This is a genomic window from Agrobacterium sp. CNPSo 3708 (assembly GCF_028674915.1).
GTDB lineage: Bacteria > Pseudomonadota > Alphaproteobacteria > Rhizobiales > Rhizobiaceae > Agrobacterium > Agrobacterium cavarae.
The window spans coordinates 1-55,523 of the sequence record NZ_JAQZSF010000008.1 but is presented as its reverse complement, the minus strand read 5'-3'; the positions used below and the strand labels follow the sequence as shown (position 1 = coordinate 55,523).

At 58.4% G+C, this 55,523-nt stretch carries 59 protein-coding genes, 2 tRNA genes and 1 pseudogene (1 of these 62 running past the window's edge); 34 read left to right on the top strand and 28 right to left on the bottom strand.

Translation table 11 applies throughout. From position 1 onward, the window contains the following. The 5 genes from topA to PVA19_RS17515 form a co-directional block, all read right to left on the bottom strand. A protein-coding gene (topA, locus tag PVA19_RS17535; protein WP_274103697.1) for a type I DNA topoisomerase crosses the window boundary here: on the bottom strand, positions 1-942 show its start. It extends 1,749 nt beyond the left edge of the window; only the first 942 of its 2,691 coding nucleotides appear in the window; the start codon lies at positions 940-942; its stop codon lies beyond the left edge, outside the window. Between the two features lie 243 nt (positions 943-1,185). Next, positions 1,186-2,340, bottom strand: a complete 1,155-nt coding sequence (gene dprA, locus PVA19_RS17530; RefSeq protein WP_274103696.1) for a DNA-processing protein DprA — start codon at positions 2,338-2,340, stop codon at positions 1,186-1,188. 32 nt (positions 2,341-2,372) lie between these two features. After that, positions 2,373-2,990 (bottom strand): glycerol-3-phosphate 1-O-acyltransferase PlsY, encoded by a 618-nt coding sequence (gene plsY / locus PVA19_RS17525; RefSeq protein ID WP_062598157.1) that lies wholly within the window; start codon positions 2,988-2,990, stop codon positions 2,373-2,375. Positions 2,991-3,033: 43 nt separating this feature from the next. After that, complete coding sequence (locus PVA19_RS17520; RefSeq protein WP_274103694.1) at positions 3,034-4,326, bottom strand: dihydroorotase; 1,293 nt, start codon at positions 4,324-4,326, stop codon at positions 3,034-3,036. Further along, positions 4,323-5,264 carry an aspartate carbamoyltransferase catalytic subunit gene (locus PVA19_RS17515; RefSeq protein WP_274103692.1) on the bottom strand — a complete coding sequence of 314 codons (942 nt, stop codon included), beginning with the start codon at positions 5,262-5,264 and terminating at the stop codon, positions 4,323-4,325. Before PVA19_RS17515 ends, PVA19_RS17520 begins: the two co-directional genes overlap by 4 nt. Before the next feature lie 129 nt (positions 5,265-5,393). Between PVA19_RS17515 and PVA19_RS17510 the strand changes: the two genes are divergently transcribed. The 5 genes from PVA19_RS17510 to PVA19_RS17490 all read left to right on the top strand — a co-directional run bounded on the left by PVA19_RS17510 (position 5,394) and on the right by PVA19_RS17490 (position 9,145). After that, positions 5,394-7,046, top strand: a complete 1,653-nt coding sequence (locus PVA19_RS17510; protein ID WP_062425510.1) for an acyl-CoA dehydrogenase family protein — start codon at positions 5,394-5,396, stop codon at positions 7,044-7,046. Continuing rightward, on the top strand, positions 7,046-7,660 hold the full coding sequence (locus PVA19_RS17505) for a GNAT family N-acetyltransferase (RefSeq protein WP_274103689.1): 615 nt from the start codon (positions 7,046-7,048) through the stop codon (positions 7,658-7,660). The genes PVA19_RS17510 and PVA19_RS17505 overlap by 1 nt, the downstream gene beginning before the upstream one ends. 131 nt (positions 7,661-7,791) lie before the next feature. After that, entirely contained in the window at positions 7,792-8,442 is a 651-nt protein-coding gene (locus tag PVA19_RS17500; RefSeq protein WP_162743437.1) for a TetR/AcrR family transcriptional regulator, read from the top strand. A gap of 233 nt (positions 8,443-8,675) precedes the next feature. Further along, positions 8,676-8,822, top strand: coding sequence for a hypothetical protein (locus tag PVA19_RS17495; RefSeq protein WP_274103807.1), 147 nt, complete (start codon positions 8,676-8,678; stop codon positions 8,820-8,822). Continuing rightward, a complete protein-coding gene (locus tag PVA19_RS17490) occupies positions 8,819-9,145 on the top strand; it encodes a DUF6105 family protein (protein WP_062425507.1) in 327 nt (108 codons plus the stop codon). Before PVA19_RS17495 ends, PVA19_RS17490 begins: the two co-directional genes overlap by 4 nt. Here the strand turns inward: PVA19_RS17490 and ruvX are convergent. Together ruvX and PVA19_RS17480 are read right to left on the bottom strand one after the other, a co-directional pair. Next, positions 9,088-9,576, bottom strand: a complete 489-nt coding sequence (ruvX, locus tag PVA19_RS17485) for a Holliday junction resolvase RuvX (protein ID WP_274103687.1) — start codon at positions 9,574-9,576, stop codon at positions 9,088-9,090. The genes PVA19_RS17490 and ruvX overlap by 58 nt on opposite strands. Positions 9,577-9,589: 13 nt before the next feature. Then, entirely contained in the window at positions 9,590-9,892 is a 303-nt protein-coding gene (locus tag PVA19_RS17480; RefSeq protein WP_274103685.1) for a zinc ribbon domain-containing protein YjdM, read from the bottom strand. Between the two features lie 80 nt (positions 9,893-9,972). Here PVA19_RS17480 and PVA19_RS17475 point away from each other — a divergent pair, with 80 nt between their 5' ends. The 5 genes from PVA19_RS17475 to PVA19_RS17455 all read left to right on the top strand — a co-directional run bounded on the left by PVA19_RS17475 (position 9,973) and on the right by PVA19_RS17455 (position 13,646). After that, complete coding sequence (locus PVA19_RS17475) at positions 9,973-10,677, top strand: metal-dependent hydrolase (RefSeq protein WP_274103683.1); 705 nt, start codon at positions 9,973-9,975, stop codon at positions 10,675-10,677. Between the two features lie 125 nt (positions 10,678-10,802). Then, positions 10,803-11,090, top strand: a complete 288-nt coding sequence (gene gatC, locus PVA19_RS17470; protein ID WP_062425503.1) for an Asp-tRNA(Asn)/Glu-tRNA(Gln) amidotransferase subunit GatC — start codon at positions 10,803-10,805, stop codon at positions 11,088-11,090. 57 nt (positions 11,091-11,147) lie between these two features. Next, complete coding sequence (gene gatA / locus PVA19_RS17465; protein ID WP_111847892.1) at positions 11,148-12,629, top strand: Asp-tRNA(Asn)/Glu-tRNA(Gln) amidotransferase subunit GatA; 1,482 nt, start codon at positions 11,148-11,150, stop codon at positions 12,627-12,629. Further along, positions 12,620-13,111 (top strand): GNAT family N-acetyltransferase, encoded by a 492-nt coding sequence (locus PVA19_RS17460; protein ID WP_274103680.1) that lies wholly within the window; start codon positions 12,620-12,622, stop codon positions 13,109-13,111. Before gatA ends, PVA19_RS17460 begins: the two co-directional genes overlap by 10 nt. A 64-nt stretch (positions 13,112-13,175) precedes the next feature. After that, entirely contained in the window at positions 13,176-13,646 is a 471-nt protein-coding gene (locus PVA19_RS17455; protein ID WP_274103678.1) for an SRPBCC family protein, read from the top strand. A gap of 102 nt (positions 13,647-13,748) precedes the next feature. Here PVA19_RS17455 and PVA19_RS17450 read toward each other — a convergent pair whose 3' ends face one another. Continuing rightward, complete coding sequence (locus PVA19_RS17450) at positions 13,749-14,006, bottom strand: YjhX family toxin (RefSeq protein ID WP_116494119.1); 258 nt, start codon at positions 14,004-14,006, stop codon at positions 13,749-13,751. Between the two features lie 283 nt (positions 14,007-14,289). Between PVA19_RS17450 and PVA19_RS17445 the strand changes: the two genes are divergently transcribed. Beyond that, entirely contained in the window at positions 14,290-14,799 is a 510-nt protein-coding gene (locus PVA19_RS17445) for a GNAT family N-acetyltransferase (protein ID WP_274103675.1), read from the top strand. Between the two features lie 21 nt (positions 14,800-14,820). Here the strand turns inward: PVA19_RS17445 and PVA19_RS17440 are convergent, their stop codons facing one another. Beyond that, positions 14,821-15,105, bottom strand: a complete 285-nt coding sequence (locus PVA19_RS17440) for a DUF1294 domain-containing protein (RefSeq protein ID WP_274103674.1) — start codon at positions 15,103-15,105, stop codon at positions 14,821-14,823. Between the two features lie 151 nt (positions 15,106-15,256). On the opposite strand from PVA19_RS17440, the gene gatB reads away from it, so the two are divergent. The 5 genes from gatB to PVA19_RS17415 all read left to right on the top strand — a co-directional run bounded on the left by gatB (position 15,257) and on the right by PVA19_RS17415 (position 18,945). Beyond that, positions 15,257-16,759: an Asp-tRNA(Asn)/Glu-tRNA(Gln) amidotransferase subunit GatB gene (gene gatB, locus PVA19_RS17435; protein ID WP_062437727.1), complete on the top strand. Its 1,503-nt coding sequence runs from the start codon at positions 15,257-15,259 to the stop codon at positions 16,757-16,759. 137 nt (positions 16,760-16,896) lie between these two features. Next, positions 16,897-17,394, top strand: coding sequence for a GNAT family N-acetyltransferase (locus PVA19_RS17430; RefSeq protein ID WP_274103800.1), 498 nt, complete (start codon positions 16,897-16,899; stop codon positions 17,392-17,394). A gap of 4 nt (positions 17,395-17,398) precedes the next feature. Further along, on the top strand, positions 17,399-17,860 hold the full coding sequence (locus PVA19_RS17425) for a GNAT family N-acetyltransferase (RefSeq protein WP_274103672.1): 462 nt from the start codon (positions 17,399-17,401) through the stop codon (positions 17,858-17,860). A gap of 105 nt (positions 17,861-17,965) precedes the next feature. Further along, entirely contained in the window at positions 17,966-18,364 is a 399-nt protein-coding gene (locus PVA19_RS17420) for an NADH:ubiquinone oxidoreductase subunit NDUFA12 (protein ID WP_274103670.1), read from the top strand. A gap of 143 nt (positions 18,365-18,507) precedes the next feature. Then, a complete protein-coding gene (locus PVA19_RS17415) occupies positions 18,508-18,945 on the top strand; it encodes a DUF2155 domain-containing protein (protein WP_062425495.1) in 438 nt (145 codons plus the stop codon). A 144-nt stretch (positions 18,946-19,089) separates the two neighbouring features. On the opposite strand, the gene aat is transcribed toward PVA19_RS17415, so the two are convergent. From aat to PVA19_RS17390, 5 genes are all read right to left on the bottom strand, one after another. Further along, positions 19,090-19,701 (bottom strand): leucyl/phenylalanyl-tRNA--protein transferase, encoded by a 612-nt coding sequence (gene aat / locus PVA19_RS17410; protein WP_062437723.1) that lies wholly within the window; start codon positions 19,699-19,701, stop codon positions 19,090-19,092. A 3-nt stretch (positions 19,702-19,704) separates the two neighbouring features. Further along, positions 19,705-21,048: an acetyl-CoA carboxylase biotin carboxylase subunit gene (gene accC, locus PVA19_RS17405; protein ID WP_062425493.1), complete on the bottom strand. Its 1,344-nt coding sequence runs from the start codon at positions 21,046-21,048 to the stop codon at positions 19,705-19,707. Positions 21,049-21,059: 11 nt separating this feature from the next. Beyond that, a complete protein-coding gene (gene accB / locus PVA19_RS17400; RefSeq protein WP_062425492.1) occupies positions 21,060-21,542 on the bottom strand; it encodes an acetyl-CoA carboxylase biotin carboxyl carrier protein in 483 nt (160 codons plus the stop codon). Between the two features lie 27 nt (positions 21,543-21,569). Continuing rightward, positions 21,570-22,007, bottom strand: coding sequence for a type II 3-dehydroquinate dehydratase (gene aroQ, locus PVA19_RS17395; RefSeq protein ID WP_113260710.1), 438 nt, complete (start codon positions 22,005-22,007; stop codon positions 21,570-21,572). A gap of 146 nt (positions 22,008-22,153) precedes the next feature. Further along, complete coding sequence (locus PVA19_RS17390; RefSeq protein WP_062437722.1) at positions 22,154-22,921, bottom strand: DsbA family protein; 768 nt, start codon at positions 22,919-22,921, stop codon at positions 22,154-22,156. A 157-nt stretch (positions 22,922-23,078) separates the two neighbouring features. Here PVA19_RS17390 and PVA19_RS17385 point away from each other — a divergent pair, with 157 nt between their 5' ends. The 5 genes from PVA19_RS17385 to PVA19_RS17365 all read left to right on the top strand — a co-directional run bounded on the left by PVA19_RS17385 (position 23,079) and on the right by PVA19_RS17365 (position 28,515). After that, a complete protein-coding gene (locus PVA19_RS17385) occupies positions 23,079-24,248 on the top strand; it encodes a pyridoxal phosphate-dependent aminotransferase (RefSeq protein WP_274103666.1) in 1,170 nt (389 codons plus the stop codon). A 29-nt stretch (positions 24,249-24,277) separates the two neighbouring features. Next, positions 24,278-24,976, top strand: a complete 699-nt coding sequence (locus tag PVA19_RS17380) for an SDR family oxidoreductase (protein ID WP_274103664.1) — start codon at positions 24,278-24,280, stop codon at positions 24,974-24,976. Between the two features lie 147 nt (positions 24,977-25,123). After that, positions 25,124-27,142, top strand: a complete 2,019-nt coding sequence (locus PVA19_RS17375) for a GAF domain-containing protein (RefSeq protein ID WP_274103661.1) — start codon at positions 25,124-25,126, stop codon at positions 27,140-27,142. Between the two features lie 3 nt (positions 27,143-27,145). Further along, positions 27,146-27,523: a response regulator gene (locus PVA19_RS17370; RefSeq protein ID WP_062425488.1), complete on the top strand. Its 378-nt coding sequence runs from the start codon at positions 27,146-27,148 to the stop codon at positions 27,521-27,523. 152 nt (positions 27,524-27,675) lie between these two features. Beyond that, complete coding sequence (locus PVA19_RS17365; protein WP_062425487.1) at positions 27,676-28,515, top strand: response regulator; 840 nt, start codon at positions 27,676-27,678, stop codon at positions 28,513-28,515. A gap of 57 nt (positions 28,516-28,572) precedes the next feature. Here PVA19_RS17365 and PVA19_RS17360 read toward each other — a convergent pair whose 3' ends face one another. Both PVA19_RS17360 and PVA19_RS17355 read right to left on the bottom strand, forming a co-directional pair. Next, positions 28,573-30,147 carry a phospholipase D family protein gene (locus PVA19_RS17360; protein ID WP_274103658.1) on the bottom strand — a complete coding sequence of 525 codons (1,575 nt, stop codon included), beginning with the start codon at positions 30,145-30,147 and terminating at the stop codon, positions 28,573-28,575. 40 nt (positions 30,148-30,187) lie between these two features. Continuing rightward, entirely contained in the window at positions 30,188-30,421 is a 234-nt protein-coding gene (locus PVA19_RS17355; RefSeq protein WP_062425485.1) for a hypothetical protein, read from the bottom strand. Between the two features lie 185 nt (positions 30,422-30,606). On the opposite strand from PVA19_RS17355, the gene PVA19_RS17350 reads away from it, so the two are divergent. From PVA19_RS17350 to recJ, 3 genes are all read left to right on the top strand, one after another. Further along, positions 30,607-31,866 (top strand): glycerate kinase type-2 family protein, encoded by a 1,260-nt coding sequence (locus PVA19_RS17350; protein ID WP_274103656.1) that lies wholly within the window; start codon positions 30,607-30,609, stop codon positions 31,864-31,866. A gap of 39 nt (positions 31,867-31,905) precedes the next feature. Continuing rightward, positions 31,906-32,346, top strand: a complete 441-nt coding sequence (locus PVA19_RS17345; RefSeq protein WP_274103655.1) for a YqaA family protein — start codon at positions 31,906-31,908, stop codon at positions 32,344-32,346. 408 nt (positions 32,347-32,754) lie between these two features. Continuing rightward, a complete protein-coding gene (gene recJ, locus PVA19_RS17340) occupies positions 32,755-34,557 on the top strand; it encodes a single-stranded-DNA-specific exonuclease RecJ (protein WP_274103799.1) in 1,803 nt (600 codons plus the stop codon). Positions 34,558-34,692: 135 nt separating this feature from the next. Here recJ and PVA19_RS17335 read toward each other — a convergent pair. The 4 genes from PVA19_RS17335 to PVA19_RS17320 form a co-directional block, all read right to left on the bottom strand. Then, positions 34,693-34,767 (bottom strand) — tRNA-Glu (locus PVA19_RS17335). Between the two features lie 389 nt (positions 34,768-35,156). After that, the gene (locus PVA19_RS17330; protein ID WP_062425480.1) at positions 35,157-35,360 is read right to left on the bottom strand and encodes a DUF3126 family protein; all 204 of its coding nucleotides are present in this window, start codon (positions 35,358-35,360) and stop codon (positions 35,157-35,159) included. A gap of 184 nt (positions 35,361-35,544) precedes the next feature. Further along, a complete protein-coding gene (gene cysE / locus PVA19_RS17325) occupies positions 35,545-36,369 on the bottom strand; it encodes a serine O-acetyltransferase (RefSeq protein WP_062437708.1) in 825 nt (274 codons plus the stop codon). 133 nt (positions 36,370-36,502) lie between these two features. Beyond that, positions 36,503-37,291 carry an alpha/beta fold hydrolase gene (locus tag PVA19_RS17320; RefSeq protein WP_274103652.1) on the bottom strand — a complete coding sequence of 263 codons (789 nt, stop codon included), beginning with the start codon at positions 37,289-37,291 and terminating at the stop codon, positions 36,503-36,505. A 152-nt stretch (positions 37,292-37,443) separates the two neighbouring features. Here PVA19_RS17320 and PVA19_RS17315 point away from each other — a divergent pair, with 152 nt between their 5' ends. Together PVA19_RS17315 and PVA19_RS17310 are read left to right on the top strand one after the other, a co-directional pair. After that, entirely contained in the window at positions 37,444-37,689 is a 246-nt protein-coding gene (locus PVA19_RS17315; protein WP_062425477.1) for a zinc-finger domain-containing protein, read from the top strand. 23 nt (positions 37,690-37,712) lie between these two features. After that, complete coding sequence (locus tag PVA19_RS17310; protein ID WP_274103650.1) at positions 37,713-38,882, top strand: FAD-dependent monooxygenase; 1,170 nt, start codon at positions 37,713-37,715, stop codon at positions 38,880-38,882. On the opposite strand, the gene PVA19_RS17305 is transcribed toward PVA19_RS17310, so the two are convergent. Continuing rightward, on the bottom strand, positions 38,879-40,066 hold the full coding sequence (locus PVA19_RS17305) for a cystathionine beta-lyase (RefSeq protein WP_274103648.1): 1,188 nt from the start codon (positions 40,064-40,066) through the stop codon (positions 38,879-38,881). The genes PVA19_RS17310 and PVA19_RS17305 overlap by 4 nt on opposite strands. A gap of 340 nt (positions 40,067-40,406) precedes the next feature. Between PVA19_RS17305 and PVA19_RS17300 the strand changes: the two genes are divergently transcribed. From PVA19_RS17300 to PVA19_RS17285, 4 genes are all read left to right on the top strand, one after another. Further along, a complete protein-coding gene (locus PVA19_RS17300; protein WP_113227420.1) occupies positions 40,407-41,429 on the top strand; it encodes an amino acid ABC transporter substrate-binding protein in 1,023 nt (340 codons plus the stop codon). Between the two features lie 106 nt (positions 41,430-41,535). Then, positions 41,536-42,732: an amino acid ABC transporter permease gene (locus PVA19_RS17295; protein ID WP_113260702.1), complete on the top strand. Its 1,197-nt coding sequence runs from the start codon at positions 41,536-41,538 to the stop codon at positions 42,730-42,732. A 5-nt stretch (positions 42,733-42,737) separates the two neighbouring features. After that, positions 42,738-43,895, top strand: a complete 1,158-nt coding sequence (locus PVA19_RS17290) for an amino acid ABC transporter permease (RefSeq protein WP_062425472.1) — start codon at positions 42,738-42,740, stop codon at positions 43,893-43,895. An 11-nt stretch (positions 43,896-43,906) separates the two neighbouring features. Next, complete coding sequence (locus PVA19_RS17285) at positions 43,907-44,680, top strand: amino acid ABC transporter ATP-binding protein (RefSeq protein WP_274103646.1); 774 nt, start codon at positions 43,907-43,909, stop codon at positions 44,678-44,680. A 71-nt stretch (positions 44,681-44,751) separates the two neighbouring features. On the opposite strand, the gene PVA19_RS17280 is transcribed toward PVA19_RS17285, so the two are convergent. Beyond that, complete coding sequence (locus tag PVA19_RS17280) at positions 44,752-45,597, bottom strand: universal stress protein (protein ID WP_274103644.1); 846 nt, start codon at positions 45,595-45,597, stop codon at positions 44,752-44,754. Between the two features lie 119 nt (positions 45,598-45,716). Further along, a complete protein-coding gene (locus PVA19_RS17275; protein ID WP_274103642.1) occupies positions 45,717-46,490 on the bottom strand; it encodes a competence/damage-inducible protein A in 774 nt (257 codons plus the stop codon). Between the two features lie 245 nt (positions 46,491-46,735). On the opposite strand from PVA19_RS17275, the gene wrbA reads away from it, so the two are divergent. Continuing rightward, on the top strand, positions 46,736-47,335 hold the full coding sequence (wrbA, locus tag PVA19_RS17270) for an NAD(P)H:quinone oxidoreductase type IV (RefSeq protein ID WP_112519040.1): 600 nt from the start codon (positions 46,736-46,738) through the stop codon (positions 47,333-47,335). A gap of 290 nt (positions 47,336-47,625) precedes the next feature. On the opposite strand, the gene PVA19_RS17265 is transcribed toward wrbA, so the two are convergent. The 3 genes from PVA19_RS17265 to PVA19_RS17255 all read right to left on the bottom strand — a co-directional run bounded on the left by PVA19_RS17265 (position 47,626) and on the right by PVA19_RS17255 (position 48,498). Further along, positions 47,626-47,754: a hypothetical protein gene (locus tag PVA19_RS17265; protein ID WP_274103640.1), complete on the bottom strand. Its 129-nt coding sequence runs from the start codon at positions 47,752-47,754 to the stop codon at positions 47,626-47,628. 135 nt (positions 47,755-47,889) lie between these two features. Then, positions 47,890-48,135, bottom strand: a complete 246-nt coding sequence (locus PVA19_RS17260) for a DUF982 domain-containing protein (RefSeq protein ID WP_274103639.1) — start codon at positions 48,133-48,135, stop codon at positions 47,890-47,892. 72 nt (positions 48,136-48,207) lie between these two features. After that, on the bottom strand, positions 48,208-48,498 hold the full coding sequence (locus PVA19_RS17255) for a hypothetical protein (RefSeq protein WP_274103637.1): 291 nt from the start codon (positions 48,496-48,498) through the stop codon (positions 48,208-48,210). A gap of 201 nt (positions 48,499-48,699) precedes the next feature. On the opposite strand from PVA19_RS17255, the gene PVA19_RS17250 reads away from it, so the two are divergent. Beyond that, a tRNA-Cys gene (locus PVA19_RS17250) sits at positions 48,700-48,773 on the top strand. A gap of 144 nt (positions 48,774-48,917) precedes the next feature. On the opposite strand, the gene PVA19_RS17245 is transcribed toward PVA19_RS17250, so the two are convergent. Beyond that, the gene (locus PVA19_RS17245; RefSeq protein WP_082447214.1) at positions 48,918-49,070 is read right to left on the bottom strand and encodes a DUF3309 family protein; all 153 of its coding nucleotides are present in this window, start codon (positions 49,068-49,070) and stop codon (positions 48,918-48,920) included. Between the two features lie 243 nt (positions 49,071-49,313). Between PVA19_RS17245 and PVA19_RS17240 the strand changes: the two genes are divergently transcribed. Next, positions 49,314-49,985 carry a protein-L-isoaspartate O-methyltransferase family protein gene (locus tag PVA19_RS17240; RefSeq protein WP_082447213.1) on the top strand — a complete coding sequence of 224 codons (672 nt, stop codon included), beginning with the start codon at positions 49,314-49,316 and terminating at the stop codon, positions 49,983-49,985. Positions 49,986-50,182: 197 nt separating this feature from the next. Then, positions 50,183-51,118: a PopZ family protein gene (locus tag PVA19_RS17235; protein WP_274103635.1), complete on the top strand. Its 936-nt coding sequence runs from the start codon at positions 50,183-50,185 to the stop codon at positions 51,116-51,118. Positions 51,119-51,764: 646 nt separating this feature from the next. On the opposite strand, the pseudogene PVA19_RS17230 reads toward PVA19_RS17235, so the two are convergent. Continuing rightward, positions 51,765-55,523 (bottom strand): annotated as a pseudogene (locus tag PVA19_RS17230) (hypothetical protein); the annotation flags it as partial.

Below are 55,523 nucleotides of genomic sequence, written 5' to 3'. Positions count from 1 at the left end.
TTCCGGCGCCATCTGCACACCGTCGGTACGCATATAGGTGATCAGACCGACGGTCTCGCCACCGATATCGATACCCTCATAAAGTCTTTGCGCCACCTGCATGGTCCGCGAGGCGGAGAAGCCGAGGCGCGAAGACGCGGCCTGCTGCAGCGTGGAGGTGGTGAAGGGCGGGCCGGGATTGCGCTTGACGGGCTTTGCCTCGACCGTCTCGACACCATAGCTTGCGCCTTCGAGCAACGTCTTTAGCCGGGTCGCATCGTCACCGGTCTTGATGGACTTGCCCTGCAGGCGCTTGCCGTCTGCGGATACGAGCTTTGCTTCGAACTCGTCACCGCGCGGTGTCTTCAGAAGGGCTGAAATGTTCCAGTATTCTTCCGATACGAAGCGCTCGATCTCCGATTCACGGTCGCAGACCAGGCGGAGCGCCACGGACTGCACACGTCCAGCCGAGCGGGCACCAGGCAGCTTGCGCCAGAGAACCGGTGAGAGATTGAAGCCGACCAGATAATCAAGTGCGCGGCGGGCGAGATAGGCATCGACGAGCGGAATGTCGATGTCGCGCGGCTCAGCCATCGCATCCAGAACGGCCTTCTTGGTAATGGCGTTGAACACCACGCGCTTGACCGGCTTGTCGCCCAGAACCTTCTTCTTTTTTAGAAGATCGAGAACGTGCCAGGAAATCGCTTCACCTTCGCGATCAGGGTCGGTTGCCAGAAACAGGCCGTCGGACGCCTTTACGGCATCGGCGATATCTTTCATGCGTTTCTGTGAGGCAGGATCGACCTCCCAGGACATTTCGAAATCCTGGTCGGGAAGAACAGAACCATCCTTGGCGGGAAGATCCCGAACGTGGCCGAACGATGCAAGAACCTTATAGCCGGGGCCAAGATACTTGTTGATCGTCTTGGCTTTTGCCGGAGACTCTACGACGACGACATTCATATTTTTTTCTCTGGAAACATGTCCGTTAACCGGCATCGTCGCTGATTCCGCACGCAACAACGCCTTCCTTTTATTTCGACATGGACAGGTAATGCGCTGCGGTCAAGGGGGAACGCCTGTTTTTCTGTCTTCATGCCCATATGCAACTTCTGGAATTTTTCTAATGGAAAGACAATTTTTGATTGGCGGAATGCTCCTGTCCGCCATCGGGCGGAAGCTTCCCTTGAGCGACCCCTTGGCGTCTCAATCCGCCATGATCATCGAAATTCGTCCGCCCGAGTGCCGGTTCAATTTTCCGGCAATATCGAGTTCGAGAAGCAGAAGATAGACAGTTGCCGCAGGCAAACCCGTGTGGCGGATGATGTCGTCGGTTTCGACCGGCGAGGGGCCGAGCGCCTCGGCAAGGATGGCGCGCTCCTTGTCTCCTGCGCGGTCTCCGGTTTGAGAGATGGGTTGATCCCCGGTGTCTTCTCGGACGACGTGCTGCAGGTCGAGTCGCGGCTCCATCATCGGCGAGAGTGCATCGAGAATATCGGCCGCTTCCGTCACTAGTGTGGCGCCGTCCTTGATCAACCGGTTGGTGCCATGGCAGCGAGAATCGAGTGGCGAGCCGGGCACCGCAAAAACGAGCCGGCCAAAATCGCCAGCCAGCCGTGCAGTGATGAGAGAGCCGGAGCGTTCAGCCGCCTCAACGATCAGCACGCCGAGGGACACGCCTGCAATCAACCTGTTGCGCCGTGGAAAATCGCGCGCACGCGGCTCCCAGCCAAACGGCATTTCGCTGATGGTCGCACCGCCGTTGGCGTAGATATCGTCCAGCAGGCGGAAATTCTCGGGTGGGTAGGGCTTGTCGAGTCCACCAGCCAGCATGGCGACGGTACCGGTTGACAGGCTGGCGGCGTGAGCGGCGGCGTCGATGCCACGTGCAAGACCGGAAGCAATGGTGTAACCCGCCTGTCCGCATTGCCGTGCCAGCATTGCCGCAAACTTCGCGCCGTTGATCGAGGCGTTGCGGGAGCCGACGATTCCAAGCGACGGGCGGATGACGGTGGCACTCGAACCCTTCATAGCGATCAAGGGCGGTGCGCCGTCTATCTCTCGCAAAGCGGGCGGGTAGTCCGGCTCGCCGATGCCGACGAAGCGGGCGCCAAACCGTGTTGCGGTTTCCATCTCGCGCTCGGCCTGAGCAAGTGTCGCGATGCGTGGGCTGCGCGCCGCGCCGCCGCGACGGGAAAGATCGGGCAGGGCATCCAGCGCCGCTTCAGCACTGCCGAAGTGATTGATCAGATCGCGGAAGGTGACGGGACCGATATTGTCGCTGCGGATCAGCCGCAACCAGGAAAGCTTCTGCTTCTCCGTCAGGGCGATGCCGCTTTTCGTCTCGCCATCACGCGACATATCTGCCCCCAAACCTTCGAGACAATTGCGTCTCAGCCCTTCTTGCCGATCTTGCTTTCCGTACCGGCCAAGAGCCGCTTGATGTTTTCGCGGTGCATGTACCAGGAAATGATGCTGAGAACCGTAACCAGAAGCGCGGTCTTTTCCGGTCCCAAAATCCACAGGACGATCGGGATGACGAGCATCGCGACCAGCGCCGAGAGGGAGGAATATTTGGTAACGAAGGCGGTGATCAGCCAGATGGCGGCGAAAAGCAGCATCATCAGCGGAGCGGCGCCGAGCAGCACGCCGATATAGGTCGCCACACCCTTGCCGCCCTTGAAGCCGAGCCAGACCGGGAAGAGGTGGCCGAGAAAGGCGAAGAAGCCCGCCACCAGCGAGGCCTCATATCCCCAGAGCGCATTGGCGATCAGCACCGCTGCCGTGCCCTTGAAAGCATCGCAGAGAAGGGTTGCCGCGGCGAGCTTCTTATTGCCGGTCCGCAGCACGTTTGTCGCGCCAATGTTTCCCGAGCCGATCTGGCGAACGTCGCCGAGACCCGCCGCCCGCGTCAGAAGCAGGCCGAAGGGAATGGAGCCGAGCAGGTAGCCGATAACAGCCGCAGCCAAGAGAAATGCCGGCGCTGTCTCCCAAACGGTCAATGCAGTCATGTTTATGTCCCCTCTTCAGGTGCGTCTTTGCGCACCACCATTTTTACTGCAGTGAATGAACAAGCTTGCCCGCAACATATGTGCTGACAGCGCGACCGCTGAAACGTGCATCTTCGAATGGTGTGTTCTTAGAACGCGATACCAGCTTCTTTTCCGAAACCAGCCATGGTTCATCGAGATCGATCAGTGTGATATCGGCCTTGGCGCCGGGCTTCAGCGTTCCGGCATCCAGTCCGAAAATCTGCGCCGGTCGCGTCGAAAGCGCGTCGATCAGGAGCATCAGCGGCACCTGATCACTGTGATACAGCCGAAGCGCTGCGGCCAACATGGTCTCCAGCCCGATCGCACCGCTTGCCGCATCCGAGAAGGGCAGGCGCTTGGTGTCGACATCCTGCGGATCATGCGACGAGACGATGATATCGATCGTCCCTTGCTTCAATGCCTCGACCATGGCGACACGATCGTCTTCCGACCGCAGTGGTGGCGAAAGTTTGAAGAAGGTGCGGTATTCGCCGATGTCGTTTTCGTTGAGCGTCAAATGATTGATCGAAATGCCGCAGGTTGCCTTCACGCCGCGGGCTCTCGCAAGCTTGATGGCCTCTGCCGATTCCGGCACGGAAATTTTGGCGGCATGATAGTTGGCGCGCGTCAGTGCCGCGATGCGCAGGTCGCGTTCGAGCGGAATGATTTCGGCTTCCTTTGGAATGCCGGGAAGACCGAGCCAGCTTGCCAGCAGCCCCTCATTCATATCGCCGTTGCCGATATATTTGTCGCGGGTCTCCAGCGAAATGACGGCCCCAAGCTCGCGGGCATAGGTCATGGCACGGCGGAGCACCAGCGTATCGGAAAGCGCCTTGCGGCCATTGGTAAAGGCAACCGCACCGGCTTCCTTCAGCATGCCAAACTCGGTCATTTCCTCGCCTAGCAGACCCTTCGTCAGAGCCGCTGCCGGATGCACGTTGACGACGGCCTTGTCGCGCGCGGTCTTCTTGACATACTCCACCAGCGCAATGTCATCGATGACCGGATCCGTATCCGGCATCATGATGAAACTGGTCACGCCGCCTGCGGCGGCCGCACGCGAGGCGGATTCGATTGTTTCGCGGTGCTCGGCGCCGGGCTCTCCGACGAAGACGCGCGCATCCACGAGCCCTGGAACGGCAACCAGCCCCTTCGCATCACGCACCGTCGCGCCGTCCGGCGTGCCTTGGTTTTGCGCATCCTTGCCAGCCGCGAGGATCGTTCCATCAGCGCCGATGATGATCGTTCCAGTCTCGTCGAGATTGCGCGACGGGTCGACGATACGCACATTGTTGAGGACGGTCGCGGCACTCATACGCGCTCTCCCATGTTTTGAGAAAGGAGAAGGGTTTCCATCACCGCCATGCGCACGGCGACGCCCATCTCCACCTGGGCTTCGATGACGCTTTGCGGTCCATCGGCCACTTCCGAGGAGATTTCCACGCCGCGGTTCATCGGACCGGGATGCATGACGAGTGCATCTTCCTTGGCGGCTTTGAGCTTTTCCGCATCGAGGCCGTAATAATGGAAATACTCGCGGATCGAAGGCACGAAGGATCCCGCCATGCGCTCGCGCTGCAGGCGCAGCATCATGACCACATCGGCGCCCTTCAGGCCTTCCTTCATGTCGTGATAGACTTCCACGCTCATGTCGGCGATGCCGGAGGGCAGCAGCGTCGGCGGAGCGACGACACGCACCCGCGCACCCATCTGATTCAGGAGGATGATGTTGGAGCGGGCTACGCGCGAATGCAGCACGTCACCGCAAATGGCGACCGTGATACCAGAGATACTGCCCTTGGCGCGGCGGATCGTCAGCGCATCGAGAAGCGCTTGCGTCGGATGCTCATGCTGGCCGTCGCCGGCATTGACAACCGAGCAGGCAACCTTCTGCGCCAGAAGCGCTGCCGCACCGGCGGATGAATGGCGCACGATCAAAACGTCAGGGCGCATGGCGTTCAGCGTCATTGCGGTATCGATCAGCGTTTCGCCCTTCTTCACCGAAGAGTTACCGACCGACATGTTCATCACGTCCGCGCCCAGCCGTTTGCCGGCCAGTTCGAAGGAGGATTGCGTGCGGGTCGAGGCTTCGAAGAACAGGTTGATCTGTGTCAGACCGCGAAGCGTCGACGTCTTCTTTTCACGCTGGCGGCTGATCTTCACGGCCTCGTCGGCCTTGTCGAGAAGAAGCGTGATATCCTGATGGGAAAGCCCCTTGATGCCAAGAAGATGGCGGTGGGGAAAATAGACCATGGAACTGTCCTCCGGGCCGGAATAGTCAGTCGCGGTCTATAAAGACAGGTGGCTTTGTCGGCAAGCATGGGATAAGCCGGGAACGAGCCTATATAGGCATTTAATTGCGAATCCCGATAAAAGTACACGATGACAGATATGAACCGGACTGAAGAACAGCTTGCCGAACTGAACCAGCCTAGCCTCTGGTCCGGGATCAATGCCTACCGGTCCGATCCGCTCATCGTCGATCTGACCTCGAACCTCTCGCGTCCGCTTCGCGACGAGCTGGACCAGATCGGTCGCTATGTCACCTCTGCCGAAGCCCAGGAACTGGCGCGCATGGCAAACCGCAGCACACCGCAGCTTCACACCCATGGCCCGCGCGGCGAGCGTCTGGATCAGGTGGAGTTCCACCCTGCCTGGCATGCTTTGATGCGCCGCTCCATGTCCTCCGGCCTGCACAGTGCGGCATGGGAAAATTCCGCCGATACGCGCGGCAGCGAACATAAAGCCCGCGCGACGAAATTCTATCTGACGGCGCAGCTCGAGGCTGGCCATCTGTGCCCGCTGACCATGACCCATGCCTCGGTTGCAGCGTTGATGGCATCGCCGCGCGTTCAGAACGAATGGGCGCCGAAAATCCTCTCGCGCAAATATGATTCCTCGCAAAAGCCCGCCATGCAGAAGACAGCCGTCACCATCGGCATGGGCATGACCGAGAAGCAGGGCGGCACGGATGTGCGCGCCAACCGCACCACCGCCGAGCGTGTGGGTGAAGGTATCTACCGGCTCTCCGGCCACAAGTGGTTCCTTTCGGCGCCGATGAGCGACGGCTTCGTCATGCTGGCGCAGATGGGCGATGGCATGGGCTGTTTCCTCGTACCGCGCTTTCTGGAAGACGGCTCGGCCAACGGCCTGCATTTCCAGCGGCTGAAAGACAAGCTCGGCAACCGTTCCAATGCGTCGGCCGAAGTCGAATTCAGCGATGCCTTCGGTTATCTGCTGGGCGAGCCCGGTGCCGGCATTCGCACCATTCTCGACATGGTGACATTGACGCGGCTCGACTGCGCACTGGCCTCCTCCGGCATGATGCGCGCCTCGCTCGCGGAAGCGGTTCATTTCGCCCGAGGTCGTTCGGTCTTCGGCAAGCCGCTCGTCAACCAGCCGGTGATGACGCGCGTGCTGGCGGACATGGCGCTGGATGTGGCTGCTGCAACCGCCTTGTCGTTCCGCTTGGCTACTGCCTTCGACAGCGCTCGCAGCAACCCTGCGGAAGCGGCATATGCGCGCGTGATGACGCCGATCGTCAAATACTGGTGCTGCAAGATCGCGCCGGCCCTGATCTACGAGGCGATGGAAAGCCTTGGCGGCAACGGCTACGTCGAAGAACGCCCGATTGCGCGTCACTATCGCGAAGCCCCGGTCAACGCCATCTGGGAAGGTTCCGGCAATGTGATGGCGCTCGATGTGCTGCGCGTGCTGCAGCGTGGTAAGGATCTGTTCGATCTCGTCTTCGAAACGCTGGAGCGCGACCTCGGCCCATCCGGCAAGAAGACCACCGATGTGCTGCGCGCCGCGATTGCACTATGTGAGCGTGACGAGGGCGCTGCCCGCCTGCTGGTGGAGCAGTTTGCTCTTGCCGCAGCCGCCGCCGAACTTTGCCGCATCGGGGCAGGGCGCATCGCCGACGCCTTCCTTGAAACTCGCCTAGCGGGTGGCTGGCGCCACACCTATGGCATGCTCGACAGCCGCTTCGATCCCACCTACATCATCGATCTGCTTTATCCGCCGGTGTCGTGATGCTGACTTTTCGCAGAGCCGTTCCACAGGACGAGGAGGCGCTTTACGCCATCTGCCTTGCAACCGGCGACGCGGGCAAGGACGCCTCGCATCTTTACGCCGACGAAAAGCTCGTCGGTAATATCTATGCCGTTCCCTATCTCAATCTTTGCCCAGACAGCGCTTTCGTTGTCGAAGACGGGGAGGGCGTCTGCGGCTACATCGTCGGCGCCACCGATACCGCAGCTTACGAAGAACGGCTCGAGCAGGCCTGGTGGCCGAAGCTGCGCGAGCTTTATCCGCTCGCGGAAGAAGAGGCCAACGCTTTGCCAGAAGAACACCGCAAGCGCGTTGCCTTCATTCACCAGCCGTCGCCCATGCCCGCTTCAGTGCTTCAGAACTACCCCGCCCATATCCATATGAACCTCCTCTCCCGCGCTCGCGGCACTGGTGGCGGTTCTCGGATGTTGTCTATGTGGGTAGAGATGGCGCGTAGCAAGAGTATTTCCGGCATCCATCTTGGCGCCAATCCTGACAATCACAATGGCATCGCCTTCTGGCAGTCGCGTGGCTTTTCGCCGCTGGCCGGCATGCCGGCGGGCACCGCATGGTTCGGCATGTCGTTGGACGCCTGAGTCCAAGAAACAGGCGTCTTTTCCACCATCCACAGGAAAGCCAGGGTTGTTAGGCTTCGTCTCGATTGTCGCGTTGTTAACTCTTTGCTAACCGCGCATGATACGTCACCAATCGGAGATTCGGAAAAGCCATGCTCGCCATCGATGGCACTGCCGCCCTCATGTCGCCCGCGCCGGAAAAGCGCATCAAGGATCGCGCCGCAACGGAGAAGGCGATCTTTGCTGCGGCAAAGTCGCTCTTGGCGGAGGAGGGCTTCCAGGGTTTCGGCATTAATGCCGTGGCGCGTCGCGCCGGTTGCGACAAGCAGCTGATCTATCGTTATTTCGGCGGTCTCGAAGGCCTGGTTTCAGCCATCGGCGAGGATCTTGGCTCCTGGGTGCAGGATCGGATTCCCGAAGACACAGGCGGCATGTTCCTGCTGACCTATGGCGACCTGATGGAGCGGCTGATGCTCTCCTATCTCGATGCGCTCCGCGCCGATCCGTTGGTCTGCAAGATCATTGCCTGGGAACTCTCCGAGCAGACGGAACAGGTCAAGCAACTGGCTGACGCGCGCTCAAAGGCGCTGGTCAAATGGATCGACCGCATGCGTGGATCCTTGCAGCCGCCAAAGGGCGCCGACCCTGTGGTGCTGAATGCTCTCCTCTTCGCCTCCATCCAGCATCTGGTGATTGCCGGCGCAACAAATGGCCAGTTCTCCGGCGTGTCGCTGAAGAGTGACAAGGATTGGGACAAGATCGCCGTCGCCGTTAAGCGCATCGTTCGCGCCCTTTACGGCTGATCCGGCACGCCCTTAATCGCTTCCCTGTCGATCGAACAGACGCCGTTGGCCGTGCCGATGGCGATTAGACCGCTGCGCTTGTCCACAGCCTGCGTCTCGCGTTAACCATAAATGCAGGTTTCGTTTGCTCCGCGTTAACCGTGAGTTCATGGTGTTAACGATTTGTTAACTACGAATTAAGAGCTGGATGAGAAGGAAGCGCTGTGAGCCGCTGGATACCTTTGAGCGTCATGATGACGTTTTTCGCCCTGCTACCACTCGATCTGAATGCGCCGACGCTGAACCTGTGCATCATGGGGTTACTGCGCTGGGCTGTCATCGCAGCGCTGCCTGACGAGCAGACGGCTGGAACGACCCTGGCAGGGGAGCGGATGGCATGAAGTGGTTTCTGATTTTGTGGGCGTGTCCCGTGCTGCTGCTCGGCAGCTGGTACTTCCTGTCCTACTACGACATGAGTTTCGGCTTTTTCATGCTGACCCGGCAGGCGCACGATCTGGTCTTCCAGATCTATGGCAATGTGCTCGGCATTCCTCCCGAGACGATCCCGCCGCTCGTGGCGCGCGCAATCGCGGTGGACAGCCTGCTCGTTTTCGCGATCATCGGATTTCGCAAGCGCAAGGCAATTGCCGCGTGGTGGCGTGCGCGTCAACCTTCTATGGATGCATCTCTCGCCAGCATGGAAAGCCGATCCAAGGCACCTTGAAGAATGAAACTTGCGGCGGCGGAATCGATGCGTTCGGCGCGCTTCGCCCGCGAGACATCCATTTCCAGAAGTGCTCTTTCGGCCGCGACTGTGGAAAGCCTCTCATCCCAGAAGACGAAGGGGATATCGGTCTTCTCGCTCATGGAGCGAACGAAGGCGCGAGTCGCCTGAACGCGCGGACCGGCAGAGCCATCCATGTTCATCGGCAGACCGATGACGAAGGCCGCGACCTTTTCCTTCGCGGCAAAATCCAGAAGCAGCGCTGCATCCTGGGTAAACTTGATCCGCTTCAGCACCGGGCGAGGGGTGGCGAACCGCCGTGACAGGTCCGACATCGCAAGACCGATCGTCTTGGTGCCGAGATCAAGACCGGCTATCGCCCGTCCAAGCCCCAGGGTCTCAGCCAGTTCCTCTATCGTCAGCGTCGCCATGCGGTGACCCTTTTTATCTCTTGCGGACAAATTCCGTACGCAGCACCAAACCCTTGACCGCATCGCTTTTGCAATCGATCTCCTCTGGATTGTCGGTCAGGCGGATCGACTTGATCACGGTTCCCTGCTTCAGCGTGGTGCTCGTACCCTTGACCTTCAAGTCCTTGATCAGCGTGACGGAATCACCATCTGCAAGCAGGTTGCCTGCGGCATCGCGAACCTCACTGGCCTTGGCCGCCGCGGCTGCGACTTCCGAGGCAGGGCGCCATTCGCCGGTCGCTTCGTCATACACATAGTCGTCATTATCTGCGGCCATCTTATCACTCCAAAGTAAGGTTTTGGGTTTTATGGGTCGTCCTATCTCATAAGATGGCAGGAACACAAAGGAGAACTTCGATGAAAATCACCTGGCTAGGCCATTCCGCTTTCCGTCTTGAAACAGGCCACGCAAAGATCCTGATCGATCCATTTTTCACCGGAAATCCAGGCTTCGCCGGACAGGACGCCAAGGATGCGGCTAGCGGCATCACCCATATTCTCCTGACCCACGGTCATGGCGACCATGTGGGTGATACGGTGAAGCTGGCAGCAGAAACGGGAGCAACAGTGCTCGCCAATGCCGATCTTGCCGCCTGGCTCGGCTCCAAGGGTGTCCAGAAGCTCGAGATGGGCAACACCGGCGGTACGGTGGGCTTCGACGGCTTTTCCGTCACCTTCACCAATGCACTGCACTCTTCCGCGCAGATCACCGAGGACGGTGTGTCGCATGCACTCGGCAATGCCAATGGCCTGATGCTGCATTTCGAAGACGGGCCGTCGGTCCATCACATGGGCGACACGGATATCTTCTCCGACATGGGGCTGATCAACGAGTTGCACGAGCCGGATGTTGGCCTCGTTCCCATCGGCGATCGCTTCACCATGGGCGGGGCTGTAGCTGCACTTGCCTGCCAGCGCTTCTTCAAGTTCCGCCACGCCATTCCCTGCCACTACGGCTCATTCCCGATCGTCGACCAGACGGCGGACAAGTTTGTCTCGGGTATGGATGGTTCGCAGACACGGGTGGACGTGCCGAAGGTTGGTCAAGTCCTGACATTCTGATGACCCGGCATCGGCGTGTCTTGGCCCAAAACTGCGCCGCAGAGGGCCGCGACACGCTTTCTACCGTTGCGAAGGACGGGCATGGTCATTATAGCGGGTAGAAAATTCTTGACCGGAGTAGAACCATGTCCGTCGATCTTGCCACCGTGAAGCGCGTCGCGCGCCTGTCCCGCATTGCCGTTAGCGAAGACGAAGCCAACACCATGCTTGGCCAGTTGAACGGCATTCTCGGCTTCGTGGAGCAGTTGTCGGAAGTGAATGTGGATGGCGTCGAGCCTATGACCTCGGTGACGCCGGTTGCGATGAAGAAGCGCGCCGACGTGGTGACGGATGGCGACAAAGCCGATGACATCGTTGCAAATGCGCCGGCCACCGACCGCAATTTCTTCATGGTGCCGAAAGTGGTCGAGTAAGCGCTGCCCGCTTGCTCCCACGTTGAAAATTCAAAAGTTTCGAAAGCTGTTGCCGATATGACCGAACTGACCAGCCTCACCATTGCCGAAGCGCGTGACAGACTGAAGGCAAAGGAATTTTCCGCCGTCGAACTGACGGATGCCTATCTGAATGCCATCGATGCCGCCAACGATAAGCTCAATACCTATGTCGTGACGACGCATGACAAGGCTCGCGAGATGGCCAAGGCATCGGACGAGAGGCTTGGCGCTGGAAACGGTGGCGCGCTGGAGGGTATTCCGCTTGGCGTGAAGGATCTGTTCGCCACCCGCGACATCCACACCCAGGCCTGCTCGCATGTGCTGGATGGCTTCAAGCCCAGATACGAGTCCACCGTGACCCAGAACCTGTGGGATGCCGGCGCCGTGCTTCTCGGCAAGCTCAACATGGACGAATTCGCCATGGGCTCGTCGAATGAGAGCTCCTATTACGGCCCGGTCGTAAATCCCTGGCGCGCGCAGGGTTCTGACAAGAACCTCGTTCCCGGCGGTTCTTCCGGCGGTTCGGCCGCAGCCGTAGCCGCGCATCTCTGCGCCGGTGCAACGGCAACCGACACCGGCGGCTCCATCCGCCAGCCCGCGGCCTTCACCGGCACCGTCGGCATCAAGCCGACCTATGGCCGCTGCTCGCGCTGGGGCATCGTGGCTTATGCATCCTCGCTCGATCAGGCCGGCCCGATTGCCCGCGATGTTCGCGATGCTGCGATCCTGCTGAAGTCCATGGCAAGCGTCGATGCGAAGGATACGACGTCGGTCGATCTGCCGGTGCCGGATTATGAGAAGGCCATCGGCCAGTCGCTGAAGGGTCTCAAGATCGGCATTCCGAAGGAGTACCGCGTCGATGGCATGCCGGAAGAAATCGAAAAGCTCTGGGCACAGGGCGTTGCCTGGCTGAAGGATGCCGGTGCCGAGGTCGTCGATATTTCGCTGCCGCATACCAAATACGCGCTGCCCGCCTATTACATCGTGGCACCCGCCGAGGCGTCGTCCAACCTTGCTCGCTATGACGGCGTCCGCTACGGCCTTCGCGTCGATGGCAAGGATATTGCCGACATGTATGAGAAGAGCCGCGCCGCTGGCTTTGGCTCGGAAGTGAAGCGCCGCATCATGGTCGGCACCTATGTTCTGTCCGCCGGCTATTACGACGCCTATTACCTCAAGGCGCAGAAGGTCCGCACGCTGATCAAGCGCGACTTCGAAAACGTCTTCCACGAAGGCGTCGACGCGGTTCTCGCACCAATCACGCCATCTTCGGCCTTCGAGATCGGCGACAAGGAACTCGCCTCCGATCCCGTGAAGATGTACCTGCAGGACGTCTTCACCATCACCGTCAACATGGCGGGACTGCCTGGTCTTTCCGTACCGGCCGGCCTTGACGGCAAGGGCCTGCCACTCGGCCTTCAGTTGATCGGTAAGCCTTTCGAGGAAGAAACGCTGTTCAAGACGGCGCATGCCATCGAGCAGGCAGCGGGCAAGTTCACGCCCGCCAAGTGGTGGTAAGCGGCCTCATAATTCGAGCCATGACAGAGGCCGATCGCGATGCGGTCGGCCTCATCGGTTTTCGCGCCTGGCAATCAAGCAGTGCGTTTGAAGACACCTATCTCGATCCCGTTGTAATCGAACGGGTGCGCGGCGAGTTTGAAGTCTTTGCCAAAGAGACCAACTGCGATCTCGTGGTTGCAGAGATCGACGGCGCGATCGTCGGCTGGGGTGCGCGCGCTGGAGAGCCGGACTACATATCTGATATCTGGATCGATCCAGACTACCAGGGCAGAGCTATCGGTCGTGTCCTCGTTGAGCATTTTCTAAACGAGATGCGCAGCGCGGATATTTCGACGGCAAAAATCGCCACGCATGCCAAGAACGTCAACGCCATCCGCGCCTACGAACGTTGCGGTTTTGCCATCGTCTGGCAGGGCCCTCAATGGTCGGAAAGCATGAAGGTGGAGCTTCAGAAAGTGCGGCTAGAGAAGCCTCTGTAAGAGCCGCCTTCTTCTCCAGCGATCCTCTGCTATGCTGTGGGGCAGACCATCACGGGAGGCAATGATGTCATCTGAAACAGCAAGGCATGAACTCGTTTTGATGCGCGAAATCGACGCGCCGCGGGAGAAGATTTTTCGCGCCTGGACCGATCCGGAGCTTTTGAAACAATGGTTCTGTCCAAAGCCCTGGGGCGTGTCTCACGCTGAACTTGACGTTCGCACAGGAGGCTCAAGCGTCATCGTCATGAACGGGCCAAACGGCGAGGTGGTCGACAACCGCGGCGTTTATCTGGAAGTCGTGCCGAATGAGAAGATCGTCTTTACCGACGCTTTCAAGACCGCCTGGATACCATCCGAAAAGCCGTTCATGACCGGCATTATCCTCCTTGAACCGCTGGGCGATGGCAAGACCAAGTACACGGCCATGGCACGCCACTGGACGGAAGAAGACAAGAAGACGCATGAGGCCATGGGCTTTCATGAAGGCTGGGGCGCTGCCACAGATCAACTCGCAGCGCTCGTTGCCACCATCTAGCAGGTTTGCTGAGGCATCCGGAGCCAAGCTGCCTGTCGTCCAGCGCATGACGACGCGAGGCTTTGATAGGAGCGGCGGGTGTCTGACCGCCGCCCCTTGTTCTCAGCGATTGTCGAGTTCGCCTCTCACCAGTTCCAGCCCACGCGTGGTAATGCGATAAGGTTGGCTTCTGGAGGACGAGATTGCTCTTTTGCTCTTCAGTTTGCGGAAGGTGGTGAGGTCGAGCCCGCTGAAAACCCAACCGTCACGCGTATAAAGCACGGCTTTCTCGATCTTGCGGTTCTCGTCTCGTGTCAGTTCAATTCTGCCACCCTGCGCGAGCAGGTGGAGGATGCGCTGTTCTGCGCGTGAAATGTCCATGGTTGGAATCCGGCTTGCGTCCATATGGACGCGTGAAAACAAACCCGGGTGCCACTGGCATCCGGCTCGGTTTCAACATGGCCCGGCACGCAAGAGACTTGCGGGCAGGGCCTTTACCGGGACTCCGATTGAGAGAACATCAAAACTCCAAAGTTGGTCCTTCCTGATTAAGAGCTTGCTGCCTTTCAGTCAAGAATCGGCCAAATCCACCCGGTCATTTCCGATACGACTGGAAGAATCGCTGGGCCGATGTTTTATCTCGTCGGGTCATAGGGACCAGAACGTGATCGTCATTCGCAACGCAAATGAACAGGATGCGCCCCATCTTGCGGCCATCGGCCTGCAGGCATGGCGGGTCGCAAGCTCTGCGCTGGGGCTGACGGCTGTCCTGGAAACGAACGCGGCAGAAGCCTTTGCAGGCTTCACGCAATCCTCCTGGCATCGCATCCTCGTTGTCGAAAGACACGGCATGCCCGCAGGATGGGCGGCGCGCGAAAACTCCGACGATATGATCTCGGACTTCTGGATCGATCCGCGCCTTCATCGGCAAGGCCTGGGCGGCAAGCTCCTCAGTGCGGTCGAAGAGCAGGTGCTTGCGGCTGGCTTCTACTCGATCAGGCTTGAAAGCCACGCCAGCAACGAGCGGGCGCTCTCCTTCTTTCGCAAGCATGGCTACAATGTCAGTTGGCTGTCGATGAAATACGCGCGAAAGCTCGACCGCGAAGTCCAGACCATCGGCCTGCGCAAGGAGCTGAAAGAGTTCGACACGACGACCTATGGACCGTCTTTCTAATCACAAAAACTGTCGAAGAGCTCACGCGGTTCGGGCCAAGAAGGCCCACGCGACCGCCGCTGCGAGTTGAAGAAAAACGATAGCCAGAAGCAGTCCGCGAAACGGCTGCTTGCGTGTCTTGTGGCGCAGCAAGTGTTGTGCTGTCACCGTGCCGAGACTTCCGCCCATGAGCGCGAAGAGGAGCAATGTCCTTTCGCGAATGCGTCTGTCGCCTTGCCTTGCGGCCCGCTTGTCCCACCAGAAGAGGAAGAAGGTTGTGATATTGAGAACGGTGTAGAGGCCAAGAGCCGCGGTGATAAATGTCATGACGGGCTCTATAATCCAAATCCCGCTCGCTTGGCATTCCGGATCGCGAAAAAGGTAGGCCTTTGTCCGTAAGCGCCTTAGAAGTCTTGCACCTCCGGACCATTTGCTCTACCTCACCACGGATAGAAATTCCGTATCTTATGAGCTTGATATGACCCTTGTAGACGTTCGCACACCCGACCCGAAGCGTTTTATCCCCGGCGCCACTGGCGACTGGGAAATCGTCATCGGCATGGAGGTCCACGCGCAGGTTCTGTCCAATTCGAAGCTCTTCTCCGGCGCTTCCACGACCTTCGGCAATGCGCCCAATTCCAACGTCTCGCTCGTCGATGCGGCCATGCCTGGCATGCTGCCGGTCATCAACGAAGAATGCGTGGCGCAGGCGGTTCGTACCGGGCTTGGTCTCAAGGCCAAGATCAACAACCGTTCCATCTTCGACCGCAAGAACTACTTCTATCCCGACCTGCCGCAGGGCTATCAGATCTCGCAGTTCAAGGATCCGATCGTGGGTGAAGGCACCATCACGATTTCGCTCGGTCCGGACCGTCAGGGCAATTTCGAGGATATCGAGATCGGCATCGAGCGTCTGCATCTCGAGCAGGACGCCGGCAAGTCCATGCACGACCAGCATCCGACAATGTCCTTTGTCGACCTGAACCGCTCCGGCGTCGCGTTGATGGAAATCGTTTCCAAGCCGGACATGCGCTCGTCCGATGAGGCGAAAGCCTATCTGACCAAGCTGCGCTCCATCGTTCGCTATCTCGGCACCTGCGACGGCAACATGGACGAAGGCTCCATGCGCGCCGACGTCAACGTCTCTGTTCGTCGTCCGGGCGAGGGTTTTGGCACGCGTTGCGAGATCAAGAACGTCAACTCCATCCGCTTCGTCGGCCAGGCCATCGAGTATGAAGCGCGCCGCCAGATCGCCATTCTCGAAGATGGCGGCGTCATCGACCAGGAAACCCGTCTCTTTGATCCGGGCAAGGGCGAGACGCGCTCCATGCGCTCCAAGGAAGATGCGCATGACTATCGCTATTTCCCTGATCCCGACCTGCTGCCGCTGGAATTCGACGATGCTTTCGTGGAAAGCCTGAAGGTCGGTCTTCCGGAACTGCCTGACGACAAGAAGGCCCGTTTCGTTTCGGAACTCGGCCTCTCCGTCTACGATGCCTCTATCCTAGTATCGGAAAAGGCGATCGCCGATTATTACGAGGCCGTGGCTGCCGGACGCGATCCGAAGGCGGCTGCCAACTGGGTCATCAACGATCTGCTCGGCGCGCTGAACAAGTCCAGCAAGTCGATTGAGGAAACGCCTGTGTCGCCTGATCAGCTTGGCGGTATCATTGATCTCATCAAGGCTGGCACGATCTCCGGCAAGATCGCCAAGGATCTGTTCGAGATTGTCTGGAACGAGGGCGGCAACCCGGCAGAGATCGTCGAAAGCCGCGGCATGAAGCAGGTGACCGACACCGGCGCCATCGAAAAGGCCGTAGACGAAATCATCGCTGCGAACCCGGATCAGGTGGAAAAGGTCAAGGCAAAGCCAACGTTAGCCGGCTGGTTCGTCGGCCAGGTGATGAAGGCAACTGGCGGCAAGGCCAACCCGCAGGCGGTGCAGGAGTTGGTGAAAGCCAAGCTTGGTATCGAGGAATAAGTCGCTTTCGGGCTTTTTGCATAAGAGGCCGCGACCCTTTGCCTCGTCACCCTCTTGTGAATTCGAGGTGACGTCGAGAGACTACAAGCAATGCCGGGATCACTCCCGGCGTTTCTGTTTTAATGGGAGTAATGATGGTGTTCTTCATTCGCACCGCAAGCGAGCGCGATATCGAGCCTGTCCGGTCTTTGCTGACGAAGACCTGGCATGCGACCTATGATCCAATCTACGGCGCAGACAAGGTCAACGAGATGATCGCTCTGTGGCATACGCCAAAGGCCTTGAAGGGGCGCGTCGAGAAAAAGGGTGGCGAGTTTCTGGTCGCCGATGATGGCAAGCGTATCGGCGGCATGGCCTATGCTCTCATGTCGACCAGCATGGCGAAAACAGCACTTCTCTATCAGCTCTATGTCGATCCTCAGTTCCAGCGTCAGGGGGTCGGGCGTGATCTTTTTGCTGAACTGGAAACCTGCTTTCCCGACGCGGAAATCATGCGGCTTGAAGTCGAGCCCAAAAATACTGTCGCAATTGCCTTCTATGAAGGCGTCGGCTTCTCCGAAGTCGATCGAATCGAGCGCATGGCAGGCGTCGAGGGGATGCCTGGAATCGTGATGGAAAAGAGCTTGAGGCGGTAAGAGAATGGACGGTCTGATCATTCGCGAAGCACGCGAAGCGGATGTCGCGGCAATCGCTGCGATGTTTGCCGCCGATGATGTGGGCGGGCATGGCGACACCGCCGATGAGGCCGCGATGCCAGATTATCTTGCGGCCTTTAGGGCGATTGCCATGTCGACCCTCGAAACGCTTTACGTCGCTGAGTTCGACGGCCAAGTGATCGGCACCTTCCAGACGGTGATTCTCACCAAGCTCGCCGGCCGCGGCGCCGTTTGGATGGTGGTGGAAGGGGTCCAGACCAGAGAGGATATGCGCGGTCGCGGCATCGGCGCGACGATGATCCGATACTGCATCGCTGAGGCTGAGAAGCGTGGTCTCTCGGGCGTGCAACTGACCTCCAATATGGCGCGGATCGATGCCCATCGCTTTTATGAGAAGCTAGGCTTCGAGAAGCGTCATTTCGGCTTCCGGCTGAAGCTGAAATAATCGTCGCAACGTTGGAAAAGCTGGACAATCGTTGGTGACAGCGTCATAAGCTTCTGGCTGTGCGAGTGCGAAAGCGGCGCATATGAAAAGCCCGAGGAACGGATAATGAAGACTCTTCTGCTACAAATCTTCACATGGTGGAACGGCCAGACGATCGGAACGCGCTTCCATACCTGGCGCTTGGGCAAGAAGGTGGGGCAGGACGAGTTCGGCAACACCTATTACGAAGGTGGCACCACCTCCTGGGGCATGCCGCGCCGTTGGGTGATTTACAAGGGCTATGCAGAGGCTTCGGCAATTCCGCCCGGCTGGCATGGCTGGATGCATTACCGCACCGATACGCCACCGAGCAAGGAAAGCTATGTCGCACGCGACTGGCAGAAGCAGCACCAGCCAAACCTGACCGGTTCCGCCCAGGCTTACCGTCCTCAGGGTTCGATCGCTGTTCCAGGCGAGCGCCCGCGCGTCACCGGTGACTACGACGCCTGGACGCCCGGCGGCTGATCAACTTCACCCGAGGCTCCGTGTGCATCGGGGCGAAAAAGGGCGGCCGTTTCATCATGGCCGCCACCCGCTTTTGCCACATTCGATCATTAGGCGTGATGGGCGCTTCGAAAAGCGGGGCAGTTTTCTGGAGATGGTTTGATATGAGAACATTCACGCGAGATGTATCTTTGCGTGCACTGGCGGTTTCGCTTCTGGCGCTTCTTCCGGCAGTGGGTCTCGTGTCTCCGGCTTCCGCCGCCCGCCTCGAAAACAAGGTCGCCGTCTTCTCCGGGATCGACAAGATCACCGGCCGCATTACCTCTTTCGACGTCTACATCAACGAAACAGTGCAGTTCGGTGCGCTGCAGGTCACGCCAAAGGTCTGCTATTCGCGTGACGACACCGAAGCGCAGAAGATCGATTCCTTCGTCGAAGTGGATGAAATCACCCTCGACCGCAAGATCCGCCGTATCTTCACCGGCTGGATGTTTGCCGACAGCCCCGGTCTCAACGCCGTCGAGCACCCGATCTACGACGTCTGGCTCACCGGCTGCAAGCAGGACTCCGACGTCCCGCCGCCATCGACAGCAAGTAAGTAAAAGAGCCGGATTCGGCGCAGACGAGCGTTTCTATGCGTTGCCGATGTCGGGCTTGATGTAAGTGGTAGTTCAACCTGTAGTGCTGGTTTGCGGCGGGTTGAACCGCAATGATCCCGCATGCAAGCGAATCTCTTTATCGCGAAATCAGAATTTCAAATCCGCCTGGTTCACAGCCAGATCCAGCATCTTTGCATACGCGTCCTTGGGAACGTCGATCGCGCCAAAGGTCTTCAGGTGTTCGGTGGTGAACTGCGTATCGAGCAGCACAAATCCGTTGTCGCGCAGTCGCTCAACCAGATGAACGAGGCAGATTTTCGAGGCGTTGGTGCGGCGGGAGAACATGCTCTCGCCGAAGAAGGCGGCGCCCAGCGACACGCCGTAGAGACCGCCGACCAGTTCATCACCCTCCCACGCCTCCACGCTATGCGCGTGGCCGATCTCATGCAACTCGGTATAGAGTTTGCGAATCGTCTCGTTGATCCAGGTGTTAGGGCGGTCCGGCGCTTCTGCGGCACATCCGGCCATGACGGCAGTGAAGGCCGTGTCGAAGCGAATATCGAAAGGCTTCTTTCGGATCGCTTTTGCGAGACTTTTTGAGACGTGAAAATCGTTGAGCGGGATGATGCCCCGCAGGTCCGGCTCGACCCAGAATAGCTCGGGGTCATCAGCCGCCTCGGCCATCGGGAAGAGGCCGATGGAATAGGCGCGCAGCAGCATATCGACCGTAATATCGCTATCCCTGCTGCGCCGCCCCATTCCCTAGTGCGCGTCGCCGGCCAGATATTTTTCCAGCCAGTGAATGTCGTAATTGCCGTTCAGAATGTCTTCGTTCTGAAGCAGATCCTGGAACAGCGGAAGCGTGGTCTTGATGCCATCGACGACGAACTCGTCGAGTGCACGGCGCAGGCGGCGAATACACTCGTCACGGTCGCGACCATGGACGATGAGCTTGCCGATCATGCTGTCGTAGTAAGGCGGGATCTTGTAGCCCTGATAGGCACCCGAATCCACACGAACGCCGAGACCGCCGGGCGTGTGGAAATAGGTCAGCGTCCCGGGAGAGGGGACGAATGTCCGCGGGTCTTCGGCATTGATACGGCATTCGATGGCGTGGCCATGGAATTCGATATCGGCCTGCGTAACGGAAAGGCCCTGGCCGGAAGCAACGCGAATCTGCTCCTGCACGAGGTCCATGCCCGTGATCGCTTCCGTGACCGGATGCTCAACCTGAAGACGGGTGTTCATTTCGATGAAATAGAACTCGCCATTTTCATAGAGGAACTCGATGGTACCTGCACCGCGATATTTGAGCTTGCGCATGGCGCTGGCACAAATCTCGCCGATCTCCATGCGCTGTTCGACGGTGAGAGCAGGGGAGTTGGCCTCTTCTAGTACCTTCTGGTGACGACGCTGCAGCGAGCAGTCGCGTTCGCCAAGGTGGATCGCCTTTCCTTCGCCATCGCCGAACACCTGCACCTCAATATGGCGCGGCTTGCCGAGATACTTTTCCATGTAAACAGCGTCGTTGCCGAAAGCGGCAAGCGCTTCGGAACGGGCGGTCGAGACGGCCTCGTCGAGATCGGCTTCGGTCTTGGCGACTTTCATGCCGCGACCGCCACCACCTGCTGTGGCCTTGATCAGAACGGGGAAGCCGATCGAACGCGCGATCTCCATCGCGTTTTCAGGCTTCACCTCGCCATCGGAGCCGGGAACGACCGGGATGCCAAGTTCCTGAGCGGTCTGCTTGGCGGTGATCTTGTCGCCCATGATTCGGATGTGCTCGGCGGTCGGCCCGATGAAGGTGATGCCGTGCGCGTCGAGGATATCGGCAAACTTGGCGTTTTCCGAAAGGAAGCCATAGCCGGGGTGAACCGCGTCCGCGCCGGTGATTTCGCAGGCTGCAACGATCTGATGAATGTTGAGGTAGCTGTCACGCGATGGCGGTGGGCCGATGCACACGCTCTCGTCGGCGAGGCGCACATGCATGGCATCCGCGTCAGCCGTGGAGTGAACGGCAACCGTCGGGATACCGAGTTCCTTGGCGGCACGAAGCACGCGAAGGGCGATTTCGCCGCGGTTGGCAATGAGGATCTTGGATACCATGTGAGCTGCCCTTATTCGATGACCACGAGGGCTTCACCATACTCCACGGGCTGCGCGTCATTGACAATGATTTCCGTGACCTTGCCGGATTTCGGAGCCGGAATCTGGTTCATGGTCTTCATGGCTTCAACGATGAGAATGGTCTGGCCTTCCTTGACGGTGGCGCCGACTTCAACAAAGGCGCGGGCGCCTGGTGCCGGCGACAGGTAAACCGTGCCGACCATCGGGGAGGTGACGGTGTTTGCAGGGTTGCGCGCCGGAGCTGCCGGTGCAGCGGCGGCGGCAGGTGCTGCTGCGGGAGCCGCAGGCGCTGCGGCAGGTGCAGGGGCGTACTGGGGAGCCGCGGCATAGACGGTTGCAGGCGGTGCGGAGCGCGACACGCGGATGCGCAGATCGTCCTGCTCGACTTCGATCTCGGAAAGATCGGTGTCGTTGAGGATGTTCGCGAGGTCGCGGATCAGTTCCTTGTCGATACCGTTTTTCTTTTCAGACATGACAAACCCTATTCTGATTGTTTCTTTTTATGCCGTGATGTTCTTCAAGGCGTTGAGCGCCATGATGTAGCCGTAAGGCCCGAAGCCGCAGACCATGCCTTTTGCAGCGGGCGCTATCATCGATTTGTGGCGGAATTCTTCGCGGGCGTGGATGTTGGAGATGTGCACTTCCACGACGGGAACGGAAATGGCGCGGATGGCATCATGCAGAGCAATCGATGTATGGCCATAGGCACCGGGATTGATGACGATACCGGCGGCGCGTTCGCCCGCCTCATGCAACAGGTCCACAAGAACGCCTTCATGATTGGACTGATGGCACTCGACAGAAAAGCCAAGCCCTTCACCAGCCACCACGCAGTCGTTCTCGATATCCTTCAGCGTCTTGCCGCCGTAAATGCCCGGCTCCCGTTTTCCCAGCATATTGAGATTGGGGCCGTTCAGGACGAAGATCGTGTTGCTCATTCGCGGTTCCGTCAAAAATCAGCGCCACCTATAGACTGCGCGACCGTCAAGGAAAAGCCCCCGGAGCCTCGAAAGAGGGCCGGAGGCAGCGTAAGTCGAAGTTATTCAGTGGCTTTTGGGCTTTCAACGCGGCCGAAGCGCGTGTCTTATGAGCAGCTTGCCTTGCCGCAATTGCGCATATTGGCGATCTTTTCCTTCAATGGCTCGGCGCCGACCGCACCAAAGACCGCCTCGTTGCCGATCACGTAGGAAGGCGTACCGGAGATCCCGAGATTGCTGGCAAGCGTATAGGCTTCCTGAACCTGCGCATCATTCGGGTTGTCCGCCATCGATTTGCGGATGTCGGCTTCCTTAAGCCCGAGCGATGTCGCCACCTCCATTGCCTTGGCTTCATTGGCGCGTCCGCGGCTGCCGAGCAGCGTGCGTTGGAACTCAGGATATTTCTTCGGCGCAAGCAGTTTCACCGCATTGGACACCTTGTGCGCCTCGACCGATTCCGGTCCGAGGATCGGGAACTCTTTCAGCACCACACGGACGTTCTTGTCCTCTTTCAGGATCTTGTCCATGTCGGCCATGGCGCGCTTGCAGTAGCCGCAATTGTAATCGAAGAACTCGACCAGCGTCACATCGCCGTCAGGATTGCCGATTGCGAGATCGTATTTGGAGCCGAAGATCGCTTTGGTGTTGTCGGCAACGGCTTCGGCAGCTTTGGTGTTGCGGGCCGCATATTGCTTCTTTTCCAGAGCATCCTGGACTTCAAGCATGATTTCAGGATTTTCGACCAGATATTCCTTGATGAAAGCGCCGATCTCCTTCTTCTGGTCGGCATCCAGCGCATGAGCAGGAAGGCTCGCGCCAAGGGTGGAAAGGGCCGTGACACAGGCAAGTGTTGCTGATCGGATGGAAAGTGCCATTGCGGTCCTCACTGGGTTCGGTCGTGGTTCATGTTGCAGCCAATTACCGTAATTTAAAGGAATTGCCATATCGCAAATAAATTGCGTTCGTTGCTCTCTCGTCATTGTGAAGAGCGCAACAATGCGGCAAATCTCCGTCACAGCATATAGAAAGACCATGCCTTTGATCACACTGTCCAAGCGAAGCGCCGTCGAGCCTTTCCATGCCATGGATATCCTGGCAGAGGCCAACCGGCGAATGCAGGCGGGGCGGCCTGTGATTTCCATGGCAGTGGGGCAGCCTTCCCATCCCGCCCCAAAGGCCGCGCTGGAAGCGGCCGAGACTGCGTTGAAACATGGCCGTATCGGCTACACGGATGCGCTTGGTCTTCGCGAGTTGCGAGAGGCGATTTCCGCCCATTACCGGCTGCGGCATCAGGCGATCATCGATCCGGCCCGGATTGCGGTGACGACCGGCTCGTCAGCAGCCTTCAACCTTGCCTTTCTGGCGCTGTTCGATGCCGGGGATGCAGTCGCGATCGCAAGGCCCGGCTATCCCGCCTACCGCAACATCTTGAAGGCGCTTGGGCTGAATGTGGTGGAAGTGCCGGTCACGGCTGAAACGGGCTACACGCTGACGCCTGCCAGCCTGGAGCGGGCCGAGACCAAGGCGGGCTGCAAGCTCAAGGGCGTGCTGCTTGCAAGCCCCGCCAACCCGACCGGTACAGTCACCGGCCGAGACGCGCTGAAGCGGCTCGCGACCTATTGCGATAGCCGCGACATCGCTTTCATTTCGGATGAGATCTATCACGGTCTGACCTTTGTCGGTGATGAGACCAGCGCTGTCGAAGTCACAGACAAGGCCATCATCATCAACTCCTTCTCCAAATATTACTGCATGACAGGTTGGCGAGTCGGCTGGATGGCGCTGCCGGAAGAGCTGATCCGGCCTGTCGAATGTCTGGCGCAAAGCATGTATATTTCGGCGCCCGAACTTTCCCAGCTCGCTGCGGCTGCGGCGTTTTCCGCACAAGCGGAGCTCGATATCTACAAGGAAAGCTATCGCACCAACCGCGACTTTCTGATGAGCCGCCTGCCGGAACTCGGCCTGCCACTTGCCTCCCCCATGGACGGCGCCTTCTACGCCTATGTCGATACCAGCCGCTATTCCAATGACAGTATGGAGTTCGCCAAGCGCATGCTGGCGGAAATCGATGTGGCCGCGACGCCGGGACTGGATTTTGATCCGCTGGAAGGGCATCGTGCCATGCGGTTTTCCTATGCGGGTTCGGTCTCGGACATTGCCGAGGCCGTGGGCCGCATTGCGGCCTGGCTGAAACAGGATTGACGCGCAAGCGCGTGAGAGAGGAGACGACGATGGATAAAGTGGCGATCGTGACGGCGGGAGGAAGCGGCATGGGTGCCGCCGTTGCAAAGCGTTTCGCACAAGACGGTTACAAGGTGGCGATCCTCTCTTCGTCCGGGAAGGGTGAGGCACTGGCAGCTGAACTCGGCGGCGTGGGCGTGACCGGGTCCAACCAGTCCAACGACGATATCCAGAAGCTCACCGATCTCGCGTTGGAAAAGTTCGGCCGCATCGATGTACTGGTCAACAGCGCCGGACACGGCCCTCGCGCACCGATCCTCGACATCACCGACGACCAGTGGCACACGGGTCTCGACGTCTACCTGATGAATGTCATCCGTCCGACCCGGATCATCGCCCCCTTGATGGTCGCACAGAAGGGCGGAGCCATCATCAATATCTCGACGGCATGGGCCTTCGAGCCCAGTGACATGTTCCCAACCTCCGCGGTCTTCCGTGCTGGTCTTGCCGCCTATACCAAGATCTTTGCCGACACGTACGCCGCCGACAATGTCCGCATGAACAATGTTCTGCCAGGCTGGATCGATAGTCTTCCGGCAACCGAGCAGCGCCGGGACATGGTGCCGATGCAGCGCTATGGCACAAGCGAGGAAATTGCGGCCACCGTCGCCTTTTTGGCGTCCGCAGGCGCCGGCTACATCACCGGGCAAAACCTGAAGGTCGATGGTGGCCTGACGCGCTCCGTGTAACTTTTTTCTCGGCCCCGGAACTGATTTTCTTTCCCAGCGTTGTAGCAAGGCGGGGGAGTGTCCTTTTTCTGTTCTCGATTCCGAATGGACGTCGCGAGTTGATGGACGCCACGCCCTTTAATGGATTGGGGAATGGACTTGGTTCACATGATTCGCGATTCTGAGCCGGAAGTGTCCGTATTCTCGGCGTCGTATATGGAGCGTCTGGAGGCTCTGGAAGAGCTCCAGATCATCGAAAGCGGGCCTGAGCCGGTTTTCGATGATGTCGTGCAAATCGCGAGCACCGTTTGCAAAGCGCCAGTTGCCCTCATCAGCTTCGTTCAGGAAGAGCGTCAGTGGTTCAAGGCGCGTATCGGCTTCCCGCCGACCGAGACACCGATAGATCAATCGGTCTGCCGCTATTCTTTGAACTCCGAGGATCTGCTGATCATTCCTGATCTGACGAAAGATCCTCGCACCTCTAACAATACCTTGGTCACTCAAGCCCCTTTCATCAGATTTTATGCAGGCGCACGGCTTATTCTATCGGATGGCGTCGCGGTAGGCGCGCTCTGCGTTATCGACCATGTGCCGCGCCCGGAGGGCCTGACGCAGGAGCAGCGCTCCGTACTGAAGGCTCTAGCCGGACAGATTTCCGCTCATCTCGAACTTCGCCGCGTCGCAAACCGTCAGCGCGAACTCCTTGAGCGTCAAAAACAGATCAACGCGATGATGCGCGATAGCGTTCGCACAGCGCTCACGGCGCAGGAAGCCGGACGCATCGGCACCTTCGAACTCGATATCGAAACGGGAAATATCAAGGTCTCGGCAGAATTTTGCCGGATTTTCGACGTGCCGCCCGCCGGCCGCTATCATGCGCGCGATTTCGAAAAGATGCTCCATCCCGACGATCGCGGGCGCGAATCATCGGAAGAGACGCGCAAGAACGGTACGGCGGTCACCACGGTTGACTATCGCATCGTCACTGCCTCGCGCGGTGTCCGTTGGGTGTCCCGCCAAGCGACCTTCGAGCGGGATGAAAGTGGTAAGCCGCTCAAGCTGCTGGGCACTGTCCAGGATATCACACAGCAAAGGCGTGCGACCCAACGCATCAGGACTCTCTTGGAGTTGGGCGACAGGCTTCGCGATTTGAACGACGTCGAGGAAATCGCCTTGACCGCCGCAGAACTGATGGCGCACGCGTTGGATGCGACGCGCGCCGGCTTTGGCGTCGTCGATCCCGTTCGCGAGACAGTGATGATGCAGCCGGAATGGCGCGCGCCAGGCGTCTCGTCACTGTCGGGCAAGCACTATTTTCGCGACTACGGCTCCTATATCGATGACTTGAAGGGCGGCATGAGCGTCGTCATTTCAGATGTGACCACCGATGCGAGAACCAGGGACAAAGCCGACGCACTGCTGTCACTTGGCATTCGTCAACTCGTCAACGTCCCAATCTTCGACCAAGGGAAATTCGCCCTCGTCGTTTTCGTCCACCATTGCGATCTCTTCGAATGGATGGAAGACGATCTGGCCTTTGTCAGGAGTTTTGGCGACCGCATCCAGAGCGCGATCGGCCGCTTGCGGGCGGAAGCGGAGCAGAACATGCTCAACCGAGAAATCGGCCACCGGCTGAAGAACGCCTTCGCCATGGTGCAGGCGCTTGCGAAGCAGACCTTGCGACCCGTTCAGGACCGGGGACCGGTGTTGAACTTCGAGCAGCGGCTCCAGGCGCTGAGTTCAGCCCACGACATTCTGCTCGGCAACAACTGGGCAAATGCAGATGTGCGCACGGCGCTTCTGCGTGTTGTCGATACGCTTGGAATGACAGAGCAGGTGGAGATCCGGGGCAAGGATATTTCGGTCAATCCCAAGGGGGCGCTGTCCCTGTCGCTGCTTTTGCACGAGCTGACGACGAATGCGGTAAAATACGGAAGTCTCTCGTCAGTTCATGGCAGGGTCTTGGTATCCTGGGATGTTCAGGGCGAGAGGGAGGATGCCGTCCTCCGTTTGCTCTGGAGGGAGACAGGCGGGCCGCCGGTCGTCCAGCCGCAATCAAAGGGCTTTGGCTCGCGCCTGATTTCGATGGGGCTATTAGGAACCGGCGGTGTATCGACGCGTTACTTAGATCAAGGACTAGAGGTCGAAATGACAGCGTCTCTGGTTCAACTGCAACAGGTAGCGTAAACGATGGGACAGAAGCAACCATTCGCCAAACACGTCGTACTGGTCGTGGAGGATGATCCACTCCTGCGCATGATGGCAGTCGATATGGTCGAAGATGCGGGTTTTAGTGCAATCGAGGCCGGTGGGGCCGACGAAGCACTGGAAATCCTGCAGGCGCGGACCGACGTTGGCGTGCTCTTTACCGATATCGACATGCCAGGCAGCATGGATGGCGTGCAACTTGCGCATCTCGCCTGCCAAACCGACAGGCCGATCAGCATTCTGTTGACCTCCGGGCACCATCGCCTCGACCAGGAAACCCTGCCACCGCGCAGCGTTTTCTTTCCCAAGCCATACGACCTCAACATCGTGACGGAGGTATTGCGGAAGTTTGCGGCTTGAGGGAGCTGTCCCCGTCAAAACTTTAGAACATGTGCACGCGAAGCATCGAAATTCACGGGTTATAAACCAAGATAATCGTCGAAAATTCGCATTAATTTTTCAGAAAATAAAATTTTCTATTGTCTCTCCAAGATTTGGCTCTGGGGGACTACATGAATTTTCTCGGCATTACAGGTATGCAATATTCCGGCGTTCCATTCCACGATACGCGAATATTGCTCGCGGAAGATTCAAACGTCTTTACCCAGATGATCGGAGCGCGTTTGAAGGAGTTGCTTGGGCTGACCGTCGAAGTCTGCCGCAATTTCGAAGAGCTGCAAGAGTGCTACGAGCACTCCAGCGAAGAGGTAACGCTCGCCATCTCCAACATCAATCTGCCGGGTGCGGAAAACGGCGAGGCGCTGGAATATCTGGTCGATCTGTCGATCCCCACGATCGTCTTCACCAGTACCTTCCATGAAGATACGCGCGAGAAGCTGATCACCAAGGAAGTGGTCGACTATATCCTCAAGGACAATGTCTTTGCTGTCGACATGCTGACGGAATCGGTCTGCCGCTTCCTGACCAACCATCGTCACCACGTGCTGATCGTCGACGACAGTCCAACTGCGCGTGCGCTGCTGTCCAGTCGTTTGAAGCGCTATAATTTTCGCGTCAGCCTCGCCGATAGCGGCGCTAAGGCGCTCGAGATTCTTCGCAACAATCCGGACATCGGTCTGGTCGTCACCGACTATAACATGCCGGACATTGATGGCTTCGAACTGACCCGTCGCATTCGCACCATGCGTGGCTCGCACGAGCTGCGCATCATCGGTGTGTCGTCTTCGACCAATCGTCTGCTCTCTGCTCGCTTCCTGAAGGCCGGCGGCAATGACTTCATGCTGCGTCCCTTCATCGAGGAGGAGTTCTATTGCCGCGTGAACCAGAACCTCGACACCCTGGTGCAGATCAAGACGGCCCGGGGAAACGGTCAGAAAGCCGCAGCGGCCTGAGGGGCGCGCGCATCACAATCATCCAAGCCGTCCTTGCATCAAGGACGGCTTTTCATTTTAAAGCTGGGACTCAAGCGGAAGAATGCCCATGATGAGCGCGATCCCGCGCCTCGACAGGCTGGCATAGGGCTCGTTGCCGTAAAGACGGGGCCTGCCTTTGACAAGCCCGGTCCAGATCAGCCGTCTCTTAGGGTTGAGTGCCAACTCGAAGCTCATCTCGCGGCTGGTTTCCTGTTTGAAGATGTCGTCCATTGCGCTTGCTAGTTCCGGCGAATTGAACAGCACACCCATTTCGGTATTCAGCGACATCGACCGTGGGTCGAAATTGAGCGATCCGATGAAGCCGGTCTCTCCATCACGGGTGAAGGCCTTGGTGTGCAGGCTCGCCTGTCCCGAACCTCGAAGAGACAACGAATTATGCTGGTCGGCAAGCGACCTAAGTTCGTGGATTTTGACGCCATTCAACAGAAGAGGGCGGCGGTAGCGTGCGTAGCCGGCATGCACTGCGGCGACATCGGTGGCGGCGAGCGAATTGGTCAACACAGAAACACAGACTCCGCTGGCCGAGAGGCGTGACAGCGTCTCGACACCTTTCTGCCCAGGAATGAAATAGGGCGAGGTAATCTTGAGCTTATGTTTGGCGCCTTCCAGAACCGGCAGCAGGTTCTCCATCAGATAGTTATGCCCGCTGCGGCGCTTGCCAGCGGCTTTCTCTGGTGGGTCCGCCAAAACGGTTGCGGACGAAACGGTGTGAAGTCGGTCGGCCATCAGGAACTGGCCGTCGTGATGAAGGCTTTCCACTTTTTGAAGATAGGGCCGTGCAGCGTCGCTTGTTGCAAGACGATCGAGCTTGCGCCGCAGCCTGGCAAGTCTGCTCGGCCGTTTGGCGAGCAGTGACCGCACCGGTATGGCAACGGCGCTGTTCCAGTAATCGTCGAAAATCTCCTCGGCATCGCTGACGGCTTTGCCATGGGCAAGCACGTCGAAGTCTCGAAAATTCGCGGCCTCCGCCGCACCGAAATAGGCGTCGCCAATATTGCGCCCACCGATGATCAGCGCGCGACCATCTGCAATCCAGGCCTTGTTGTGCATTCGTCTGTTGACGCTGCGGAAACGCAGAACGAGCTCGATACCACGCCGGAACATATTCTCCCGTGCCTTCGTCGGATTGAACAGGCGCAACTCGATATTGGGATGGCTATCAATTGCGTGGAAAATCCTGTCCGACATGGTGACGCCAAGATCGTCCAACAGAAGCCGCACGCGAACGCCACGATCGGCCGCGGCAAGAACCTCCCGCATCATCAGCCGACCGGTGAGATCGGCATTCCACATATAGTACATGAGATCGAGACTGCGGCCGGCAGCGCGAGCGGTTGCGACGCGGACGGCAAAAGCACCCATGTTTGACTGCACCAGCGCCAATGCCGTCAGTGTCGCGTCATCATCACCCTTGCTAATATCCGCCCAGTGCCGGTCCAGCGGCGTGGCGTCGTCGGATTTGGGGAGCGCAGTGGAGGCAATCTTCGTGATCGCCCGCTCCTGCCGGCGCGACAGAGCAACGAGCGCAGCGACGACGGAGACGACCACGATCAGCGTCGTAATGATGATCCCCGTCAAAATGGCTTCCATCCCTCGTTCTTTGGCCGCCGGCCAGTGTCAATCATCAAGCCTATCGCATCGCCTGCGTTTCGATCCCCGGATTAGGCTCGGGCATACCGGGATGCGATGTCACCAGATAGGTGACGGCGACGATTCCGGCAGCGACGATCAGCGTGCCGATGACCGCAATCGTCAGGCCCCATGGCTTGGACTTGCGGCGAGACCAGACGAAGCGACGGTGAAGCAACCGATTCTTGTTGTGGTGGTGTTGATATTCCGGGCCAAGATTTTCTGTGTTGGTCATGATGGCTCTCCCGCACCTGTGGAAATTTATGGCTGTGAACCATCGAACGCTTCAACCGCATCGCTGGTTTCATCAGGACACACGAATGAAGCTCTCCTGGTGTTTTTGCCGTGAAGTGGCCTTGTCGCGGGTAGCTGCACACGACATGCTAGTCGAGAGTGTTCTATTGCTCTTGGGAGAGAGTCGTGATTTCCGACCCGCGCACATTTCTGGAAGATTTGTTTTTTGCAGCCGTTCGCGCAGCAGACCCCTATGAGGCGATCCGGGCACATCTTCCGCAAAGACCAAAAGGCCGGACCGTGGTGATCGGAGCCGGGAAGGCGGCAAGCCAGATGGCAGAAGCCTTCGAACGGCTGTGGCCCCACCCTTTCGAAGGCATCGTGGTCGCGCGTCATGGACCGGTCGCTGCCTGTCAGACCGTCAAGATATTGCAGTCTGCCCATCCCGTCCCCGATGAGGCCGGCCTTGCCGCGTCTGAAGCGCTTATCGGCGCGGTCCAAGGCTTGACGAAGGATGATCTGGTCATCGCTCTCATTTCCGGCGGTGGCTCGGCGCTGCTGCCTGCACCGCCCGAAGGGTTCTCGCTTTCAGACGAAATTGCGCTTAACGAGGCGCTGCTCGCTTCCGGTGCGCCGATCTCCGCCATGAACCTGGTGCGCAAGCATTTCTCCCGCATCAAAGGGGGAAGGTTGGCTGCTCTTGCCCATCCGGCGCGCGTCGTCAGCCTGATCGTTTCCGACGTGCCGGGAGACAATCCTGCCTTCGTCGCCTCCGGTCCGACGGTGCCAGACGAAGGCGACGCCGCCGAAGCGTTGCGCGCGATCCGCGACTACAAAATCGCGCTGCCTCAGAAGATCGTCGATTTTATTCACCGGGAGGTGACACCGAAACCTTCGGACGCAACCTTTGTCGGACACGAGGTGTATGTCATTGCTTCAGCCCGTGTTTCTCTGGAAGCGGCTGCGAAGCTTGCTGCGGAACGGGACGTGGAACCGCTCATCCTCTCAGACTGCATCGAAGGGGAGGCTAAGGACATCGGCAGAATGCATGCTGCCTTGGCGCGCGAGTTTGCAAGCCGCGCTTCAGCAGGCAAATCCATGGTGCTTCTCTCCGGCGGCGAAACGACGGTGACGATTGGTAGTGGCACATATGGAAAGGGCGGTCGAAATTCCGAGCTGCTGCTTTCGGCTGCTCTCGACTTGCAGGGCAGCGAGGGTATAACGGCGCTCGCAGCGGACACGGACGGAATTGATGGATCGGAAGATAATGCCGGCGCTTTTTGTGACGGACAAACCGTGGCGCGCATCCGTGCTGCCGGGGGCGATGCGCGCTCCTTTCTTGCGGGCCACGATGCGTGGTCGGCTTTTTCCCTGGCGGGCGATCTCTTTGCACCCGGTCCGACCGGCACCAATGTCAACGATTTCCGCGCTTTTCTGCTGCAGTAGGCGAGGCGGTGGTGCTGATGTCACGCTAGCGGCCACGCGATGAGCGGTGACATCGGAGCCTATCTCAGCCTTTTCGCGTCTGCTTTTTTTGCGGCAACGCTGATCCCTGCTCAGTCGGAATCGGTCCTGGTCTATTTGATCACGACTGGGCACTATTCCATTCTGTTGCTCGTCGCCGTCGCAAGCCTTGGCAACGTCTTGGGATCCATCCTCAACTGGTATCTGGGACGAGGCATCGAGCACTATCGTGATCGGCGCTGGTTTCCGGTTTCCCCCGACAAGCTCGAAAAGGCGCAAGGCTGGTACGCCCGCTACGGACGGTGGTCTTTGTTGGCAAGCTGGCTTCCTGTCGTGGGTGATCCCTTGACGGTGGTCGCAGGCGTGATGCGCGAACCTCTGCCATCCTTTGTCGCCATCGTGACTCTCGCCAAGGCAGGACGCTATGTGCTTCTGGCTATGGTCACCCAAGGCCTTCTCTAATCCTCGCGTCACGCTTTAGGATCATCCTCGCCCTTGCGTAGGCTTTGCAAAAGCTTCGGCTCTGATGATATGATCCTGTCAGAATTCACCTAAGCGAAGGGAGGCGCTGCCGTGAAATCGAAAATGCTCTTTAGAGATGATCATCCGCGGGGTCTTGTATCCCGCCGCAAAATTCCTCGCGTCGGCGCAAATGACAATGTCCCGAGCCTGGAATTCGAGACCACGGGTCAAGAGCGAGACTGGCGTCTCTTCTGTCTTGTCGGTGCGATCATATGTGGGCTTTCTGCCTTCATTTTCCTGCCGCTTTGGTAACAGGGGACATAAGCGCCGGTTTTAGCTTGAAAAAGACCGGATCGGTCGTTAGCCCGTTAAGCAGAGCATGAACGGCGGTACGGGCTGACTATGGTAATGATTGAAACGGTCGATGCCGTTCCGAGGGCCTTCCTCGGGGTGGAGCGATCGGCAACGGACCAGCGATGGATGTCGCGGCTAGATCAGGCCGGGCAGAACCGTGCGCTCGCCATGTCCCAGGTCCATGGTATTCCAGAACTGATCGCCCGCGTGCTGGCGGGCCGCAATGTCGGCGTTGATGACGCGCTTGCTTTTCTCGATCCGACGATCCGCTCGCTGATGCCCGATCCGCACACGCTGACGGATTGCGAGAACGCCGCAATGCGCATTGCCGACGCGATCGAAAAGCGCGAGAAGATCGCCATCTTCGGCGATTACGATGTGGACGGTGCTTCATCCTCGGCGCTGATGTACCGCTTTCTCCATCATTTCGGCCTCGAGCCTGAAATCTATATTCCAGATCGCATCTTCGAAGGTTACGGACCAAATCCAGCCGCCATGCAGCAGCTCGCCGCCAATGGCGCGACGCTGATCATCACCGTCGATTGCGGTTCGACCAGCCATGAGTCGCTCAGCGTTGCGCGCGCTGCCGGAACCGACGTGCTCGTCATCGACCACCACCAAGTCGGAACCGAGCTTCCTCCGGCGGTTGCTCTGGTCAATCCAAACCGCGAGGACGATCTGTCGGGGCAGGGGCATCTTTGCGCCGCAGGCGTGGTGTTCCTCGTGCTGGTGGCAACACTTCGGGTGCTAAAAGAGCGGCACAACCGCCAGGCCTTCATGCTCGACCTTCTAACCTATCTCGACATCGTGGCGCTGGCGACGGTCTGTGATGTTGTGCCGCTGAAGGGCCTGAACCGCGCTTATGTGGTCAAGGGACTGGTTGCGGCACGCCACATGAACAATGTCGGGCTGGCAGCCCTCTTCAAGAAGGCGGGACTTGGTGGTCCTGTCACGCCCTATCATTTCGGCTTTCTGATCGGCCCCCGCATCAATGCCGGCGGACGTATCGGGGACGCAGCACTTGGAAGCCGTCTCCTGACACTGGATGACAGCACGCAGGCTGACGTGATTGCGGACAAGCTGGACGAGTTGAACCGCGAGCGCCAGGCAATGGAGGCGGCCATGCTCGCCGAAGCCGAAGCGGAGGCGCTCTTCGAATATGGTGATGGCTCCGGAGCAGGCGTTATTGTCACCGCCAGGGAGAATTGGCATCCGGGCATCGTCGGTCTTCTCGCCTCACGGCTGAAGGATCGCTTTCGCCGTCCAGCCTTCGCCATTGCCTTCGATTCGCAGGGACGAGGAACCGGCTCCGGGCGCTCCATCAATGGCTTCGACATGGGGCGGATGGTGCGCAATGCCGTCGACGCTGGTCTGCTGATCAAGGGCGGCGGCCACGCCATGGCAGCCGGCCTCACCGTGGAGCGTGCCAATCTCGGGCGCTTGCGTACCTTTTTCGAGGAAGCCGCACAGAAGACGGTCTCGCAGCTTGTCGAAAACAGCGTGCTGAAAATCGACGGTGCCATCGGTGCGTCCGGTGCCACGCTGGCGCTGATTGATCAATTGGAGCAGGCGGGCCCCTATGGATCGGGCCATCCGCAGCCGATCTTTGCCGTGCCGGCGCACCGGCTGCGCGATGTGCGCATCGTCGGCACCTCGCACATCAAGATTACGTTGGAAGCTCTGGATGGCTCGCGCCTCGACGGTATTGCCTTCCGTGCTGCGGATGCGCCCCTCGGCCAGATGTTGATGGCAGCCCGCGGCCGCCAGATCCATGTCGCCGGCACCTTGGGGGCCGAGCACTGGCAGGGACAGAAGCGGGTACAGCTGCGCGTTCTGGACGCAGCCTTTGCACCGTAGCGCATCATGACAGGCCATGCATGTTTTGAAACCTCAACACGCGGAATCGTCCGCGTGACAATCCGACAAAGACTGCGAGCAGGTTAAAGCGCTTGATCAAGCTCTGCGCGTAAGGTCATGAATATATAGGGGAAGTGGCACGCCCTAGGGGAGTCGAACCCCTCTTTTCAGAATGAAAATCTGACGTCCTAACCGATAGACGAAGGGCGCGTGCGCTGTGGTGGGGGCCTTATAGTCAGGCCGCGGATTCTCCGCAAGCGGCAATTTCGATTTTTTTGATTTTAGACGATGTTTTTTGTCGAGGGAGCGGGCGCCCTGTGGACAAGCCGATCAACACCTAGGGCTATGAACGAACTGGCGAAGGAAGGAAGGGAAAGCGTGAGGTGGCTCGGGATCAGGGGCTTCCCGTTTTGATCGCCGCCTCACGCTTCATCGGGGGGACAGCGAAAAAACGAGCGGTTAACAATTTGGTTCCAGCCTTGTGAGGTGGACCACGAAAAATCGCTTTGCCGGGCATCGCGCCGCCTCTCGCAGCAACAAAAAGCCGCCCGAAGACCACTGTCTCGGACGGCTGATATCATGCGAATTGTACGACGCGATCAAAGATCGACGTCGAGGATCGCCATGGAGAAGTTGTAGGAACGATCGCCATCTTCGTCATCAATATAGACGACGCCGAGGAACTCTTCACCCATGTAGACTTCAGCGGAATCATCCTTACGCGGACGCGCCTTGACGGCCATCTTGTCGTTGAAAGTACGCTTGAAATAGGCGTCGAGCTTTTTGATTTCGTCGGCTTTCACCAGTCTTCTCCTGTGCGGTTCTCACGTCGTCCATCGTCGTTGAAGACGCGTCGTTCGGACATCGTGATTTTCAATCTGCGCCGCTTGTGGCACGGCTTAAAGGCCAAAGTAAAGTCAAAGAGGCAAATCGCGCATGCGGTCCACTAGGTGATCCACGTGGGCGATTTTATCGCATTGAGGTTGATCAGATATCCGCGCCGATGATCTGGTCCATGATGCGGGAAGGCTCGTTGCAGCCGCCTTCGCCAACGATCCGGGCGGGCACGCCGGCAACCGTGGTATTGGGGGGAACGGGCTTCAAGACCACCGAGCCAGCCGCAACGCGAGAGCAGCTTCCGACCTCGATATTGCCAAGAATTTTGGCGCCTGCTCCGATCAGCACGCCGCTGCGAATTTTCGGGTGACGATCTCCCGTTTCCTTCCCGGTACCGCCAAGCGTGACACCCTGGAGAATGGAGACGTTGTCGCCGATGACCGCAGTCGAGCCGACGACAAGCCCGGTGGCATGATCGAGGAACAGGCCTTTGCCAACCTTGGCCTGCGGGTTGATGTCGGTCTGGAAAACGCTTGAGGACCGGCTCTGCAGATAAAGCGCAAAATCCTTCCGTCCCTTTGACCACAGCCAATGGGCCAGACGGTGGGTCTGGATGGCATGAAAACCCTTGAAGTAAAGAATAGGCTCGATGAAGCGCGTGCAGGCGGGATCACGGTCATAGACGGCCTGGATATCGACGCGCAGAATTGCGCCCCATTCCGGCCAGTCGTGAAGCATCTCTGAAAATGTCTGGCGCAACAGAACGGCCTGCATGTCCGGATGGTCGAGCAACTCGCAGATGCGATAGATGACGCTTTCTTCCAGCGAATGGTGATTGAGGATTGTGGAATAGAAGAACGCCGAGAGCAGGGGATCCTGCGCGGCGGCTGTGCGCGCTTCGTTCAACAGGCTGCCCCAGATCGGATCGACGACGGTGATCTGATCATTCTGGCGGGTCTCTATCAGTGCGACCATGTCAGCTGTCCTTAAAACCGGTTTGCTTCAGTATACAGAAAAATGCGTTGCACAGAAATGGGTATGCGCGAGCAGCGTTAAAGGTGGTACAGCATCAGTTTTTCTGACAGCTTTGTGGAACGGGATGTCTTGATCACGCCGATCGGTCGAGTTCGCCGTAGAATTCCAACACCGCCGCCTTGAAGACCCGATCTCCCACTGCCAACATGTGATCGCGGTTGGGAATGTCGATGGCCTTTGCATGCGGCATCAGATCGGCGAGCTCCTGACCCGACCCTGCAATATCGTCCTTCGTTCCGACGGCAATCAGCGTCGGTGCCTCGATCTTGGCTGCTTCTTCGCGGGTGACCAGAACGCGCGATGTCTCGATACAGGCGGCAAGCGCGACGCGATCGCTTTTCGTCTGCTCGGCAAAAGCGCGGAACATGCGCCCGCGTTCATGGGTGACGACATCGAGCGATGGCGCGCGAAGCGCATCCGCAATCGGATCCCAGTCCCCAACGCCGTCCACCATGCCGATGCCAAGGCCGCCGAACACCAGCGAGCGGACGCGATCGGGGTGTGCCATCGCCAAGAAAGCGGAGATACGCGCGCCCATGGAGTAACCCATCACATGCGCTTCGGGGATGCCAAGGTGGTTGAGCAGACCAACCGCGTCTTCAGCCATCACGGCCGGGTAGTAGGCATTCGGGTCATGTGGCTTGTCGCTGGCCCCGTGGCCGCGATTATCGAGTGCAATCACACGATAGCCGGCGTCGCCGAGCGTCTTCACCCAGCCGGGATGAACCCAGTTCACTGCCGCACTGGATGCAAATCCGTGAATGAGAAGAACCGGTACGCCGGACGGGTCGCCCTCGTCAAAATAGGCGAGTTGAAGTCCATCGCGCTGGAAGGACAAAAATTGCGGCAGGTTGAGATTCATCAAGGACCTCCTTTTTTGCCGACCATATGTCAGGAAATAGTGGTGTTGGGAATATTCAACGCTCTTTTCTATGGAGGTTGGAGTGATTTAACGCTACATACTCGAACAATACGAGCGTTGGCTCAGAGACGAATTTGCATTTGGAGACGAACATGGCCGGCCACACAATTCCTCACTTCCAGAACGACGGCGGACACCGCATGATCGAGATCGGCGTCAAGGAATTCATGTGCACGGGGGCATCCGTTCCTTTCGATCACCCGCATATCTTCATCGATATGGGCGACGAGAACGAGAAGGTCTGCTCCTACTGTTCCACGCTCTATCGCTACGATCCGTCGCTGAAGGCCACGCAGACCAATCCTCCCGGCTGCGTCTTCCACGTGAAGGCAGCGTAACCCCATAAATATCGGGGCTCTCCATGCCCATTAAATCCGTGGCGATTGTCGGTGCCGGTATAGCCGGTCTCACCGCAGCCCTTTCTTTTGCCCGTCATGGCATTGCAAGTGACATCGTCGAGCAGGCGTCCGAACTCGCAGAGGTCGGCGCCGGGCTGCAAATCTCGCCCAATGCCGCTAATATCCTTTCTGCCCTCGATGTCCTGCCGCTGATTGAAGAGACGTGGATCGAACCCGAGACGGTCGATCTGGCGTCCGGCCTTTCGCTCAAGACGCTCGTCTCTCTGCCGATGAAGAATGTGGCAAGAAGCCGTTGGCACGCACCCTACGGCGTGCTGCATCGAGCGAGCCTGCAGCAGGCACTTCTTGCTACCGTCAAAAACAATCCTCTGTGCCGATTGCATCTTGGAAAAAGACTGGAGACCGCCAGCAAATCCGAGATTGCCAAGACAGTCTTCACTGAGCCGGATCTGCTCATCGGTGCTGATGGCGTTTGGTCGAGCACGCGCTACGCCGTGCCGAATAGCCCCGTCGCGACCTTCTCGGGCAACATCGCCTGGCGCTTCACGCTGTCTGGCGATGACGCGCCTGAGTTTCTCAATCGTAACGCTGTGACGGCCTTCCTCGGCCCATCCGCGCATGTCGTGGCCTATCCGCTGGCAGAAACAGGCGGCTTCAACATCGTCGCAATTGCTGTTGGCGCAAATCCCGGAGACACGTGGAAGGCGGAAGCGCAAGGTCAGCAGAAGGCGTTTCTCATCCAGCAGTTTCGCCGTTGGAATCCGGCTTTTTCGAGCGCATTGGAGCGGCCCTCCACGCCGACATTCTGGCCGCTCTTCCAGGCTGGCCCTGGCCGCTGGCAAAACGGGCGGGACACAGTTCTCATCGGCGATGCAGCCCATGCGATGATGCCCTTTGCCGCTCAAGGAGCAGCAATGGCAATCGAGGATGCCTTTGAACTGGCCACTTTCGTTGCGCAAGGAGATACGCTGGGCTCATCGCTTGAGAGCTTTGAGGCGCATCGCATGCCACGCGTCGAGCAGGCGCGCAGACGCGCAAAGCTGAATAGCTTTGCCTATCACGCCCGAGGCCCTCTGCGGATCGGGCGCGATGTTCTGCTGTCTTTGCGTCCGCCGGAAAAATTCCTTGCGGACTTTGACTGGCTCTATGGCTACCGCGCAAAAGGGCTTTAGGCTTTCGCCGCTGCGGCAAACCCTGCTTCCAGATCGCGCTTGATATCCGCGACATCCTCAAGTCCGATCTGAAGCCGGATAACCGGTCCTCCGCTCGGGCCAGCCGCTGCCGTCCGATCGGCGAGATTGACGAGGACGGCCAGAGATTCATAGCCGCCCCATGAAAAACCAAGCCCGAAAATGGACAGGGCATCTAGGAAGGTATGGGCCTTGTCTTTGAACTTTTCTGGATCGGCCTTCAGGACAAACGAGAATACGCCGCTGGATCCCTTGAAATCGCGTTTCCAGATATGGTGTGTCGGGAAGCTGGGCAGGGCGGGGTGCAGGACGCTGGCGACGTCGTCGCGCGTTTCAAGCCATAGAGCGATCTCAAGCGCGCTTTTCTGGTGGTGTTCCAGCCTGATTCCCATTGTGCGCATCCCGCGCAGCACCTGATAGGCATCGTCGGACGTCACGCACATGCCGAGATTGGTATTGGCGTCCCAAAGTTTCTTCCAGTGCTTTTCATTGGCGGATACGAAGCCCATCAGCACGTCGGAATGGCCTGCCGGATATTTCGTCGCAGCATGGATGGAGACGTCGACGCCATGATCGAGCGGGCGAAAATAGAGCGGCGTCGCCCAGGTATTATCCATGGTAACGACGCAGTCGTAGCGATGCGCGATGGACGAAATCAGCTTCACGTCCTGCATTTCGAAAGTGTTCGAGCCGGGCGCTTCCAGATGGACCAGCCGCGTATTCGGGCGGATCAAAGCCTCAATGCCGGCCCCGATCGCGGGATCATAATATTCGACCTCGACACCATATTGTTTGAGCATCGTATTGCAGAAGCGGCGGGTCGGAAAATACACCGAATCGACGATTAGCGCGTGGTCTCCGGCAGAGAGATAAGCAAGAAATGGAACGGTCACGGCAGCGAGGCCGGACGACAGGAGGATCGTTCCAGCCGAGCCTTCCAGCTCGTCGATCATCTTGCAGAGCACGTCCGTCGTCGGCGTGCCATGAGTGCCATAAGTGTATGGCTGGTCACCCGACATCAATGTTGCAGCATCCGGGAAAAGAACGGTCGAACCACGGGCGATCGGAGGATTGACGAAGCCGAAAAAGTCGAACGGCTCGTTACCGAGATGGGCAAGGCGCGTATTCACTCCCGAGGCGCCTAGGATCTCGTTCTTGTTTTTCATGCTGGAAGTCTCTCATTAATGTGATGCGGGAAGATGCCGAAGAATTGCGCTTGCGGTCAAGCCGCTTATCTGAGCAGGGGAAAAACCAGTCTATCTGTCAGACAGGATGAACAGATTTTGAGCTATTTTAGCGCAAAAAATAGTCATATGCTTACTTAAAAGCCGAAAATTTGAAAATTCCGTTTTTTAGACACAATTGCTCAGCGAAAGTCTTGACCATGGCGGCAATTGTGATTGTGATAGGGGCGCACACCGGGAGGTGAAGCGGAGAGACTGTCGCGAGCGCACGGCATGCGTCGGTCATCTCCAATCGAGAAAAAAGAGACAAAGGTTGGGAAAAATGAAAAAGGCACTTCTGTCAGCCGCTATTGGCGCAGCAGTATTGGGAGCTGCAACGGCTGCATCTGCCGCTACTCTTCAGGATGTTAAGGCAAAGGGCTTCGTCACCTGCGGCGTCAGCTCTGGCATTCCGGGTTTCTCGAACCCCGACGACAAGGGCGAATGGTCCGGTATCGACGTTGACTATTGCCGCGGTATCGCTGCTGCTGTCTTCGGTGATCCGACCAAGGCCAAGTACGTTCCGCTGACATCGAAGGATCGTTTCCCGGCTCTTCAGTCCGGCGAAGTCGACGTTCTCACACGTAATACCACCTGGACGATTAGCCGCGATACGTCTCTCGGCTTCAACTTCCGCACCGTCAACTATTACGACGGCCAGGGCTTCATCGTTAAGAAGAGCCTGAACGTGAAGTCTGCTCTCGAGCTCTCCGGCGCTGCCGTCTGCGTTCAGCAGGGCACGACGACCGAGCTCAACCTCGCCGACTACTTCAAGACCAACAACCTTCAGTACAACCCGGTTGTGTTTGAAAAGGAATCCGACGCGACCTCGGCTTATGACTCCGGTCGTTGCGACGTCTACACCACGGACCAGTCCGGCCTTTACGCAATCCGTCTGAAGATGAAGAACCCTGACGAAAACATGGTTCTCCCGGAAATCATCTCCAAGGAGCCTCTCGGACCGGCCGTTCGTCAAGGTGACGACCAGTGGTTCGACCTTGTCAGCTGGGTTCACTACGCCATGATCAATGCTGAAGAGCTCGGCATCACCTCCAAGAACGTTGACGAGCAGAAGGCTTCTGCCAACCCGGACGTCAAGCGTCTTCTCGGCACCGAAGAGGGCACCAAGATCGGTACCGATCTCGGCGTCACCAACGAGTGGGCCTACAACATCATCAAGACTGTCGGCAACTACGGCGAAGTCTTCGACCGCAACGTCGGTCCTGGCTCTCCGCTTAAGATCGAGCGCGGCCTCAACTCTCTGTGGAACAAGGGCGGCCTGCAGTACGCGCCTCCGGTTCGCTGATTGCTTTAAAGCCTAAAAGCTTGTGCAGGAGGCGGGGATGTTCATCTCTGCCTCCTTCTTCTTCATAAAATAAGCTCGAAAAGAGCATATAGAGGGAAAGGTGCCTATGGCAGGCAAGACGATCCGTTCTGGACCGTCCGGCGCATCCGGCGCGACGTCCATGATCAACGATCCGCGCATGCGGTCTATCTTCTATCAGACCGTGACGCTCATCATCCTGGTGCTGGCCGTCTGGTTCATCACCAACAACACCATCCAGAATCTTCAGAGAGCCAACATCGCCTCTGGCTTTGGCTTCCTGAACGGGAGAGCCGGTTTCGATATCGGTCAGACGCTGATCGACTACAACAATGACAACACGTTTGGTCGCGCACTGATCGTCGGTATATTGAACACCTTGCAGGTGGCAGTTCTCGGCATTATCACGGCCTCGATCATCGGTTTCCTCGTCGGTATCGCACGCCTGTCCAAAAACTGGCTGGTCTCGAAGCTCGCTCAGGCCTATGTGGAGATCTTCCGCAATCTGCCGCCGCTTCTCGTCATCTTCTTCTGGTACAAAGGCGTCATCACTATCCTTCCGCAGGCACGTGAATCGCTTGCTCTGCCACTCGATACCTATTTGAACAATCGCGGTTTCTTTTACCCCAAGTTCGTCTGGGGCGAGGGCACCTGGATGGTTCCGGTGGCATTCCTCGTCGGTATCATCATCACCTTCTTCGTCTATCGCTGGGCAAAGGCCCGGCAGATGCGCACCGGCCAGCCCTTCCGCACGGGCCTCGTCGGCACTGCGATCATCATCGGCCTGCCGCTCCTGACCTTTCTTGCGCTCGGCGCGCCGTTGACCTTTGACGTGCCGGTTCTTGGTCGGTTCAATCTGGCTGGCGGCTCGGTCATTGCACCGGAATTCATGTCGCTCTACCTAGCGCTTTCCTTCTACACCGCCTCCTTCATCGCTGAAATCGTCCGTGGCGGCATCAAGGCCGTTGCGAAGGGGCAGACGGAAGCGGCCGAGGCACTCGGCCTTCGTTCCAGCACCACGACGCGCCTAATCGTCGTTCCGCAGGCGATGCGCATCATCATTCCGCCGCTCACCAGCCAATATCTCAATCTGACGAAAAATTCGTCGCTGGCTGTTGCCGTTGGCTTCTCGGATCTCGTCGCCGTTGGCGGGACCATCCTCAACCAGACGGGTCAGGCTGTCGAAGTCGTGGCGATCTGGATGATCGTCTATCTGTCGCTGTCCATCACGACGGCGTTGTTCATGAACTGGTTCAACGCGAAGATGGCATTGGTGGAGAGATAAGCGATATGACAAGTACTTCCGTTTCCTATATCCGCCGCGAATTGGTGCCGGCTCAGCCGGCGCCATCCAGCCAGGTCGGGGTCGCGCATTGGCTCAAGACGAAACTCTTCGCCACGCCGAAGGACGTCGTGATGACAGTGCTGTCCATCGCACTGCTCGCCTACATCCTTCCACCTCTGGTGCAGTTTTTGTTCGTCGATGCCGTCTGGACCGGTACCGATCGCTTGGCTTGCCTCACCGTCGCGCAGGGCGGCACTCTGCCGGATGGCCAAGCCGGAGCCTGCTGGGCCTTCGTTGGCGCCAAGTTCCAGCAGTTCATGTTTGGACGTTATCCGTTTGATGAACGGTGGCGTCCGCTTCTGGTCGCAGCAATGTTTGTCATTCTGCTCATCCCGATGCTGATCCCGAAGGCACCCTTCAAGACGGCCAATGCCGTGTTGCTTTTCCTCGTGCTGCCTTTCGTCTCCTTCTTCCTGCTGGTTGGCGGTTACTTCGGCCTGCCGCGGGTGGAGACGCAGCTCTGGGGCGGGCTGATGGTCACGCTCATCCTGTCCTTCTTCGGGATCACCGTATCGCTGCCGCTTGGCATTCTCTTGGCGCTTGGTCGTCGTTCAACGATGCCCGTGATCAAGACACTGTGCGTCACCTTCATCGAGGTCATTCGTGGCATTCCTCTGATCACCGTCCTGTTCTTCGCCAGTATCATGCTGCCGCTGTTCCTGCCCGAAGGCGTGACCTTCGACAAGTTCATGCGTGCTCTGGTCGGGGTGTCGCTGTTTGCATCCGCTTATATGGCGGAAGTTATTCGCGGTGGCCTTCAGGCCATTCCGAAGGGGCAGTACGAAGGTGCGGATTCGCTTGGCCTGAATTATTGGCAGAAGACGCGTCTGATCGTTTTGCCGCAGGCGCTGAAGCTCGTCATTCCCGGCATCGTCAACACCTTTATCGGTCTCTTCAAGGATACGTCGCTCGTGTCGATCATTGGCATGTTCGACCTCCTCGGTATCGTCAACCTCAACCAGTCGGATGCGAACTGGGCAACACCGGTGACACCTGTCACGGGTTATGTGTTTGCCGGGTTCGTATTCTGGATATTCTGCTTCGGCATGTCGCGCTATTCCCTGTTCATGGAGCGCCATCTCGACACCGGACATAGAAAATAAGGGAAAATCTCATGGCAGAAACCCAAGCAAAGAAGCTCGAAGTTTCGGCGACGGATGTCGCGATCGAAATCACTGGCATGAACAAGTGGTACGGCGATTTTCACGTGCTGCGCGATATCAACCTCAAGGTCATGAAGGGCGAGCGCATCGTTATCGCCGGGCCATCCGGTTCCGGCAAATCTACGATGATCCGGTGTATCAATCGCCTGGAAGAGCACCAGTCGGGCAGCATCGTCGTCGATGGCATCGAGCTGACCAACGACCTGAAGAAAATCGATGAAGTACGCCGTGAAGTCGGCATGGTGTTCCAGCACTTCAACCTCTTCCCGCATTTGACCATTCTGGAGAACTGCACGCTGGCACCGATCTGGGTTCGCAAGATGCCCAAGAAGGAGGCCGAAGAGATCGCGATGCACTATCTGACGCGCGTCAAGATCCCTGAGCAGGCGCATAAATATCCAGGCCAGCTTTCCGGTGGCCAGCAGCAGCGTGTGGCGATTGCTCGCTCGCTCTGCATGAAGCCCAAAATCATGCTCTTCGACGAGCCGACATCGGCACTTGACCCGGAAATGGTCAAGGAAGTGCTCGACACCATGGTGAGCCTTGCCGAAGACGGCATGACCATGCTCTGCGTCACCCACGAAATGGGCTTTGCCCGCCAGGTGGCCAACCGCGTGATCTTCATGGACCAGGGCCAGATCGTCGAACAGAACGCCCCGCAGGAGTTCTTCGACAATCCGCAGCATGAGCGCACCAAGCTCTTCCTGAGTCAGATCCTGCACTAGTCCTCTTGCGACTAAAGAAACAAAAAACCCGCCGGTCGCCCGGCGGGTTTCTTTTTGGAGGATGTTTCGCGTCAGCGGGACATCAAGGTCATCGCCGTCATCGAGTCTAGGAGCGTGCGGGTCACGCCGCCAAACAGCATTTCCCACCAGCGGGAATGACCATAGGCACCCATTACCAGCAGATCGATGCTGGTATCCGCCAGTCGATTTTCAATCGCCGTATGCGGCGCGACACCTTGAATTTTTTCGTGCGAGGTCACCGTCACATTGATGCCGTGGCGTGCAAGCGTTGCGGCGATCTCAGAACCCGCCAAGGCTGCGGTCTGCGAATCATTGTCTTCCATGTCGACGGAGAACACTTCGACGCTCTCTGCTGCCTTAAGGAAGGGCAGGGCGTCAAAGGTAGCGCGTGTTGCTTCCCGCGATCCATTCCACGCGATCAGCACCCGGCGGATAGGTTTCGGCTCGGTCAAAATGTTCGGAATGAGAAGGACGGGGCGACCGCTCTCATAGAGAAAATTGTCGATATCGGCGCGGCTATCCGACAAGGCAAACGAAGCATGCTGTCTTGCGACGATCAGATCGGCGCAGCGCGCGCTTTGAAGCGAAGACTTGGCCGAGTAACCGACGGAAGAGGCGAAGCTGCGCCATTCGCTGGAAATACCGTTCGCTGTCATGCCTTCGGCAAAGACTCTTTGGGACTCTTCGGTTTCCTTGTGAGCCACATCCTGTACCGCCTGCACGGTGGCAGGATCAGGGATTTCCATAGGCGCGACAAGCGGAACGGCCGCCAGCGTTTCCATATGAAGCCCTATCACATGTGAAGAGAATTGTTGCGCCAGCTGAGCCACGAACGCGTCCAGATGACGCGTGTTTTCAGCGGTGTCGACAACAGCGAGGATCGTTCTGTAGCCCATGGCCATTCTCCTTGTGACGCATCAATGACAGGTCCAAGATGAACCTGTCATTCGCTAGTCGCCTTGATCCTTATCAAGACGAAATCTGCACGGATTAAACGTATTGCGCCCAAAGGAGTTCACGCAAACGTGGAGGACGCCTTCGCGTTCGCAATGTTTTCAATCATCGCCGCCACGTCTCTTGCTGCTGCCTCCAACAGGTGTGCATCGCGTGCGCGGACCACGATCTCGGTGGAGAAGCGCTGCCCGTCATATTTCGGATAGGAACCGATGCTGGTCTGAGGGTGAGCCCTCTGGATTTCGCTCAGGGGCGTTCCGATGTCACCCTCCCCAAATTGCGATGTCACCGACTGGGACATCATCTTTGCGCCCGTTTTGAGGGTCGGCACGACATTGTCGAGCATGGCTTGGAAAACCTGCGGGACGCCCGCCATGACATAGACATTCTCGACGATGAAGCCTGGCGCGACCGAGACAGGATTGGCGATGTGCTTTGCGCCGCGCGGCATGCGGGCCATGCGTTTGCGCGCCTCGGTAAACTCCATCTCCCGAGCGCGATACATGTCTGCGAGAATCCGCAAGGCATCCGCATCATGCTCACAGGGTAGGTTGAATGCGACGGACACGGCATCGGCCGTAATGTCGTCATGCGTCGGGCCGATTCCGCCCGAGGTGAACACGTAATCATAGCGAGCACGAAGAGCGTTCAAAGCTTCGACAATGGCTGGCTCATCATCGGCGACGATCCGCACTTCCTTCAGGTCGATGCCAGACATGGTGAGGACGTCCGCAAGGTGCCCGATATTCTTGTCTTTGGTGCGACCCGACAAGAGCTCATCGCCGATGGCGAGCATGGCGGCCGTAACCGGGGAGGAGGGAGAGGCAGAAGACATGGAAGGATACTCACACGACACGATGTGCGCAGACGTTAAACCCGCCAGCGGCGAATGCAATATGCAAGGTCATAAAATAGGACTGTATACCGACGTATTGCCGTCGTTCGCAAATCGAGAACGGTGCGTCCTTTCCGCACCTCTCGCTCTCGCCCCATTCCTCTGTTAGCGTCCTGTTACATCAGCGGCGTAGAAATCGTCCGCGATCCTGATGCTGAACAACAAACAATGAGGAAAGACCAACGATGGCAAAAGTTCTGGTGCTCTATTACTCGTCCTACGGTCATGTGGAAACAATGGCTTACGCCGTTGCGGAAGGTGCAAAGTCTGCAGGCGCCGACGTCGTCGTGAAGCGCGTTCCCGAACTCGTTCCGGAAGAGGTCGCGAAGTCCTCTCACTTCAAGCTGGATCAGCAGGCACCGATCGCGACCGTCGAAGAGCTTGCAGACTACGACGCGATCATCGTCGGCGCCGGTACACGCTTCGGCACCGTTGCCTCGCAGATGCGTAACTTCTGGGATCAGACCGGTAGCCTGTGGTTCAGCGGCAAGCTGGTTGGCAAGGTGGGCTCGGCCTTCACCTCCACGGCGACGCAGCACGGCGGCCAGGAATCCACCATCCTCGGCTTCATCCCGACCTTCCTTCACCACGGCATGGTCGTGGCAGGTCTGCCTTATGCCTTCCAGGGTCAAATGGGCGTGGACGAAATCAAGGGCGGCTCGCCTTACGGCGCATCTACTATCACGGATGGTGATGGCTCGCGCCAGCCTTCGGCAGTAGAGCTGGAAGGCGCAAAGTTCCAAGGCGCGCATGTCGCCAAGCTTGCAGCCAAGCTCTCGGCCTAAGCCTCATAGACAAAACGAAAATGCGGCCCGTGAGGCCGCATTTTCATAACTGCCGTGAGAGGCAGCTGAGATATTGTTTACGAGCTTTAGACCAGCGGGTTGACCATGATCAGGCAGGTCACAACCACAAATCCCAGAAGCGATATCTCGAGCAAACTGTTTAGGCCGTCACGCATCTCATTACCCTCCAGATTTCCGTACCAGGAAAACGTGGAAAACATAACGTAGTTCCGCGACAACGATACGAATCTTAATGGACGGTAAAGAAAATCTCTTATCCCGTGTTTCGGTCAGCCGGTAATGACGAAGGCGATAATCAGATGGCCGACGATACCCACCACAAGGCAGGTCATCAAAAGCAGGAGCAGGGGCTTCTTCATCGTCTTTTGCACTTTCCAAGGCGTTTGATAATCCATCATATCGACTTCAAGTTCTCGTGCTGAAGTACGTCGGCATCGATCCGACGACTGGCGCGACATGCTGTGGATGAACCGGTCGACATCTTCTACACACCAGAAGAGCGCGCGATAACCCGTATCTGCGCACTTGCGACATTACGCCTTGATGTCGAGGCCCGCTTCGAGTGCGGCCGCGATAAAGGCGCGCCTGGCATCCTCTGGCTTCTTCTTACCAGCGCCGACAGCGGCGAAGACGAGCAGAGCGTGATCGAGCGCGTCACCCTCTTCCACAGGCCAGTCTTCGATCATCGCCCAGGACGCCGCCTGGGTCGTTTCAATGCTGGTGTAATTGCCCGGCTCTTCGAGCGCGACAAGAACCGGCTTGCTCCATTTCGTATTCATCTTCGCGTTCGCCGCTCCATTCGATCAAAAGATGCCTCTAACCCGAGAGCGTGCATCATTCAACGGTGTGGATCAGTCGTCGCGCCCAAACATCAGCCAGTCGCGAATGATGCGACGGTCGATGATCTTGATCGAGCGATCCGGCTGGATCTGATAGGTTTCGATCACACGATCGCCGTTCCAGCGCCTGAAATTGTGCGTGAAGGTGCTGCCAACAGGGGATTTGGTCAGCTTGGTGCGCGGCTGGCCATTATATGTAATGCTGCCTGAAATTGGTTCGAGATTGGCATTCGAAATCCCCGTCGTACAGCCTGCAAGCGCCAGAGCCAAAACGGAAACTGCGATAAGGGACTTGGCTTTCATGATACATTCCTTTTGGATCAGACGCGATGTCGTCGCAATGGGTGATCGGAATAAACATTAGGCCGGTGCACAGGTTCCACAACGCTGAGCATGTGGAAACGTGAGCAGAATATCTTGTCCGAGTTTTTGAAACTTACCTATTGCGCGGAAAATGGATTCGTTCTAAATCCCCGCCATCGCTCGACGTTACAGAGCGTATGAGGCCTCGTGGCGGAGTGGTGACGCAGAGGACTGCAAATCCTTGTACCCCGGTTCAATTCCGGGCGAGGCCTCCATAAAATCCTCCACATATTAGATATCGAACCCCTGCAGCCACAGCATGCGTTTTGGCGCTTTTGCATAGGCTCGTTGCGCAGCTGATTTGCGCAAAAAAGGCCCCGCCGGACCGAATAATCTCAGCAGGGCTGTAGTTTATTCGTTCAAATTCGTCCGAGTAGAACGAGGATCAGGACGATGACCAGCACGAGACCAAGGCCGCCCGACGGCCCCCATCCGTAGTTGTGGTAGCCCCAATTTGGAAGTGCTCCGACGAGGAACAGAATCAGAAGGATGACGAGGATTGTGCCGAGCATGTTTGCCTCCAGCCGTTGATGATGCCTTAGTAACGCAATAATGATTAGGCGGATAAAAAAGTTCCCGAACGCGGTATCAGGGGATGTAATTTTGGCGGCCGAATATGCCGAGGCGCGCGAGCGTTTCTTTTTAGCCCACTGATGCATGCTTGTGCTTGAAAGCACGGGCGGAGCCCATTAAGACGATTAGCAAAATGCGGACACAGCTGTGTCTGCTAGGCTTTTACTCGAGGCAAGCACGACATGATGGATTTTGAAACCGCACGCGCGAAAATGGTGGACGGCCAGGTGCGTACGACCGATGTAACGTCCCATTCGGTGCTCAAGGCGTTTCTTTCCGTACCGCGTGAGGCCTTCGTTCCAGACAACGTCAAGCAGGTCGCTTACATGGACGAAGATCTGCAAATCTGTCCTGCCAAGGATGGGCTTGCGGCGCGTTACCTCTTGAAGGCTTCGCCCATCGCCAAGATGCTGCAGCTCGTGGCTGTCACCAAAGATGACCTGGTGCTGGAAGTTGGTGGTGCGACGGGTTACGTCTCCGCAATCCTCTCGGAACTCGCAGGCTCCGTTGTTTCGCTGGAAAGCGATCCGGAACTGTCTGCGAAGGCGACCGAAACGCTTGCCGCACTGGGTTACGTCAATGTGGTCACGGTTGCTGGCCCGCTGGAGCAGGGACATGCCGCCCAGGCACCATACGATGTGATCTTCATCAATGGCGCTGTTGAGGAGGTGCCGCAGGCGCTTCTCGACCAACTCGCCGATGGTGGTCGTCTGATTGCCGTCGTGGGTTATGGTAATGCAGCCAAAGCCAGCGTTTATCGCCGGGATGGCAAGGGTGTGTCGGCGGCGACCTTCTTCAATGCATCGCTGAAGCCACTCCCGGGCTTTGCCAAGGCTAAGGAATTCGTTTTCTAAATCGGTTGCAAAAGTAGATGGTTAACAGATGGCCCGGTGAATGCCGGGCCATTTTTGTTTGTAAATAAAGCTGTGTATCGCGCAAATCATCCACCCGCATGGATTCTCTTCTGAGCGCTCGTGCCCTACACTCAAGATGATTCGGAGCATGCGTATTCTGCTCCGGCCCGTCTTGAATGTGAAAATCGGGGATAAAAATGGCTCAGCCGAGTGTAGCGCGTGAACCATCCATGGAAGAGATTCTGGCATCGATCCGCAGGATCATCGAAAGCAACGAACCTGCGCCGTCGAATGGATTTCCAGGTCAGCCGGCTACCGAGTTCGAACTTGGCGAGGTGGAGCTGGATGTGGATTTTGCCGAGGATATCTCAGCAGAGATCCCAAGCCCGCCGGCCCATGTTCCTCCGGCTGCCAATCAGGGCTATGGCGCGCGCCAGTTCAACGATTTCGCGCCTGTCGTCGAAAGAGAAGAGCCTGTCGTCGAGAAGTCTATGTCGCTCGCCGATGTGGCGGCACGGGTTCGCGCAGCCGCAGATCGTAATGCAACGCTTGGGCCCCAGGGCAGCCTGGCTCAGGGACATGGCGTGACGCCGGTGCCCACCGCTGCACCAGCGCCAACGCAATCCTCTTTGGAGGTTGAGCGCCCACAGGTGGCACAGCCTGCCCGCCCTACTGATGTGCGTCCGTTGTTGGCTGCCACAGCACCTCAGCCGCTCCGGGAAATGCCGACGTTCAATCCTCCGCCGCAAGCCGCGGCACCTGCGCCAGCACCACAGCCTGTCCCCGTTTGGGAAACGATGCAGTTGCGCGGCGCGGTGGAAGAAGAGAAGCCTGTATCTCGCGCTGTCGACGTTCGCCAGGAGCCTACTGCCGAACCTGCCGTTCAGAAGAGCGAGCCCAAACTCGATCTACCGGTGAACCTGGTGTCCGCCGAGGCCGGCGCCCAGATCGCCCGGTCCTTCGGCGCTCTCGCTGAAGTATTTGACGGCGTGCGTAACCCGACGATCGAGACTGTCGCTCAGGACATGCTGCGTCCAATGCTGCAGGAATGGCTGGAAGACAACCTGCCGACGATCGTCGAGCGTATGGTTCGTGAAGAAATCGAGCGCGTTGCGCGTGGTCCTCGTCGTTGATGCACGTTGGAGGAAGGCTGCACCTTTCTCCTGACCGTGCCGAGACGAGGTCACCTTGAGGTCATGATGACCTTTCGTTGATACAGAAAGCCGCTGTGGAGATGATCTCCTCAGCGGCTTTTGCTTTTACATGCTTCGTTTGCGGGGACACTTAACGCCATCTGCCGCAGCGTCGTTTTTCAGGGCGCGTCATCACGGCTGTACAGCGAAGCTTATTCAACCGTGCCTTCTGCAAAGTTCCAGAGACTGTCTATTTCGGTTACGACAATAAGTGATCTTGGTACTCGACTCCGCAGAAAGGCGAAGAGGAAAACCACGACGCGATATGGATCGACCTCAGAGTTGGGTCAAATTCCGAGTCGCAAGATGATGACGTGTTGACCACAGCATCGGCCTAAAAATCGGACTCGATTTTCGAAAAAGCACGCTGCGTAGATCGAAAAGGTCAAGCGCCGTGCGCCCAGTAGGACGCACAGCGCTTCAGCCATTCATTCACTCTGCCTGAATTGTTGCAAATGCTTTGCTTGTGCGGTGTTCCGCTCAGTCTCGTGTGAAGACACGTCGCTCGAGATCGACGGTGTAAACCCAAACGAAAACGCCCCCGCGGTGGCGAGGGCGTTTTCCAAAAGCTTATCGAAGCACTTGCTTAGCTGAAGCGCCCGGCTGCGTGGGCCAGCATGGTGTAGACTTTGCCGGTATCGGACGTCAGGTAGGACTGTGTCACCGTACGGTCACGATCCGTGCGGGCAACATCCGCCAGAAGCTTTTCGAAGTCGGAGATGTATCGATCGACCGCGGTACGGAACTCCGACTCACGCTCATATTTGCGCTTGATCTCATCGAAGGTCTGCTGGCCCTTCAGTGTGTAGAGGCGACGCGTGAAGACGTCGCGCTCGCCGCGCTGATATCGACCCCACAACTCGACAGACGCATCGTGATCGATGGCCCGTGCGATATCCACGGAAAGCGAATTCAGTGACTCGACGACATGGCGCGGGTTGCGGCTGTCGGCGGCACGCGTCTGCTGTTCCGCTGCAGGCCGGGCTGCAGATGGGGCAGGCGCCATCGGTGCTGCGCCGTCCTGAGCGTCGCGAGAGGCGCCGCGCAACAGATCGCTAATCCATCCACCGCCTTCTTCACGGCGCTGAAGCGGTGCCGAAAGACCAGGCTGCGAAGGCGCTGGACGTTGCTCGACGGGAGCGACGTTGCGGATGACCGGTGCGGCTGGCTGCTGCTGCACGGGAGCTGCTGTTGCTGCCGGTGTAGGCAGCGGCTGCTGTTGCGGGCGTGGCTCTGCGCGCGCCTGTTGAGGCTGCGGGGCGGCGGGCTTGGTAGCCGCAATCGCCCGCGCTGCAGGCTCGGAGATTTCAAACTGCTGCGTGGAGCGACCCACCAGCTGCGAAATATCCTGCAGCGCCTTGATCTGCTCGGAAACGGCGCGACGCATGGCGGCGGCACTTTCCTTGGCTTCTTCCGGCAGGTCGAATGCACCGCGTTTCAATTCGGCGCGGGTGGCATCGAGCTCCTGGCGGATATCCTGGCTGGAGCGGCGGATCTCTTCCGTCGCGCCGGAGAAGCGATTGACCGCTTCCTGCACCGCTTCACGCAAGGTTTCGCGCATGACGGTGGCCGCCGCATTCGACTTGTCGGTGGCGGTATTGATCAGCTTGTCGACGTCGGACAGCGACGAGGCGACACCGTTGCGCAGACGGCCGGCAAGCTCGTCCGAATACTTCTGCGTCTCGGACATGGTGCCTTCGATCGCACGTGCCGCTTCTTGGCTGGCTGCCAGAAGCGCGCCGCGCATGTTCTGCGCCGCGCTGCGCGCCCGCTGTTCGGTCTCGTCCAGCGAGCGACCAATATCGTCGAAGGAGGAGTTGAGGTTTTCGCGCAGGTTGCCCGCCACTTTGGTGGAGCGCTGCTCGGCTTCGCCCAAGGTCTGCTCCACGACGGACATGACGCCCCGCATGGAGTTTTCGATTTCCTCGGAGCGCTGCAACAGACCCACGGAAAGCGAACGAAGCGCTTCCTGACGTTCCTCCAGCGTGCCGACGAGGTTGGCCTGTGCCGAGGTCAGAAGCTCGCCTGCCTGCGACAGAACCGAAGTGTGCTCGTCGAAGCGTGCCACGATGCCGGCGACCTGAGACAGCGTGGTACCGGACACATTGGCCAGACGATCGACCTTGCTCTCAAGCAGGCGGCTGGAGGTGGTGATAAGGTCGGATGCGCGCGATGCGGATTCCGAGAAGCTTGTGGTGGCGCTGCTGAGAGCCACGTCGGCTTGCTTGAATTCCTGCGTCGCACGTGCCACGGCCACATTCAGGCTGTCGGTAGCGCCGTTGACCACATCCGTCATGCTCGAATGGCTGTGCGACAGCATGTCGGTGCTCTGACGCGTCGCCGAAACCAGCTTGTTGGCAGCATCGCTGCTGGCGCGAGCGTAATCGTCGATGGCCTGCTCGACCATGCCGACCATGCCGCTATTGGTTTCCGACAGAAGGTTTGCGCTCTGCTGAGCAGCAGTAACGATCTTCTCAGCCGCATCCTGGCCGACGACAGCATATTCGTTGACGATCGGCTTTGCCTTCTCCTCGATGAGGCGAGACAGTTCGGCAGAACGGCTTGCCAGCATGGAGTTGAGTTCGCGGGTGCGGCTGTCGAGCGTATGGCGGATAGATTCACCACGGGCATCGAGCGCGCTTTCGACATTGGTCAGCGTCTCGGAGATGGCGCCGACCTGGGTGCGGACGACAGCTTCTGCTTCGGCAACCTTGTTGACGATGGCGTTGCCAGCATCGGAGAAGGTCTGTGCAACCGCAGCGGCCTGACCAGAAAGCCTGCTCTGCGCATCGGAAATCCGGCCAACGATCTCATCGGAGCGCTGTTCGATGGTGCGGGTGAACTCGTCGTTGCGGGACTTGATCTGGTCTGCAAACTCAAGGCCCGTCTTGCTGATGAACTCGGTCGAGCGCACCGCCTCGTGGTCGATGCTCTGGGCGGCGTCAGCCACCGCATCGCGAAGCGTGCGAGCAAGGCCGGAAGCCTTGCCTTCAATTGTGCGGTTGACGTTTTCAAGCCCGACATTAAGCGCGCGATCCATCGTGCCGAGACGCTCGTCGATCCGAGCCGTACCGGTAACGAACACGCCTTCGAGCTTCTGCGTGGCGTCGTCAAGCGTTGCATTGACGTTGGTCAGATCGGACTGGAGCTTGCCATGCAGAGCTTCGATATTGTTTTCCAACCGCGTGCCGGTTTCACCGAGACGGTTGGAGACCGTGTTAACGGAGTTTTCGATGCGCGAGGTGAGCGATTCCGACGCCGTGTCTATCGTCCGCTGCAGAACTTCCTGCTGCGTTTCGAAAGACATCTCCAGCATGCTGGTGCTTGAGGCAACGGTGGTTGCAAGCGACATGGTCTGGTCAGACAGAAGATCGCCAAGCTGCTCCTTGGCAGAGCCTAGTGTTTCCGAAAGAGCGGAATGATGCTGATCCAACGTGGTGCGGATGGCATCGTGCGATGTCTGGAGATTGTTTTCCAGTCGCTGAACGCCGGTTTCCATCGTGTTGGCGAAGCTACCGGCACCAGATTCGACTGCGGTTTCGATACGCGTCGCTGCGGAAGCAACCGTCTGCTCGATCAACTCGCTGTTGCGCTCGACGGTCCGGCTGATGGTGTAGGCCTGCGTGCCAAGCATGGTGTCGAGACGCAGATGTCCGACCGATAGTGCTTCTTCCATGGCGGATGTCGTCGATGTGAGTCGTTCTTCGGCATCCGAGACCGTACGGGCAAGGCTCGCAGCGCGGCCATCGAGAGCAGAAGCAAGGCGCTCTTCGGCCGACGAGATCGCCATGTCGATGGCGATGGTGCGGCTGTCGAGTGTGTCTGCAAGACGTTCTTCCACGCCGGACACCACCGAGGTGAGGGCACCCGTCCGGCCATCCAAAGTTCCGGCAAGACGCTCTTCGGCCGACGAGAAGGCCATGTCGATGGCCATGGTGCGGCTGTCGAGCGTATCGGCCAGACGCTCTTCCACGCCGGACACCACGGAGGTGAGGGCGCTGGTGCGGCCATCCAGGGTTTCGGCCAGACGTTCTTCGGCAGAAGAAAAGGCCATGTCGATAGCCATGGTACGGCTATCAAGCGTATCGGTGAGACGTTCCTCTACGCCGGACACCACGGAGGTGAGGGCGCTGGTGCGGCCATCCAGGGTTTCGGCCAGACGCTCTTCGGCAGAGGAGAAGGCCATGTCGATAGCCATGGTGCGGCTGTCGAGCGTTTCGGCCAGACGTTCTTCCACGCCGGACACGAGGGAGGTGAGGGCGCTGGTGCGGCCATCCAGGGTTTCGGCCAGACGCTCTTCGGCAGAGGAGAAGGCCATGTCGATAGCCATGGTGCGGCTGTCGAG

Coding starts and splice junctions, on each gene's coding strand:
- dprA (WP_274103696.1), bottom strand. CDS start 2,340: ATGTCGCGTGATGGCGAGACGAAAAGCGGCATCGCCCTGACGGAGAAG.
- plsY (WP_062598157.1), bottom strand. CDS start 2,990: ATGACTGCATTGACCGTTTGGGAGACAGCGCCGGCATTTCTCTTGGCT.
- PVA19_RS17520 (WP_274103694.1), bottom strand. CDS start 4,326: ATGAGTGCCGCGACCGTCCTCAACAATGTGCGTATCGTCGACCCGTCG.
- PVA19_RS17515 (WP_274103692.1), bottom strand. CDS start 5,264: ATGGTCTATTTTCCCCACCGCCATCTTCTTGGCATCAAGGGGCTTTCC.
- PVA19_RS17510 (WP_062425510.1), top strand. CDS start 5,394: ATGACAGATATGAACCGGACTGAAGAACAGCTTGCCGAACTGAACCAG.
- PVA19_RS17505 (WP_274103689.1), top strand. CDS start 7,046: ATGCTGACTTTTCGCAGAGCCGTTCCACAGGACGAGGAGGCGCTTTAC.
- PVA19_RS17500 (WP_162743437.1), top strand. CDS start 7,792: ATGCTCGCCATCGATGGCACTGCCGCCCTCATGTCGCCCGCGCCGGAA.
- PVA19_RS17495 (WP_274103807.1), top strand. CDS start 8,676: ATGACGTTTTTCGCCCTGCTACCACTCGATCTGAATGCGCCGACGCTG.
- PVA19_RS17490 (WP_062425507.1), top strand. CDS start 8,819: ATGAAGTGGTTTCTGATTTTGTGGGCGTGTCCCGTGCTGCTGCTCGGC.
- ruvX (WP_274103687.1), bottom strand. CDS start 9,576: ATGGCGACGCTGACGATAGAGGAACTGGCTGAGACCCTGGGGCTTGGA.
- PVA19_RS17480 (WP_274103685.1), bottom strand. CDS start 9,892: ATGGCCGCAGATAATGACGACTATGTGTATGACGAAGCGACCGGCGAA.
- PVA19_RS17475 (WP_274103683.1), top strand. CDS start 9,973: ATGAAAATCACCTGGCTAGGCCATTCCGCTTTCCGTCTTGAAACAGGC.
- gatC (WP_062425503.1), top strand. CDS start 10,803: ATGTCCGTCGATCTTGCCACCGTGAAGCGCGTCGCGCGCCTGTCCCGC.
- gatA (WP_111847892.1), top strand. CDS start 11,148: ATGACCGAACTGACCAGCCTCACCATTGCCGAAGCGCGTGACAGACTG.
- PVA19_RS17455 (WP_274103678.1), top strand. CDS start 13,176: ATGTCATCTGAAACAGCAAGGCATGAACTCGTTTTGATGCGCGAAATC.
- PVA19_RS17450 (WP_116494119.1), bottom strand. CDS start 14,006: ATGGACATTTCACGCGCAGAACAGCGCATCCTCCACCTGCTCGCGCAG.
- PVA19_RS17440 (WP_274103674.1), bottom strand. CDS start 15,105: ATGACATTTATCACCGCGGCTCTTGGCCTCTACACCGTTCTCAATATC.
- gatB (WP_062437727.1), top strand. CDS start 15,257: ATGACCCTTGTAGACGTTCGCACACCCGACCCGAAGCGTTTTATCCCC.
- PVA19_RS17425 (WP_274103672.1), top strand. CDS start 17,399: ATGGACGGTCTGATCATTCGCGAAGCACGCGAAGCGGATGTCGCGGCA.
- PVA19_RS17420 (WP_274103670.1), top strand. CDS start 17,966: ATGAAGACTCTTCTGCTACAAATCTTCACATGGTGGAACGGCCAGACG.
- PVA19_RS17415 (WP_062425495.1), top strand. CDS start 18,508: ATGAGAACATTCACGCGAGATGTATCTTTGCGTGCACTGGCGGTTTCG.
- aat (WP_062437723.1), bottom strand. CDS start 19,701: ATGGGGCGGCGCAGCAGGGATAGCGATATTACGGTCGATATGCTGCTG.
- accC (WP_062425493.1), bottom strand. CDS start 21,048: ATGGTATCCAAGATCCTCATTGCCAACCGCGGCGAAATCGCCCTTCGC.
- accB (WP_062425492.1), bottom strand. CDS start 21,542: ATGTCTGAAAAGAAAAACGGTATCGACAAGGAACTGATCCGCGACCTC.
- aroQ (WP_113260710.1), bottom strand. CDS start 22,007: ATGAGCAACACGATCTTCGTCCTGAACGGCCCCAATCTCAATATGCTG.
- PVA19_RS17390 (WP_062437722.1), bottom strand. CDS start 22,921: ATGGCACTTTCCATCCGATCAGCAACACTTGCCTGTGTCACGGCCCTT.
- PVA19_RS17385 (WP_274103666.1), top strand. CDS start 23,079: ATGCCTTTGATCACACTGTCCAAGCGAAGCGCCGTCGAGCCTTTCCAT.
- PVA19_RS17380 (WP_274103664.1), top strand. CDS start 24,278: ATGGATAAAGTGGCGATCGTGACGGCGGGAGGAAGCGGCATGGGTGCC.
- PVA19_RS17375 (WP_274103661.1), top strand. CDS start 25,124: ATGATTCGCGATTCTGAGCCGGAAGTGTCCGTATTCTCGGCGTCGTAT.
- PVA19_RS17370 (WP_062425488.1), top strand. CDS start 27,146: ATGGGACAGAAGCAACCATTCGCCAAACACGTCGTACTGGTCGTGGAG.
- PVA19_RS17365 (WP_062425487.1), top strand. CDS start 27,676: ATGAATTTTCTCGGCATTACAGGTATGCAATATTCCGGCGTTCCATTC.
- PVA19_RS17360 (WP_274103658.1), bottom strand. CDS start 30,147: ATGGAAGCCATTTTGACGGGGATCATCATTACGACGCTGATCGTGGTC.
- PVA19_RS17355 (WP_062425485.1), bottom strand. CDS start 30,421: ATGACCAACACAGAAAATCTTGGCCCGGAATATCAACACCACCACAAC.
- PVA19_RS17345 (WP_274103655.1), top strand. CDS start 31,906: ATGAGCGGTGACATCGGAGCCTATCTCAGCCTTTTCGCGTCTGCTTTT.
- recJ (WP_274103799.1), top strand. CDS start 32,755: ATGATTGAAACGGTCGATGCCGTTCCGAGGGCCTTCCTCGGGGTGGAG.
- cysE (WP_062437708.1), bottom strand. CDS start 36,369: ATGGTCGCACTGATAGAGACCCGCCAGAATGATCAGATCACCGTCGTC.
- PVA19_RS17320 (WP_274103652.1), bottom strand. CDS start 37,291: ATGAATCTCAACCTGCCGCAATTTTTGTCCTTCCAGCGCGATGGACTT.
- PVA19_RS17315 (WP_062425477.1), top strand. CDS start 37,444: ATGGCCGGCCACACAATTCCTCACTTCCAGAACGACGGCGGACACCGC.
- PVA19_RS17310 (WP_274103650.1), top strand. CDS start 37,713: ATGCCCATTAAATCCGTGGCGATTGTCGGTGCCGGTATAGCCGGTCTC.
- PVA19_RS17305 (WP_274103648.1), bottom strand. CDS start 40,066: ATGAAAAACAAGAACGAGATCCTAGGCGCCTCGGGAGTGAATACGCGC.
- PVA19_RS17300 (WP_113227420.1), top strand. CDS start 40,407: ATGAAAAAGGCACTTCTGTCAGCCGCTATTGGCGCAGCAGTATTGGGA.
- PVA19_RS17295 (WP_113260702.1), top strand. CDS start 41,536: ATGGCAGGCAAGACGATCCGTTCTGGACCGTCCGGCGCATCCGGCGCG.
- PVA19_RS17290 (WP_062425472.1), top strand. CDS start 42,738: ATGACAAGTACTTCCGTTTCCTATATCCGCCGCGAATTGGTGCCGGCT.
- PVA19_RS17285 (WP_274103646.1), top strand. CDS start 43,907: ATGGCAGAAACCCAAGCAAAGAAGCTCGAAGTTTCGGCGACGGATGTC.
- PVA19_RS17280 (WP_274103644.1), bottom strand. CDS start 45,597: ATGGGCTACAGAACGATCCTCGCTGTTGTCGACACCGCTGAAAACACG.
- PVA19_RS17275 (WP_274103642.1), bottom strand. CDS start 46,490: ATGTCTTCTGCCTCTCCCTCCTCCCCGGTTACGGCCGCCATGCTCGCC.
- wrbA (WP_112519040.1), top strand. CDS start 46,736: ATGGCAAAAGTTCTGGTGCTCTATTACTCGTCCTACGGTCATGTGGAA.
- PVA19_RS17265 (WP_274103640.1), bottom strand. CDS start 47,754: ATGATGGATTATCAAACGCCTTGGAAAGTGCAAAAGACGATGAAGAAG.
- PVA19_RS17260 (WP_274103639.1), bottom strand. CDS start 48,135: ATGAATACGAAATGGAGCAAGCCGGTTCTTGTCGCGCTCGAAGAGCCG.
- PVA19_RS17255 (WP_274103637.1), bottom strand. CDS start 48,498: ATGAAAGCCAAGTCCCTTATCGCAGTTTCCGTTTTGGCTCTGGCGCTT.
- PVA19_RS17245 (WP_082447214.1), bottom strand. CDS start 49,070: ATGCTCGGCACAATCCTCGTCATCCTTCTGATTCTGTTCCTCGTCGGA.
- PVA19_RS17240 (WP_082447213.1), top strand. CDS start 49,314: ATGATGGATTTTGAAACCGCACGCGCGAAAATGGTGGACGGCCAGGTG.
- PVA19_RS17235 (WP_274103635.1), top strand. CDS start 50,183: ATGGCTCAGCCGAGTGTAGCGCGTGAACCATCCATGGAAGAGATTCTG.